The 57202-nt window shown below is 37.7% G+C and carries 63 protein-coding genes, 2 pseudogenes and 1 riboswitch (2 of these 66 cut by a window edge); of the genes and pseudogenes, 51 read left to right on the top strand and 14 right to left on the bottom strand.

The features are described from left to right. Positions 1-392: the 3' portion of a Fur family transcriptional regulator gene (locus J2Y67_RS05895; protein WP_310171703.1), read on the top strand. It extends 22 nt beyond the left edge of the window; 392 of the gene's 414 nt are visible here — the last part of the coding sequence; its start codon lies off the left edge, out of view; its stop codon occupies positions 390-392. Positions 393-443: 51 nt separating this feature from the next. Here the strand turns inward: J2Y67_RS05895 and J2Y67_RS05890 are convergent, their stop codons facing one another. Then, entirely contained in the window at positions 444-1046 is a 603-nt protein-coding gene (locus tag J2Y67_RS05890; RefSeq protein WP_310171701.1) for a hypothetical protein, read from the bottom strand. Between the two features lie 183 nt (positions 1047-1229). Here J2Y67_RS05890 and J2Y67_RS05885 point away from each other — a divergent pair, with 183 nt between their 5' ends. After that, positions 1230-1601, top strand: a complete 372-nt coding sequence (locus J2Y67_RS05885) for a hypothetical protein (RefSeq protein ID WP_310171699.1) — start codon at positions 1230-1232, stop codon at positions 1599-1601. A 63-nt stretch (positions 1602-1664) separates the two neighbouring features. Here J2Y67_RS05885 and ispG read toward each other — a convergent pair whose 3' ends face one another. The 4 genes from ispG to J2Y67_RS05865 all read right to left on the bottom strand — a co-directional run bounded on the left by ispG (position 1665) and on the right by J2Y67_RS05865 (position 4882). Further along, positions 1665-2765: a flavodoxin-dependent (E)-4-hydroxy-3-methylbut-2-enyl-diphosphate synthase gene (gene ispG, locus J2Y67_RS05880; RefSeq protein ID WP_310171743.1), complete on the bottom strand. Its 1101-nt coding sequence runs from the start codon at positions 2763-2765 to the stop codon at positions 1665-1667. A gap of 129 nt (positions 2766-2894) precedes the next feature. After that, positions 2895-3221 (bottom strand): hypothetical protein, encoded by a 327-nt coding sequence (locus J2Y67_RS05875; protein WP_310171698.1) that lies wholly within the window; start codon positions 3219-3221, stop codon positions 2895-2897. Positions 3222-3310: 89 nt separating this feature from the next. Next, positions 3311-4084: a DUF1189 domain-containing protein gene (locus J2Y67_RS05870; protein WP_310171696.1), complete on the bottom strand. Its 774-nt coding sequence runs from the start codon at positions 4082-4084 to the stop codon at positions 3311-3313. A 102-nt stretch (positions 4085-4186) separates the two neighbouring features. Then, positions 4187-4882, bottom strand: a complete 696-nt coding sequence (locus J2Y67_RS05865) for a Crp/Fnr family transcriptional regulator (protein WP_310171694.1) — start codon at positions 4880-4882, stop codon at positions 4187-4189. A 362-nt stretch (positions 4883-5244) separates the two neighbouring features. On the opposite strand from J2Y67_RS05865, the gene J2Y67_RS05860 reads away from it, so the two are divergent. The 4 genes from J2Y67_RS05860 to J2Y67_RS05845 all read left to right on the top strand — a co-directional run bounded on the left by J2Y67_RS05860 (position 5245) and on the right by J2Y67_RS05845 (position 10577). Next, complete coding sequence (locus J2Y67_RS05860) at positions 5245-5853, top strand: superoxide dismutase (protein ID WP_310171692.1); 609 nt, start codon at positions 5245-5247, stop codon at positions 5851-5853. Positions 5854-5974: 121 nt separating this feature from the next. After that, positions 5975-7192, top strand: coding sequence for an MFS transporter (locus J2Y67_RS05855; RefSeq protein WP_310171690.1), 1218 nt, complete (start codon positions 5975-5977; stop codon positions 7190-7192). Positions 7193-7406: 214 nt separating this feature from the next. Then, on the top strand, positions 7407-9476 hold the full coding sequence (locus J2Y67_RS05850) for a peptidoglycan D,D-transpeptidase FtsI family protein (protein WP_310171742.1): 2070 nt from the start codon (positions 7407-7409) through the stop codon (positions 9474-9476). A 183-nt stretch (positions 9477-9659) separates the two neighbouring features. Further along, a complete protein-coding gene (locus J2Y67_RS05845; RefSeq protein WP_310171688.1) occupies positions 9660-10577 on the top strand; it encodes a phosphate ABC transporter substrate-binding protein in 918 nt (305 codons plus the stop codon). A 62-nt stretch (positions 10578-10639) separates the two neighbouring features. On the opposite strand, the gene J2Y67_RS05840 is transcribed toward J2Y67_RS05845, so the two are convergent. Continuing rightward, positions 10640-10855, bottom strand: coding sequence for a hypothetical protein (locus tag J2Y67_RS05840; protein ID WP_310171684.1), 216 nt, complete (start codon positions 10853-10855; stop codon positions 10640-10642). A gap of 293 nt (positions 10856-11148) precedes the next feature. Here J2Y67_RS05840 and J2Y67_RS05835 point away from each other — a divergent pair, with 293 nt between their 5' ends. The 19 genes from J2Y67_RS05835 to J2Y67_RS05745 all read left to right on the top strand — a co-directional run bounded on the left by J2Y67_RS05835 (position 11149) and on the right by J2Y67_RS05745 (position 26911). Next, the gene (locus J2Y67_RS05835) at positions 11149-12057 is read left to right on the top strand and encodes a phosphate ABC transporter substrate-binding protein (protein ID WP_310171682.1); all 909 of its coding nucleotides are present in this window, start codon (positions 11149-11151) and stop codon (positions 12055-12057) included. A 78-nt stretch (positions 12058-12135) separates the two neighbouring features. After that, on the top strand, positions 12136-13056 hold the full coding sequence (gene pstC, locus J2Y67_RS05830) for a phosphate ABC transporter permease subunit PstC (protein WP_310171680.1): 921 nt from the start codon (positions 12136-12138) through the stop codon (positions 13054-13056). Next, the gene (gene pstA, locus J2Y67_RS05825; protein WP_310171679.1) at positions 13056-13943 is read left to right on the top strand and encodes a phosphate ABC transporter permease PstA; all 888 of its coding nucleotides are present in this window, start codon (positions 13056-13058) and stop codon (positions 13941-13943) included. The genes pstC and pstA overlap by 1 nt, the downstream gene beginning before the upstream one ends. Before the next feature lie 30 nt (positions 13944-13973). Further along, positions 13974-14792 (top strand): phosphate ABC transporter ATP-binding protein PstB, encoded by an 819-nt coding sequence (pstB, locus tag J2Y67_RS05820; protein ID WP_310171740.1) that lies wholly within the window; start codon positions 13974-13976, stop codon positions 14790-14792. A gap of 10 nt (positions 14793-14802) precedes the next feature. Next, entirely contained in the window at positions 14803-15576 is a 774-nt protein-coding gene (pstB, locus tag J2Y67_RS05815) for a phosphate ABC transporter ATP-binding protein PstB (protein WP_310171678.1), read from the top strand. A 13-nt stretch (positions 15577-15589) separates the two neighbouring features. Then, positions 15590-16249, top strand: coding sequence for a phosphate signaling complex protein PhoU (gene phoU, locus J2Y67_RS05810; protein WP_310171674.1), 660 nt, complete (start codon positions 15590-15592; stop codon positions 16247-16249). Between the two features lie 313 nt (positions 16250-16562). Then, a complete protein-coding gene (locus J2Y67_RS05805) occupies positions 16563-17243 on the top strand; it encodes a DUF4912 domain-containing protein (protein WP_310171672.1) in 681 nt (226 codons plus the stop codon). Further along, the gene (locus J2Y67_RS05800; protein WP_310171669.1) at positions 17236-18474 is read left to right on the top strand and encodes a glycosyltransferase family 4 protein; all 1239 of its coding nucleotides are present in this window, start codon (positions 17236-17238) and stop codon (positions 18472-18474) included. The genes J2Y67_RS05805 and J2Y67_RS05800 overlap by 8 nt, the downstream gene beginning before the upstream one ends. 44 nt (positions 18475-18518) lie before the next feature. Then, positions 18519-19151, top strand: a complete 633-nt coding sequence (locus J2Y67_RS05795; protein WP_310171667.1) for a hypothetical protein — start codon at positions 18519-18521, stop codon at positions 19149-19151. A gap of 55 nt (positions 19152-19206) precedes the next feature. Beyond that, positions 19207-19356 carry a 50S ribosomal protein L33 gene (gene rpmG, locus J2Y67_RS05790; RefSeq protein WP_015594975.1) on the top strand — a complete coding sequence of 50 codons (150 nt, stop codon included), beginning with the start codon at positions 19207-19209 and terminating at the stop codon, positions 19354-19356. A 57-nt stretch (positions 19357-19413) separates the two neighbouring features. Continuing rightward, the gene (locus J2Y67_RS05785) at positions 19414-19980 is read left to right on the top strand and encodes a 5-formyltetrahydrofolate cyclo-ligase (protein ID WP_310171665.1); all 567 of its coding nucleotides are present in this window, start codon (positions 19414-19416) and stop codon (positions 19978-19980) included. Then, entirely contained in the window at positions 19977-20765 is a 789-nt protein-coding gene (locus J2Y67_RS05780) for a DUF92 domain-containing protein (protein ID WP_310171663.1), read from the top strand. Before J2Y67_RS05785 ends, J2Y67_RS05780 begins: the two co-directional genes overlap by 4 nt. A gap of 29 nt (positions 20766-20794) precedes the next feature. Next, positions 20795-21748 (top strand): L-lactate dehydrogenase, encoded by a 954-nt coding sequence (locus tag J2Y67_RS05775; RefSeq protein ID WP_310171661.1) that lies wholly within the window; start codon positions 20795-20797, stop codon positions 21746-21748. A gap of 101 nt (positions 21749-21849) precedes the next feature. Beyond that, the gene (locus J2Y67_RS05770) at positions 21850-22044 is read left to right on the top strand and encodes a hypothetical protein (protein WP_310171659.1); all 195 of its coding nucleotides are present in this window, start codon (positions 21850-21852) and stop codon (positions 22042-22044) included. Between the two features lie 160 nt (positions 22045-22204). Further along, positions 22205-23746 carry a rhomboid family intramembrane serine protease gene (locus J2Y67_RS05765; RefSeq protein WP_310171654.1) on the top strand — a complete coding sequence of 514 codons (1542 nt, stop codon included), beginning with the start codon at positions 22205-22207 and terminating at the stop codon, positions 23744-23746. A gap of 134 nt (positions 23747-23880) precedes the next feature. Next, positions 23881-24087 carry a YqgQ family protein gene (locus J2Y67_RS05760; protein WP_310171650.1) on the top strand — a complete coding sequence of 69 codons (207 nt, stop codon included), beginning with the start codon at positions 23881-23883 and terminating at the stop codon, positions 24085-24087. 9 nt (positions 24088-24096) lie between these two features. Continuing rightward, positions 24097-25071 carry an ROK family glucokinase gene (locus J2Y67_RS05755; protein WP_310171738.1) on the top strand — a complete coding sequence of 325 codons (975 nt, stop codon included), beginning with the start codon at positions 24097-24099 and terminating at the stop codon, positions 25069-25071. Positions 25072-25169: 98 nt separating this feature from the next. Next, entirely contained in the window at positions 25170-26360 is a 1191-nt protein-coding gene (locus J2Y67_RS05750; protein WP_310171647.1) for a M14 family metallopeptidase, read from the top strand. A gap of 236 nt (positions 26361-26596) precedes the next feature. Further along, the gene (locus J2Y67_RS05745) at positions 26597-26911 is read left to right on the top strand and encodes an MTH1187 family thiamine-binding protein (protein WP_310171645.1); all 315 of its coding nucleotides are present in this window, start codon (positions 26597-26599) and stop codon (positions 26909-26911) included. A gap of 40 nt (positions 26912-26951) precedes the next feature. Here the strand turns inward: J2Y67_RS05745 and J2Y67_RS05740 are convergent, their stop codons facing one another. Then, on the bottom strand, positions 26952-27128 hold the full coding sequence (locus tag J2Y67_RS05740) for a DUF2759 domain-containing protein (protein ID WP_310171643.1): 177 nt from the start codon (positions 27126-27128) through the stop codon (positions 26952-26954). Positions 27129-27374: 246 nt separating this feature from the next. On the opposite strand from J2Y67_RS05740, the gene J2Y67_RS05735 reads away from it, so the two are divergent. Continuing rightward, positions 27375-28010 carry an MBL fold metallo-hydrolase gene (locus tag J2Y67_RS05735; protein WP_310171640.1) on the top strand — a complete coding sequence of 212 codons (636 nt, stop codon included), beginning with the start codon at positions 27375-27377 and terminating at the stop codon, positions 28008-28010. 154 nt (positions 28011-28164) lie between these two features. Continuing rightward, positions 28165-29250 (top strand): class I SAM-dependent methyltransferase, encoded by a 1086-nt coding sequence (locus tag J2Y67_RS05730; protein WP_310171637.1) that lies wholly within the window; start codon positions 28165-28167, stop codon positions 29248-29250. 42 nt (positions 29251-29292) lie between these two features. Here J2Y67_RS05730 and J2Y67_RS05725 read toward each other — a convergent pair whose 3' ends face one another. Together J2Y67_RS05725 and J2Y67_RS05720 are read right to left on the bottom strand one after the other, a co-directional pair. Next, positions 29293-29535 carry a DUF2626 domain-containing protein gene (locus J2Y67_RS05725; RefSeq protein WP_310171635.1) on the bottom strand — a complete coding sequence of 81 codons (243 nt, stop codon included), beginning with the start codon at positions 29533-29535 and terminating at the stop codon, positions 29293-29295. Between the two features lie 84 nt (positions 29536-29619). Next, positions 29620-30315, bottom strand: a complete 696-nt coding sequence (locus tag J2Y67_RS05720; protein WP_310171633.1) for a helix-turn-helix transcriptional regulator — start codon at positions 30313-30315, stop codon at positions 29620-29622. A 262-nt stretch (positions 30316-30577) separates the two neighbouring features. On the opposite strand from J2Y67_RS05720, the gene comGA reads away from it, so the two are divergent. The 8 genes from comGA to J2Y67_RS05685 all read left to right on the top strand — a co-directional run bounded on the left by comGA (position 30578) and on the right by J2Y67_RS05685 (position 34837). Further along, positions 30578-31651, top strand: a complete 1074-nt coding sequence (comGA, locus tag J2Y67_RS05715) for a competence type IV pilus ATPase ComGA (protein ID WP_310171736.1) — start codon at positions 30578-30580, stop codon at positions 31649-31651. Further along, positions 31617-32669, top strand: a complete 1053-nt coding sequence (comGB, locus tag J2Y67_RS05710) for a competence type IV pilus assembly protein ComGB (RefSeq protein WP_310171631.1) — start codon at positions 31617-31619, stop codon at positions 32667-32669. The genes comGA and comGB overlap by 35 nt, the downstream gene beginning before the upstream one ends. Before the next feature lie 18 nt (positions 32670-32687). Then, entirely contained in the window at positions 32688-33020 is a 333-nt protein-coding gene (gene comGC / locus J2Y67_RS05705; protein WP_310171626.1) for a competence type IV pilus major pilin ComGC, read from the top strand. Then, the gene (gene comGD, locus J2Y67_RS05700) at positions 33017-33457 is read left to right on the top strand and encodes a competence type IV pilus minor pilin ComGD (protein ID WP_310171624.1); all 441 of its coding nucleotides are present in this window, start codon (positions 33017-33019) and stop codon (positions 33455-33457) included. Before comGC ends, comGD begins: the two co-directional genes overlap by 4 nt. Beyond that, positions 33441-33779 carry a competence type IV pilus minor pilin ComGE gene (gene comGE, locus J2Y67_RS27905; protein WP_396954047.1) on the top strand — a complete coding sequence of 113 codons (339 nt, stop codon included), beginning with the start codon at positions 33441-33443 and terminating at the stop codon, positions 33777-33779. Before comGD ends, comGE begins: the two co-directional genes overlap by 17 nt. Continuing rightward, a complete protein-coding gene (gene comGF / locus J2Y67_RS05695; RefSeq protein ID WP_310171621.1) occupies positions 33724-34203 on the top strand; it encodes a competence type IV pilus minor pilin ComGF in 480 nt (159 codons plus the stop codon). Before comGE ends, comGF begins: the two co-directional genes overlap by 56 nt. Next, on the top strand, positions 34200-34583 hold the full coding sequence (gene comGG, locus J2Y67_RS05690) for a competence type IV pilus minor pilin ComGG (protein WP_310171619.1): 384 nt from the start codon (positions 34200-34202) through the stop codon (positions 34581-34583). The genes comGF and comGG overlap by 4 nt, the downstream gene beginning before the upstream one ends. Before the next feature lie 68 nt (positions 34584-34651). After that, positions 34652-34837 (top strand): YqzE family protein, encoded by a 186-nt coding sequence (locus J2Y67_RS05685; protein ID WP_310171616.1) that lies wholly within the window; start codon positions 34652-34654, stop codon positions 34835-34837. Between the two features lie 29 nt (positions 34838-34866). Here the strand turns inward: J2Y67_RS05685 and J2Y67_RS05680 are convergent, their stop codons facing one another. Both J2Y67_RS05680 and J2Y67_RS05675 read right to left on the bottom strand, forming a co-directional pair. Continuing rightward, a complete protein-coding gene (locus J2Y67_RS05680) occupies positions 34867-35658 on the bottom strand; it encodes a YqhG family protein (RefSeq protein WP_310171613.1) in 792 nt (263 codons plus the stop codon). Beyond that, positions 35636-37324 carry a DEAD/DEAH box helicase gene (locus tag J2Y67_RS05675; RefSeq protein WP_310171610.1) on the bottom strand — a complete coding sequence of 563 codons (1689 nt, stop codon included), beginning with the start codon at positions 37322-37324 and terminating at the stop codon, positions 35636-35638. The genes J2Y67_RS05680 and J2Y67_RS05675 overlap by 23 nt, the downstream gene beginning before the upstream one ends. Before the next feature lie 160 nt (positions 37325-37484). Beyond that, a riboswitch (glycine riboswitch) is annotated at positions 37485-37572 on the top strand. Between the two features lie 305 nt (positions 37573-37877). Here J2Y67_RS05675 and gcvT point away from each other — a divergent pair. The 4 genes from gcvT to J2Y67_RS05655 all read left to right on the top strand — a co-directional run bounded on the left by gcvT (position 37878) and on the right by J2Y67_RS05655 (position 42125). Beyond that, positions 37878-38984: a glycine cleavage system aminomethyltransferase GcvT gene (gcvT, locus tag J2Y67_RS05670; RefSeq protein ID WP_310171608.1), complete on the top strand. Its 1107-nt coding sequence runs from the start codon at positions 37878-37880 to the stop codon at positions 38982-38984. Positions 38985-39002: 18 nt separating this feature from the next. Continuing rightward, positions 39003-40349: an aminomethyl-transferring glycine dehydrogenase subunit GcvPA gene (gcvPA, locus tag J2Y67_RS05665; protein ID WP_310171605.1), complete on the top strand. Its 1347-nt coding sequence runs from the start codon at positions 39003-39005 to the stop codon at positions 40347-40349. Further along, entirely contained in the window at positions 40342-41802 is a 1461-nt protein-coding gene (gene gcvPB, locus J2Y67_RS05660) for an aminomethyl-transferring glycine dehydrogenase subunit GcvPB (RefSeq protein ID WP_310171602.1), read from the top strand. The genes gcvPA and gcvPB overlap by 8 nt, the downstream gene beginning before the upstream one ends. Positions 41803-41978: 176 nt before the next feature. Further along, complete coding sequence (locus tag J2Y67_RS05655) at positions 41979-42125, top strand: hypothetical protein (protein ID WP_310171600.1); 147 nt, start codon at positions 41979-41981, stop codon at positions 42123-42125. A gap of 393 nt (positions 42126-42518) precedes the next feature. On the opposite strand, the gene J2Y67_RS05650 is transcribed toward J2Y67_RS05655, so the two are convergent. Continuing rightward, positions 42519-42899 carry a rhodanese-like domain-containing protein gene (locus J2Y67_RS05650; protein ID WP_310171598.1) on the bottom strand — a complete coding sequence of 127 codons (381 nt, stop codon included), beginning with the start codon at positions 42897-42899 and terminating at the stop codon, positions 42519-42521. Positions 42900-43101: 202 nt separating this feature from the next. Between J2Y67_RS05650 and J2Y67_RS05645 the strand changes: the two genes are divergently transcribed. The 5 genes and pseudogenes from J2Y67_RS05645 (at position 43102) to J2Y67_RS05625 (ending at position 48808) form a co-directional block, all read left to right on the top strand. Further along, positions 43102-43938, top strand: coding sequence for a lipoate--protein ligase family protein (locus tag J2Y67_RS05645; RefSeq protein ID WP_310171597.1), 837 nt, complete (start codon positions 43102-43104; stop codon positions 43936-43938). Positions 43939-44278: 340 nt separating this feature from the next. Continuing rightward, positions 44279-45721, top strand: a pseudogene (locus J2Y67_RS05640) (vitamin B12-dependent ribonucleotide reductase); the annotation flags it as partial. A gap of 243 nt (positions 45722-45964) precedes the next feature. Then, positions 45965-47083, top strand: a pseudogene (locus J2Y67_RS05635) (vitamin B12-dependent ribonucleotide reductase); the annotation flags it as partial. A 245-nt stretch (positions 47084-47328) separates the two neighbouring features. Continuing rightward, on the top strand, positions 47329-47781 hold the full coding sequence (locus J2Y67_RS05630) for a C40 family peptidase (RefSeq protein WP_310171595.1): 453 nt from the start codon (positions 47329-47331) through the stop codon (positions 47779-47781). A 142-nt stretch (positions 47782-47923) separates the two neighbouring features. Further along, positions 47924-48808 carry a patatin-like phospholipase family protein gene (locus J2Y67_RS05625; protein WP_310171593.1) on the top strand — a complete coding sequence of 295 codons (885 nt, stop codon included), beginning with the start codon at positions 47924-47926 and terminating at the stop codon, positions 48806-48808. A gap of 18 nt (positions 48809-48826) precedes the next feature. Here the strand turns inward: J2Y67_RS05625 and J2Y67_RS05620 are convergent, their stop codons facing one another. Both J2Y67_RS05620 and J2Y67_RS05615 read right to left on the bottom strand, forming a co-directional pair. Next, positions 48827-49219: an SA1362 family protein gene (locus J2Y67_RS05620; RefSeq protein WP_310171591.1), complete on the bottom strand. Its 393-nt coding sequence runs from the start codon at positions 49217-49219 to the stop codon at positions 48827-48829. Between the two features lie 57 nt (positions 49220-49276). Beyond that, complete coding sequence (locus J2Y67_RS05615; RefSeq protein ID WP_310171589.1) at positions 49277-50221, bottom strand: DUF1385 domain-containing protein; 945 nt, start codon at positions 50219-50221, stop codon at positions 49277-49279. Between the two features lie 249 nt (positions 50222-50470). Here J2Y67_RS05615 and J2Y67_RS05610 point away from each other — a divergent pair, with 249 nt between their 5' ends. The 7 genes from J2Y67_RS05610 to J2Y67_RS05580 form a co-directional block, all read left to right on the top strand. Continuing rightward, complete coding sequence (locus J2Y67_RS05610; protein WP_310171587.1) at positions 50471-50968, top strand: YqhR family membrane protein; 498 nt, start codon at positions 50471-50473, stop codon at positions 50966-50968. Between the two features lie 103 nt (positions 50969-51071). Next, complete coding sequence (locus J2Y67_RS05605; protein WP_310171585.1) at positions 51072-52133, top strand: M24 family metallopeptidase; 1062 nt, start codon at positions 51072-51074, stop codon at positions 52131-52133. Positions 52134-52155: 22 nt separating this feature from the next. Next, a complete protein-coding gene (gene efp / locus J2Y67_RS05600; protein WP_310171583.1) occupies positions 52156-52713 on the top strand; it encodes an elongation factor P in 558 nt (185 codons plus the stop codon). A 228-nt stretch (positions 52714-52941) separates the two neighbouring features. After that, on the top strand, positions 52942-53616 hold the full coding sequence (locus J2Y67_RS05595; protein WP_310171581.1) for a response regulator transcription factor: 675 nt from the start codon (positions 52942-52944) through the stop codon (positions 53614-53616). A gap of 430 nt (positions 53617-54046) precedes the next feature. Further along, complete coding sequence (locus tag J2Y67_RS05590) at positions 54047-55105, top strand: hypothetical protein (RefSeq protein ID WP_310171579.1); 1059 nt, start codon at positions 54047-54049, stop codon at positions 55103-55105. 13 nt (positions 55106-55118) lie between these two features. Continuing rightward, positions 55119-55571: a cytochrome c maturation protein CcmE gene (locus J2Y67_RS05585; RefSeq protein WP_310171576.1), complete on the top strand. Its 453-nt coding sequence runs from the start codon at positions 55119-55121 to the stop codon at positions 55569-55571. 23 nt (positions 55572-55594) lie between these two features. Further along, positions 55595-57202, top strand: the 5' portion of a protein-coding gene (locus tag J2Y67_RS05580; RefSeq protein ID WP_310171573.1) for a heme lyase CcmF/NrfE family subunit. It continues 375 nt past the right edge of the window; only the first 1608 of its 1983 coding nucleotides appear in the window; the start codon lies at positions 55595-55597; its stop codon lies off the right edge, out of view.

Below are 57202 nucleotides of genomic sequence, written 5' to 3'. Positions count from 1 at the left end.
AATATTTAAAAGAAAAAGGGTTTAAGCACACAGGGAAAAGGGAAGAAATGCTGCAATTATTTGCGGATAGTGATAAATATTTAACCGCTAAAGATGTGTTAGACCAATTAAAGGAAGGGTACCCAGGACTTAGTTTTGATACCATCTACCGTAATCTTTCTTTATTTGTAAAAATGGGAATCTTGGAAATGACGGAATTGTCGGGGGAAAAACATTTTCGTTTCACCTGTTCCCACCATAGCCATCACCATCATTTTATCTGCCTTGACTGTGGAAAGACAAAAGAAATTGAAACATGTCCAATGAATGAGTTAAGTGAGGATTTAATCGGGTATGATATATCTGGACATAAATTCGAAATTTATGGAAGGTGCCCGAATTGTATTCAATAGCCATCATTTTTAACAAAAAACAGCTTGTCTCAACAAGCTGTTTTTTGTGCTTTAAACGGTTGCAGGAATCCTTCTTTTTTCCTTATTACCTGTTTTTAACCAATGTTCAACCCATTTATATGCTTCCAACCAATTGTTAACACGTACCACCCCAGATGGAATGGGATCTTGGTTATAAGGGGTATTAAATAAAATAACCGGAATATGACATTCCTCATGGATCATCACGGCATTGTCATGTTTATCCTCAAAAAAAATGTCAACCCTCTGTTTTTTTACCGTTTCAACCTTATCATGTGATCCAATTAAATCAATGTTGTGGTAGGTTAACCCTTTTTTTCTGAACCAATTTTTTGTATTTTCCAGCAGATGAGGACCTCGGGCACTAATGAAATACAGTTGGTGCTGATCCTTCCACGTTTTTAGAATATCATCTGCCCCTTCTGCAAGCGGTGACTCCGCATAGATAAGTGGTTCATTTTCATAAAACCATTTTGAAAATTCCTCTTCCGGAACATTTACGAATGGAGTCAAATCGTATTGGTTTATATCGGCGAGGTGAAGATTTAACCCAAAGTCTTTATTTATAAATGGTAATAGTGCTGATGGACATGTTACCGTTCCGTCAATGTCAATGCCAAACCTTTTTCTCATTGTGTCACCTACATTGCTAATTAGTATCTTCTTTTTATTGTACCAAAGAGAGTTCCCACACTAAAGCTAAAGATTTTTGAAGTACTTGAAGAAAAACACTATTGCAGACAAACATTGACAAACTAAAAAGAAAAAGAAAACAAATACTAATAAAGCTCCTATAACTGAAAGTGAGGGATCAAGATGGCAGACCAAGAGAGAGACACTGGGGTGCGTGAAAATACCGAAAGTGCATATATTGGACAAGACATCCCGAATAACCCTTCAGACTATAGAGAAGAAACGGCAGCAGAACTTGCCGCACCTGTCCCGGTGGTCCGGCGAAGGGAATATGATGATATTAGAGGTCGGGCAGAGGGTGGAACGGGCACAGGTTATGTTGCGTTGGCTCTATCTATTTTATCTCTGTTTGTATTGCCGATTCTTTTTGGTGCAGCAGGTATTGTGTTAGGCTTCATTGCCCGAGGCAGAGGAGCCACAGGTCTCGGTGCTTGGGCAATCGGGATTGGTGTCGTATCGATTATAATCGGTATTTTTATCCTCCCGTTCTTTTAACCAATATCTCTGAAATAGGGGCACATAAAAACCCGTCAGCTCCAGCTGACGGGTTTACAATCGTTATTTTGTTACCTTTTCTTCTTCCGCTTTTTTTCTGAAATATTCTTCTGCTACTTGGTCAATTTCCTTTTTCAGTTCTTCGACCATTTTATCTTCCGGAACCTTCCGAACGATTTCGCCTTTTCTAAATAACAAGCCTTCACCACGGGCACCTGCAATCCCGATATCCGCTTCACGCGCCTCACCAGGACCATTGACAGCACATCCAAGAACAGAAACCTTGATTGGGGCTTTAATGTTTTGAATGTATTCTTCCACTTCGTTCGCAATACTGATTAAGTCGATTTCAATCCGTCCACAGGTAGGACAAGAAATTAACGTTGCGGCATTGGAGGAAAGTCCAAATACTTTTAAAAGCTCGCGTGCTACTTTAACTTCTTCAACAGGGTCAGCACTTAAAGAAATACGCAAGGTGTTTCCGATTCCTTTGTTGATGATCGCACCTAATCCTGCCGCACTTTTTACTGTACCGGAAAAGAGGGTTCCTGATTCGGTAATACCTAGATGAAGTGGGTAATCAAAAGCTTGAGCAGCTTTTTCATAAGCTTCGATTGCAAGGTTGACATCAGATGCCTTCATGGAAACAATGATATCGTGAAAATCGAGATCTTCAAGAATTTTGATATGATGAAGGGCGCTTTCGACCATTCCATCAGCAGTTGGGTAACCGTATTTTTCAATGATTCGCTTTTCAAGTGAACCGGCGTTAACACCGATGCGGATTGGAATCCCGCGTTCTTTTGCCGCTTTTACAACGGCTTCAACCTTTTCACGTTTACCAATATTTCCTGGATTGATACGGATTTTATCTGCTCCGCCTTCAATCGCTTTCAGTGCTAATTTATAATCAAAGTGAATGTCAACAACGAGAGGAATATTGATTCTTTTTTTAATTTCTGGAATCGCATTGGCAGCACGCTCATCCGGACAAGCTACCCTGACAATCTGACATCCGGCTTCCTCTAGTCGCTTGATTTCGGCAACAGTGGCCTCAACATCATGGGTTTTAGTGGTTGTCATACTCTGGATAATGATTTCATTGTTTCCGCCAATCGTTAAATTTCCGACTTTGATTGGCCGAGTTTTCGTACGATGTATAATTTCACTCACGTGGAATTCGCTCCTTTAAATTGGGATTCGAATAATAAGTCAATTAATTTTATCAGTCTCCTACTAATTTTGACAAGATAAATGGTTTTATCCTGATTACTTAGATTAATCAGAACCTGATTATTTTGTGTAATCAGGAAATTGATAGCTAGCCCCAACTTGAATTTTTTCGGGTGAATATCCCGGATTAAGAAGTTGAAAATCCTTTACCAATTCGGTGATTGAAACGGGAAGAGGCTTCTTTAATTGATGTTCAACAATGGAAATGACGGTTTCACCCGGTTCAACCGTTGCTTGAAAAGAAGGGAGTGTTGATTTTGGTGAATGAGTTTCCGTTTTAGCTTCAACTGTTTGGACTGAATCGCTCGGCAACGTTCCAACTGTTAAGTCAATGTATATAACGTATATGATTAAAGCGGTAAGCACTAGACCTAATAACTTTTTCATTTGCACAGGCCTCCAAAAAGGAAAGTTTGTACATACCTATGCTTGTCCACTTTTGAATAGACCAAAAAAACACACCAAGAATGGTGTGTTTAGTCGATTTTTTTAGGTTTTGGTGTTTCATTAATGGCTAAGAATAACACAATGATGATGACAAACCAGTTGATGATAAAACTATTTGGTACCGTTGTTTTTAATGCAGCCATAATCGTAAAGAAGACAGTTGGCAATGTTTCACTATAGGCTGCCATTCGCCATAGATGCCGGTAAGTCAATTTTCTTCCTAAAAGGTTTTTTAAAGCTAACCCAATGAAAGCTAAAACGGAAACTTCGATAAAACTGGCAGCACTTGAGAATAAATAAATCAGGAGTGCCGCGATTGGAATAATAATCGTTTTCATATCATCTAAAGTTTGAACGAAGTCTAAAAAATCAGTTTTTGTTACGTGTAACCCTTGCAGCATTGAATAAGGATAGGTTTGAACTTTTCCTCCAGAGGCTAATACAAATTCATCCTTTAAAAGGGCAAAGGCATTACCTTCATCTCCAACATTCTTTTCTGAGACGGCTCCAGTCGGGTCAATCATAATAGAGAATTGATTCTTATTGATGGTAATGGGAAGACCCGTATCAGCTTCCAGCTTGCCGTTTTTAATTTCAAATGAAGGAATTTCATCTTTAATAACAGTCCTTGCCGTGTCAATTCCGTTTGCAAGAGAAGTACTTAGATAATAGATGGACGGAAGGATTGAAATAAAGGTTAAGAAAAATACATATAAGATTGTTTTTCCAATTCCTTGAAAACGAAATATAGCTATATCCTTAGGGGAATATAAACTTTTATAAAATTGTTTAAAAATATTCATAATGACCACCTTTACATTGATTCACCATTCTATTGTATCCTGCTAATGCGTTATATACAAGAATGATCAACAGTAACAAAGGTAATTTGAAAATCCACCGCTTTAATTAAGGCCGCAGATTTCGTGTGAACAATTCTGGCAGTCGACTTCCTGTTTCAGGTAGCTTAATTTTTTAACGATGAATTTTTGCTGGTCATAGGAAATGATTTCTTTTTCGCGCAAATCTTTTAATAATCGTTGAATAACTTCCCGGGTTCCAAACGTTAAATTGGCGAGCTCCTGATGGGTTATCGGAATGTCGATGAGAATTCCGTCAGGAGTTGCAATCCCATATGAATTGCAAAGACGAATTAAAATCGAATATAAGCCGCCCTTTTTTCCATTCATAATTAAATCCATGCATTTTATTTGAGCCTTGATATAACTAGTGCTAAGCCAAGAGAGAAGAGCATTCATGGCTTCTGGATCCAAGGAAACAAATTCTTCAAACTGCTCCATTTTAATCATGATTAGATCGCAGTCTGTAAGTGTTTTTGCGTTAAATTGGTAATAGGGCTTTTGAATAAATAGCTGATACTCTACCAGTATTTCATGATGACTTAAAATTTTCAGAGTAAATTCCTTTCCGCCTTCATGAACCCTTCCAATTGCAATACTTCCTTTTACTATTAAGTAAATATAGTTTACAGGTTCCTTTTCTTGAAATAGAACTGTGCCTGCTTTTACCTTTTGAATGGACTCATTTATTGAAAAAAAATCATGTAATAACTGATATATAATCGTATTTGATTTTTGCATATTCTACACTCCTCATTTTGATTTAAATGCGGAATGGACAACCTGTCAATAAGCGGATTTCTATAAAATGGATGCGGTTTTCTCAATTAGCTAAAAATGGTTGATAGAATAACCTTTTGAAATCGTGACAACTTTTTGAAAAATGAGAGGGTAATCGATAGGTTTTTTTATTTTCATTTTTTGTGAATAAAAACGGATTATCAGGGGATTGTATCTTTGTGGTATTAGAGCAGGCATTTCATTTGAAACTGGCTGATATCTTTGGTAATCTTAAGGAGAAAAGCTTTAGAAATATTCTAAAATCATTATGATTTTAGTTTACTAAGGCCCAAAATAAAAACGTATACATAGGAGGATGTAAAATGGCATTCGAATTACCGCAATTACCTTATGCAGAAAATGCACTTGAGCCACACTTCGACAAAGAAACAATGAATATTCATCACACTAGACACCACAATACTTATGTTACAAATTTAAACAACGCTTTAGCTGGAAATGAAGAATTATTATCTAAGTCCGTTGAAGAAGTAATCTCTAACTTAGATGCAGTTCCTGAAGCTGCACGTACTGCTGTACGTAACAATGGTGGCGGACATGCTAACCACTCTTTATTCTGGACAATTCTTTCTCCAAACGGCGGCGGTGCACCATCTGGTGAACTAGCTGATGCAATCAACAGCAAATTTGGCAGCCTCGAAGCTTTCAAAGAAGAATTTGCTAAAGCAGCAACTACTCGTTTCGGATCCGGCTGGGCATGGCTTGCTGTAAACAACGGAGAATTAGAAGTTACCAGCACTCCTAACCAAGACTCTCCATTAATGGAAGGCAAAACTCCAATCCTTGGTCTTGATGTTTGGGAGCATGCTTACTACTTAAAATATCAAAACAAACGCCCTGACTACATCGGTGCATTCTGGAATGTAGTAAACTGGGACGAAGTAGCAAAACGCTTCAACGCAGCAAAATAATTATTAATGATAGGGAAGGCAGCTAATTTTAGCTGTCTTTTTTTGTGGGATTGATTATAGAAAAAGTGAATAAGAAAATCTTGGTTGTTAAAGACTACCCTTATGAAAAAGGGGAGTTTTTATGGCAAAAAAATTTAAGATTTTAGGTGAAGTAGAACTAACAAAGGATTTAACATTGCTGCTATTAATTGGTGGATTATATTCCCTAAGTGTTGCACTTTCCAACACATTTGTGAACATTTATTTATGGAAGCAGACAGGGGAATATTCTGATCTGGCCTTATACAACCTGTCCATTGTCGTCCTGCAGCCGTTGACTTTTATTTTGGCTGGAAAATGGGCAAAGAAAATTGACCGTGTCATTGTCCTTAGAATCGGTGTCATCTTCCTAACCTTTTTTTACGTAACCGTTTTATTAACCGGGAAACATGCTTCAACCTATCTTCTTTTACTAGGAAGCCTTTTAGGGATTGGCTATGGGTTTTATTGGCTCGCTTTTAATGTTTTAACATTTGAAATTACAGAGCCTGAAACTCGAGATTTTTTTAACGGATTTCTAGGAATCTTATCATCCGCCGGAGGGATGATCGGTCCTATTGCAGCAGGGATTATCATTACTCGGTTTGAGAAATTTGCCGGTTATTCTATTGTTTTTGGTTTATCACTGGGGTTATTTGCTCTTGCCGTTTTCTTAAGCTTTTCATTAAAACGCAGGCCTGCGCACGGGAAATATTGTTTTACGAGGATTTTGGCGGAAAGAAAACAAAATGAAAACTGGCGTCTCATAACGAATGCTCATTTTTTTCAGGGCTTAAGAGAAGGGACGTTTTTGTTTGTCATTTCTGTATTCGTGTACATTTCTACAGGCAGTGAGATGGCATTGGGAACCTATGGACTCCTTAATTCCGGTATTTCCTTTATTGCCTATTACTTTGCATCAAGATTAATTAAAAAAAGAGCCAGAAAAAAAGCGATTCTCATTGGCGGCATCCTTCTTTATTTAGCGATCTTGTTGATTGTTTGGGACGTGAATTTTGTGAAACTGTTAATTTATGCAGCTACCATTGCGATTGCTTACCCACTTTTACTGGTTCCATACATTTCAACTACATATGATGTAATTGGTACAGGGTGGAAAGCTGCTGAGATGAGGATTGAATATATCGTTGTTCGAGAAATTTTCTTGAATGCAGGCAGGGTTGTTTCGATTTTGTTATTTTTAGCTGCCATTACATGGTTTAATGAAAAGAACAGTATCCCAATTCTTCTATTAATATTAGGGGCTGGACATACATGTATTTATTGGTTTGTCAAACGAGTTCAAATACCTACAGCTTAAAGCGATGAGAAGAAATTTACTCATCGCTTTTTCCATTTTTTATAAAGAATCTGTAACTTTCGTCGATTGTTGTAAATTGGTAAGGGTTGATAATAGTAAAAGTGAGCTTTTTCTTATAAAATAGAGAATGTTATGTTGAGCATGAAGGAAGTGAGAATCAGTTTTGAATCAAAAAAAGAAAAAGAAGAAGACCCATGTTCCCTTTCGTTTAAACATGTTATTCTTTGTGGTATTTTTACTTTTTTCCATTTTAATATTGCGTCTTGGTGTGGTTCAAATTGTTTATGGTGATGATTTTAAACGAGAAATTCAAAGGACAGAAGACATTACCATTAATAATCCTGTTCCCCGGGGTAAAATGTTTGATCGGAATGGGAAGGTTATTGTTGATAATAAGCCGTTAAATGCGATCACTTATACGAAATATCAAAATACAACTCAAACAGATATGCTGGAAACAGCAGGCAAGTTGGCTAAGTTGATTCGTATGGATACATCCAAACTTCGCGATCCCGATAAAAAGGATTATTGGATATTAAAAAATCCTGAAAAGGCAAAAGAGAAAATAACTAAAAAAGAATGGGCATTATACGATCAAAAAAAATTAGATGATAAAGATTTTTACAAATTGGAAATGAAAAGAGTTACGAAAAAAGAAATTAACAGTTTTTCAAAGAATGACCTTGAAACCTTAGCGATTTATATTAAGTTTAACAGCGGCAGAGCTTTAACTCCTCAAATAGTTAAAAATAAAGATATAACAAACGAAGAATTTGCGGTTGTCAGTGAAAATTTAGAAAATCTCCCTGGAGTTGATACGACTACCGATTGGGATCGAAAATACCCCTTTAATAAAACGTTAAAGACGGTTTTAGGGAAAGTAACTTCTTCGGATGAAGGAATACCGAAGGAGCAGCTAGATAAGTTTATTGCTCAGGGCTATAGCAATAATGACCGGGTTGGAAAAAGTTATATTGAAGCACAATATGAGGACGTGCTTCATGGACAAAAAGCCAAGGTGAAAAACAAGACGGATAAATCCGGCAAGGTATTATCCACACAGGTTGTTTCCGAAGGAGAACGCGGAAAGGACCTAGTCTTAACAATAGACATGGACCTGCAGCTTAAGATTGAAAAAATTATTGAAGAAGAACTTTGGAAAGCAAAAGCATTTCCAAGAACCGGCTTACTGGACCGGGCCTTTGTTGTATTAATGGATCCTCATACAGGTGAAGTCTTAACCATGGCCGGTAAACAAATTGTCAGAGATGAGAACACCGGTAAAATGGAAATGAGGGACTTTGCCCTTGGAAATATAACAACATCCTATAACGTTGGTTCTGCAGTAAAGGGTGCAACTATTTTAACTGGATATAAAACAGGTGCCATTCATCCTAGATCAATGCAATTGGATGAACCATTAAGAATTGCCAGCACGCCAATAAAAGCTTCATGGAAAACCTTTGGGTGGCTTAATGATTTACAAGCCCTTCAAGTTTCCTCCAACGTCTATATGTGGAAAACGGTCATTGCTATGGCAGGGGAACATTATGCTCCCGGTCAACCGCTGCCATTAGATTTAAAATACGTGAATACTATTCGCCATTCCTTCAATCAATTTGGTCTGGGAACCATGACGGGAATTGATTTACCTAATGAGAGTGCCGGGTTCAAAGGGATTGCTACACAGCCGGGAAATCTTCTTGACCTTGCCATTGGTCAGTTTGATACGTACACGACCATGCAGCTTGCACAGTATATTTCTACTATTGCGAATGGAGGGTACCGTATTCAGCCGCATCTAGTGAAGGAAATACGCGATCCGATTATGGAGAAAAATCAATTGGGACCGATTGTTCAAGAAATTCAGCCGAATATATTAAATCGAATTGATGAAAAGGATTCATGGATTAATCGTGTAAAAGAAGGATTTAGAATGGTTATGCAGACAACTGGAGGTACAGCCTACAGTTATTTTAAAGGAGCAGATTACAGTCCTGCCGGAAAAACAGGAACAGCCCAGGCCTTTTATGATGGGCCTGATCGTAATAAATTTGGAAAAATCCCTCCTGAGGTGATGAACTTAAGTCTTGTGAGCTTTGCTCCATCTAATAACCCTGAAGTAGCGATGGCTGTATTAGTCCCATGGGTATATCAAGGCAATAGCGGACCGAGTGTAAATAACTATATTGGCCGCCGCGTATTGGATGCCTATTTTGATTTAAAGAAAGAGCGGGCTAAGAAAAATCAAAAAGCTTTATTGGCAGGTAAGAATAATGGTTAATAAAAACCTTGTCTCATTTAGAGGCAAGGTTTTTTGCTTTATACACATTGGTAAAAATGAATAATTCGACATGGATTTACAAAAGGTTTACATTCCCTTAAAACACAGTTAACAGTCAAGCATTATGATGAAACATGTAAGCAAAACAAAACACACCAAATTTCTTAGGGGGAATTAAAGAAAATGAAAAGCTTTAAAAAAATTAGCCTTGCAACAATTTTAGCAGCTTTAATGGTAGTAATGGCTGCCTGCGGAGGCGCTGCATCTAAGGAATCAAATCAATCTACGAAAAATGATGATCAGTCTAATACAAAAGAACTTTCCGGTTCTTTAGTCATTTCCGGTTCAACTGCATTGCAGCCTTTAGCATCTGCTGCTGCTGAAGAATTTATGAATAAGAATTCAAAAGTTAGTATCCAAGTCAATGGCGGTGGATCTGGTACAGGTCTATCACAAGTTGCACAAGGTGCGGTTCAAATTGGTAACTCTGACCTTTTTGCTGAAGAAAAAGGTGTCGATGCAAGCCAGTTAGTTGATCATCAAGTTGCTGTAGTTGGAATTACAGCTGCAGTTAACCCTAAAGTTGGTATTAAAGATATTAAAAAAGCAGATTTAATCAAAGTTTTCACTGGTAAAATTACAAACTGGAAAGAACTTGGCGGAGCAGACCAAAAAATTACCCTTGTAAACCGTCCGGATTCTTCAGGTACTCGTGCAGTATTCAATAAATTTGCTTTAGATGGCGCAACACCGGCTGAAGGAGTTACAGAAGATGCTTCTAATACAGTTAAAAAGATTATTAATGAAACTCCAGGCGCAATTGGATACCTTGCTTTCTCATATTTAACTGATGACACAGTAACAGCTCTTTCAATCGATGGTGTAGCACCAACTTCAGAGAATGTAACAACTGGTAAATTCCCAGTTTGGGCTTATGAGCATGCATATACAAAAGGTGAGCCAAACGAAGTGGCAAAAGCATTCCTTGACTACATGATGAGCGATGAAGTTCAAACAAATATCGTAACGAAACAAGGTTATATTCCTGTAACACAAATGAAAGTAGAACGTGATGCAAAAGGAAATGTTACAAATAAGTAATTAAAACAAGATGAAAATGGGGTGCTCAGTAATAGGGCACACCATTTTTCTTATGTAATTTTTTATTTTTTGATGGGAGGGTTATTTACATCAACATGAAAGGGTAATGAGTTTATTCCTTTTTCTTTTCCATAAAACTTCTCTTGAATTTCTTGATTTGCCTCGTCTGCTTCTGAATTTACATTGGCAGAACTCCGAGCACTATAGTCTTTAAATTTTTCACTTATTTCCCAGTTTGCTTCTTCAGCTTCATTATCGTATGGACGATCTTCCCTCATATCAATTCCTCCTTTTTTCTCATAGTTATTCTTTCCTACGTCGACTATATTATTAATTTTTTTATATTTCTACCTTGTTTCATCTATATATAAACGAATTAATTATCCTTATTTGTTAAAAACTATTTCTGTTCCATTTCTTCCGAATTGTAAACTTTATTAATGATTTTTACAAAAGCTTAATATTACTTTACGAAGCCTTTACATGAAATTCAAATTCAGTTAACACTTTACCGTTAATATGAAACATGTAAGGCAGACAAGTAATCAAAATCCTTAGGGGGTATTAATAAATGAAAAGTTTGAAAAAATTTAGTCTTGTAACAATTTTAGCTGCTTTAATGGTAGTGATGGCTGCCTGTGGTGGCGGAACAAATAAAGATCAATCCAATCAAACTGCAAAGAATGACTCAAAAGATCTTTCTGGCTCTTTAGTTATTTCTGGTTCAACAGCATTACAGCCATTAGCGTCAGCAGCGGCTGAAGAATTTATGAACAAGAATTCAAAAGTAAGCATTCAAGTAAACGGCGGTGGATCTGGTACAGGTTTATCACAGGTTGCTCAAGGTGCGGTTCAAATTGGAAACTCTGACCTTTTTGCTGAAGAAAAAGGGATGGATGCAAGCCAATTAGTTGACCACAAAGTGGCAGTTGTGGGTATTACTGCAGCAGTTAACCCAAAAGTGGGTATCAAGGATATTAAAAAAGCTGATTTAATCAAAGTTTTCACTGGTAAAATCACAAACTGGAAAGAACTTGGCGGTGCAGACCAAAAAATTACGCTTGTAAACCGTCCTGATTCTTCAGGTACACGTGCAGTATTCAATAAATTGGCTTTAGATGGTGCAACACCTGCTGAAGGAATTACAGAAGATGCTTCAAACACTGTTAAAAAGATTATCAATGAAACTCCAGGAGCAATCGGATACCTTGCATTCTCCTATTTAACTGATGATACTGTTACAGCTCTTTCAATTGATGGTGTAGCGCCAACTTCAGAAAATGTAACAACTGGTAAATTCCCAGTTTGGGCTTATGAGCATGCTTATACAAAAGGTGAGCCAACTGGAGCAGCAAAAGCATTCCTTGACTACATGATGAGCGATGAAGTTCAAACGAATATCGTCACTAAACAAGGTTACATTCCTGTGACACAAATGAAAGTAGAGCGCGATGCTAAAGGTAATGTAACGAATAAGTAATATAAGGAAAAAATATATAGGGTAAATGCACCAGAGCATTTACCCTATATAACGTTAGATAGGGGGTTTTACTTTTTTATGGAAAAAGTGGTTCCAGCAAAAGATAGATTATTAAAATCTCAGAAGAATTGGATGAACGGGGAAGTAAGAGGAAAGATTATTGTTTTTATATGTGCCATTATTATGATATCAGCAACGATTGCGATTACGATATTTCTGGGGCAAAAGGGATTACAATCGTTTATTAAAGATGGTGTCAGTCTTATTGAGTTCATAACCGGAAAGCTATGGAATCCTACAGACCCAGCAAAGCCACAATACGGGGCACTTCCATTTATTTTGGGATCTTTCGCAGTAACGTTTCTTTCAGCGCTAATTGCTGCACCGTTAGGAATTGGTGGGGCCATCTTTATGACAGAAATCACTCCATCTTGGGGAAGAAAAATTTTACAACCCGTAATAGAACTTTTAGTTGGTATTCCTTCTGTTGTTTATGGATTCATCGGGCTTACAGTATTAGTGCCATTTATTAGAGGACATGTTGGAGGACTTGGGTTTAGTTTGCTTTCGGGGATGATTGTGCTCTCCATTATGATCTTGCCGACTGTAACGACCATTGCAACAGATGCCATGAGTTCACTTCCAAATAATCTTCGTGAAGGATCTTATGCACTGGGGGCAACCCGCTGGCAAACAATTAGAAAAGTACTTATTCCTGCAGCATTACCGAATTTGTTGACTGCCATTGTACTTGGTATGTCGAGAGCCTTTGGGGAAGCATTAGCTGTTCAAATGGTCATTGGGAATGTGAAAACGATGCCTCATAGTATTTTAGATGCATCAGCAACATTAACAACCATTATAACGTTAAATATGGGCAACACGACGTTTGGAAGTCCTGAAAATAATGTTTTATGGTCTTTAGGATTAATTTTATTAATTATGTCATTCGCATTTATTCTTTTGATTCGGTATCTTTCATCTAGGAGGAAAATTTAATGAATTCGAGAGTAGCCGATCGGATTGCAACAGGGGTTTTTGTCTTAATAGCCGTAATTATCATTTCGGTTTTAGTGAGTCTTTTTGGTTTTATTTTATTTCATGGTTTGCAGCATATTTCAATCAAGTTTTTAACTACCCCATCAAGTAATATGATGGCCGGCGGTGGAATTCGCGATCAATTATTTAATTCGTTTTATGTTCTTTTTATCACAATGTTAATTACTATTCCTCTTGGTGTAGGCGGCGGTATCTATATGGCCGAATATGCTAAACCAGGGAAAATAACAAATTTTATTCGCTCATGTATTGAGGTTTTGGCTTCAATGCCTTCGATTGTAATTGGGATGTTCGGTCTATTAATGTTTGTTACCTTAACAGGTTGGGGCTATACCATTTTAGGGGGAGCACTTGCACTTACTGTTTTTAATTTACCAGTAATGGTAAGGGTAAGTGAAGATGCGATTCGTACAGTTCCTCGGGAGTTAAAGGAAGCAAGCCTTGCACTAGGAATTACTCATTGGCATACGATTAAGACGGTTTTATTGCCAAGTGCCTTTCCAGCAATATTGACAGGTGCAATCTTAGCTTCAGGCCGTGTCTTCGGTGAAGCGGCAGCTTTATTATTCACAGCAGGACTCTCAACACCAAGATTAGATTATACGGATTGGAATCCTTTTTCTGATGTATCTCCATTGAATATCTTCCGTCCTGCTGAAACTTTGGCCGTTCATATTTGGGCGGTTAATACGCAAGGGTTAATTCCGGATGTTAAAGACGTTTCAAACGGTGCAGCGGCTGTTTTAGTACTTTCTGTTTTAATTTTCAACCTGCTTGCCAGATGGATTGGAAGCCTGATTCATAAAAAGATTACGGCTACTAAATAAGGAAAAAGGTGAGAATGGATGGTTACAGCTATGAAAGAAAGAGAAACAGTAGAAACTGCAGCAAACCTAGAAACTAATATTTCTCCAATACCAAAAGAAAATATACTAAAGGTAAATAATCTTGAAATTTTTTACGGTGAAAAACGGGCAGTGAACGGTATTTCAATGGAGATTGAAAAAAACTCGGTTACAGCACTGATTGGTCCTTCAGGCTGTGGAAAATCTACGTTTCTACGCAGTATTAACAGGATGAATGATCTGATCCCGGGAGCGAGGGCAGAAGGGGAAATTAACTATGAAGGTCTCAATATTTTATCGGATCAAATCAATGTCGTTGCATTAAGAAAAGAAATTGGAATGGTTTTTCAAAAGCCCAATCCATTTCCAAAATCAATTTATGAAAATATTACTCATGCATTAAAATTTAGCGGTATTAAAAAGAAAAGCAAGCTCGATGAAATTGTGGAGGAGAGCCTTCAAAAAGCAGCGTTATGGGAGGAAGTGAAGGACAGACTTCATAAATCAGCACTTTCTCTTTCAGGTGGACAACAGCAGCGGCTTTGTATCGCCAGGACGATTGCCATGAAACCCACGGTTATGCTTTTGGATGAACCTTCCTCGGCGCTTGACCCAATTTCGAATGCAAAGGTAGAGGATTTGATTGTTGATTTGAAAAAGGATTACTCCATTATTATTGTAACCCATAATATGCAGCAGGCATCACGGATTTCTGATAAAACCGCCTTCTTTTTAAGTGGAGATTTAATCGAATATGATGAAACAGAGAAGATTTTCACGAATCCATCGGTAAATAAGACAGAGGAATATATTTCAGGAAGGTTTGGTTAAGGGGGATATTATGACTTCAATAACGATTCACAGACAAGCTTTTCAAATAAATGATTTGAACCTGTGGTATGGAGATCACCACGCTCTTAAGAGCATAAACTTCCCGATTAACAAAAAAGAAGTAACGGCCATCATTGGGCCTTCTGGATGCGGGAAATCAACGTTTATTAAAACCTTAAACCTGATGATTAACTATATACCGAATGTAAAGATGACAGGGGAAATTAATTATAATGACCAAAATATCTTAAATGATAAAACGGACCTTGTAGACCTTAGAAAAAATGTTGGTATGGTTTTCCAAAAGGGGAATGTCTTTCCTCAATCCATATTTGATAATGTAGCCTATGGACCAAGAATTCATGGAGTTAAACGAAAAGTACATCTTGAAGAAATTGTCACAAAAGCATTGATGGATGTAGCATTATGGGATGAAGTGAAAGATCGGCTCCATGCACCTGCACTCGGACTTTCTGGTGGTCAGCAGCAAAGATTGTGCATTGCAAGGGCACTTGCAACAAAACCGGATGTTCTGCTCATGGATGAGCCTACTTCTGCTCTTGATCCCATTTCTACCTTGAAAATTGAGGAATTAATCCTGGAGCTGAAAGAGAAATATACCATTGTCATTGTTACACATAATATGCAGCAGGCATCCAGGGTATCAGATAAGACAGCCTTCTTTTTAATGGGAGAGTTAATTGAGTTAGACGAGACAGCTAAAATATTCTCGCAGCCTTCAGATCAACGGACTGAGGATTATATTACAGGAAGATTCGGATAACAGAGGTGATCATGTGAGTACAAGAGCGAATTTTGATAAACAATTATTAGATTTAAAAAAATTAATATTAGATATGGCCCAAAAAGCTGAAATGGCCATAAAGGGTGCAATGGAGGCTCTCGTCAATCAAGATTTGGAAAAAGCACAGCAAATTATTAATGAAGATAGCGTAATAGATGAGTTAGAACAAGAAATTAATAATAAAGCGATTGTTCTGATTGCTAAAGAATCGCCAGTTGCTACTGATCTTAGAAGAATTATTGCTGCCTTAAAAATTTCTTCCGAGGTTGAACGGGTGGGGGACCAAGCAGTAAATATTGCTAAATCCACCCTGCATATTGGAAAAGAAAAACATATTAAAGAAATTGTTGATATCCCGAAAATGATGGATATGGCTTTAGATATGCTTTCTGATTCTTTAAAGTCGTTTATTTATGAAGATACTGAGCTTGCAGGAAAATGCGCAGCAAAAGATGACCAGGTAGATGAAATGTATGGGAAATTGGTTAAAGAACTTTTAGGGTTTATCCCTCAATATCCGAATCAAACAAACCAAATCACTCAATTGGCGTTTGTTTGCCGATATATCGAAAGACTTGGAGACCATTCAACCAATATCGCGGAGAATGTCATATTCCTGGTAACAGGAAAACGATATGACTTGAATGCATAAAAATTAATAAGAAATCACCAAAGATGAGGTCATAAAAACAGCCTCATCTTTTTTATTTTACTAAGAGGGGAAAATTGTCGAAACTTTTCGAGTTGATATGGAGGGAAATGTCGTTTTTTAGTTAATTGCAGTCATTTGTCTTCAAAAATAAAATTTTTCCAAGTCTTAAATAACCATACGTTAAGGACAAGCAAGATACGACAAAATGTGTTTATTGTGCCTTTTACGTTCAGGTGATACGATAAAATTATTGAAAATATGAATAATTTGGAATTTAAAGCATAAAATGATTGTTTACAATTAGGAGGACATTATGATTGAAGAAATAATAAGACTACGAGAGGAAGGATTATCGTTTAGAAAAATCGCCTCAGAACTAAACACAACGGTAGGCAGAGTCCAATATCGCTGGAATAAGTGGATCAGCAGCAATGAAAAAAATATTAATGAAGAATCGGATATGCAAAATAATGAGGATACCAAATCTTCTGCAAGTGAGTCTCCTTCGACTTTTATTCCCGTAAAAGGCGAGCTGACAGCAAGGCTTGTTACACCACAGAAAATAATCCTATTCTGGGAAGTTTCCGAATTACCTCCGAATGTTATGCAACTATTCTTTGATCAGCCATTTGATGATTTCGTTTCCGTTGTTCGGATTTACGATGTAACAGACATTATCTTTAATGGCAGCAATGCACATCATTTCTATGAAATAGCCGTCCCCTACCAAAATGGCTTTTGGTATATAAAGGGGTTACTTTCTAATCGTCATTATATTGCTGATCTTGGTGTTAAACTCGGAACAGGCTTTTTTCCGCTGCTCCGGTCCAATACGATTCTTACTCCATCAATGGAGACATCTTGCGGAAATCAAATAAGCGAAAACCTAAACCAGCTTCAAAAAATAGAGACCCAAACTCCAAAGTGGATTGATCATGTGAGCACCTATACTTATTATGCACAAACAGAAAACATGGAGGAGAACAATGGATAAAACGAAAGACTTGCCGGTAGATATGGAGAAGATATCTAAGGCTCACCGTCCATTAAACCTATTGATGTTAAGTTGGGAGTACCCACCGCATGTAGTGGGTGGGCTTTCGAGACATGTATATGGATTATCTGTTCATCTTGCTGAGTTGGGTCATGAGGTTCATGTGGTTTCATTACAAAGGGATGACCTGCTGCCATATGAAATCATAAATGGTGTTCATGTACATCGTGTAAAGCCATTAAATGAACAGGATGAAGATTTTCTATCCTGGATTGGCGGGCTTAACTTAGCTATGGCTTATAAAGTAGAGAAATTGACCGATGAATATCATTTTAGCCTTATTCATGCTCATGATTGGCTTGTGGGTACTGCAGCAATTGCCTTAAAGAAATCGCTATCCATTCCACTATTAGCTACTATTCATGCTACAGAACATGGAAGAAATAATGGGATTCATAACAAAATGCAGGAATTTATTCATAGGAAAGAACAGCAGCTTATAACCGAGGCCGATCAAGTCATTGTTTGCAGCGAATATATGGTGGACGAAGTGACCTCTATTTTTGATACAGTTGCTGAAAAATTAGCTATTATTCCAAATGGTGTCGATTTGTTACCGAAAAGGGAAAGTGCCGTTGAACTTCCCCAAAATCTCCATAATAAAAAATATATCTTTTCAATGGGAAGGATCGTAAAGGAAAAGGGATTCGAAACCGTTATGGAAGCGGCGGAGATTGCAAAGGACTTAAAGCTTGAATACTCTTTTGTTATCGCTGGAAAAGGCCCAATGCTTGAAACTTATCGTAAACTAATTAAAGAAAGACAATTAGATGACATGATCGCTTTTATTGGTTTCATTTCCGAACAGCAGCGGAATGCTTTGATACAAAATTGTGAAATGGTCGTGGTACCAAGTTTATATGAACCGTTTGGGATTGTGGCATTGGAATCAATGGCTCTTGGAAAGCCAACAATTGTTTCAAAAACGGGAGGATTAAAAGGGATTGTGAAGCATTTACAAACGGGCATGTTAATGGCTCCGGGAGATGCAAAAAGCTTATTGGAGCAAATATTATTTCTTTCAGAAAATCCCGAAAAAGCTGCGGATATGGCCATTCAAGGCCAGCAGGTAATGAAAAGCTTGTATAGCTGGAAACGCGTTGCAATGGAGACAAGCAGGATGATTGAAGATACGTTATTAACGAAACTAATTGACATTAAAGAAAGATAGGATAACAAAGAAACCCTATTAAGATAAAAGGAGGTGTTAATCTGATGAGTCTAATGGAACCAATTAAGATTGCCCCAGCCTCCCCTCATCATTACGATTCAGAACAGCTGCAACTTATTCCGGGAATATGGGTAAATGGTAAAGTCTATTGGGTGCGAAACTGTACAGAAAAAGTAATTTACGGTGAGGAATTGGTTGTTAAGCTAAAACTCGAACATATCCATTCAAAAATTTCCTTTGCAAATATCTTCATTAGCAATCACAGCATAGTAACGAAAGAAATCAAGGTTTTAGTCATGCATCATAATCCGAATTTAACGCGGGAGCATTTTACGTTTATCTCACCGGTGGAGAATCGTATTTTTCATCTTACAAATGAAAAGTTAATCCTTGTAAATGGAAGATACAATGGTACAGAAATGAAAGAATGTACCGTTCATCCTTCATGGAATATTTTTACCGATAAACTATGGAGTAATTTAAAAAAAGGCAGTTTAGTATATCAGCCAATGGCAATGGGACCGGCTGCAAGTATTTTTACCATGAAAATGTCAATTGAGCCTCGTGAAACAAATACAGTCAGCACTTGGGCAATCTCTGGAAGGACAAAAAATGAACTAATTTCCATGGAATGTGGACTTTTAAAAAACACACTAGCATTTCCTTTCGAAAAATGATATTATAGAAAAGTCGTATGAACGAACTAGCTTAATGGTTTGGAGGGAAATTAACATGCGTGTAAATATTACGTTGGCTTGCACTGAGTGTGGAGACCGTAACTATATTTCAACAAAAAATAAGCGTAATAACCCAGATCGTCTTGAGCTTAAGAAATATTGCCCAAGAGAAAAGCGTACAACCGCACACCGTGAAACAAAATAAGCAGTAGGAGCTTCCTGCTGCTTTTTTTGTTGTCAAAAAATAAGGAGGAATCCAATTATGAACGATAAAAGATCCTTTCGAAAACAAATGATGGATACATTATCGCAAGTTTCGAAGCCTATTTATGAAGACCTCTCTTATAAAATTGCCAATCGGCTGTTTGATGACCAAGATTGGAGAAATGCACGCGTAATTGGAATCACCATTTCTAAAGTTCCTGAGGTAGATACATACCAAATTATCAGAAAAGCTTGGGAATTGGGAAAACAAGTGGTTGTCCCTAAGTGCCTGCCAAAAGAAAAATTGCTATCTTTCCGAATCTTGACTGAATTTTCTCAGCTTGAATCCGTATATTATGGTTTATTTGAACCAAAAGAGGAACTTACCAAAGAGGTTGAACCAGGCTTAATTGATTTATTAATTGTACCGGGTTTAGCCTATACAAAAGAAGGATATCGAATTGGTTTTGGGGGAGGATATTATGATCGATTCTTATCAAATTACAGAGGCAAGACAATGTCTCTTGCTTTCGATATTCAAGTAGTTCCGGAATTTAGTATAGAGGAACATGATTTACCGGTTTCAAAAATTATGACGAACCATGAGGTTATTATCACCAAATGATAGAAAAGTGGATTATTTTTGTCATTATCATTGTTGCCGGATTACTCGCCTACTTTGTTAAAGCACTTACTAAATCGGGGGCACTAGCCGCCATATTTGTTGGAGCGGCAGTCATGCTCGGTTTTAATTTAAAGGGTCTTTTTCTACTTGGTATTTTCTTTGTTTCTTCAAGTATATGGTCTGAATACAAGAAATCCGTAAAGAAAACCATGGAAGAAAAATTAGCAAAAGGAGCAACAAGAGATTGGAGGCAAGTGGCTGCCAATGGTGGTGCTGCAGCTCTTTTTAGTATCATTAATTTTTTTCAACCTGACACAATATGGCTGATTGCATTTGCCGTTTCAATTGCAAGTGCCAATTCGGATACATGGGCATCAGAAATAGGCTCATTGAGTAAAAAAAATCCGCTGTTTATCCGTACGTTAAAGCCTGTGGAAAGAGGGACATCGGGTGCCATTAGTTTTTTAGGGACAAGTGCTGCTATAGCAGGGGCTTTGTTAATTGCTCTTTTTAGTTTTTGGCTTTTTCATTTACATATGATCCCTACCTTCTTTATTTTTCTATTCGGTTTTTTAGGTAATGTGATTGATACATTATTCGGGGCTTTTTATCAACAATTATACAAGTGCAGTCAATGCGGGATTGAAACGGAAAGACGAATTCATTGTCAAAAGGAAACATTACGGATAAAAGGTTTTAACTATATTGATAATGATATGGTAAACTTTCTATCCGGTTTTATTGCGGCTTTGTTGGCAATGGTGATAGTGTATTTAGTGGTGTAAAGCTTATTATTTAAAGGTGGGGGATTGAAATGGTAAAACGAGTGAATAGGGTTGCGCTTATAGGAACAGGTTTTGTTGGTTCAAGCTATGCTTTTGCCCTTTTAAATCAAGGAATAACCGAAGAGCTTGTCCTGATTGATGTGAATAAGGATAAAGCTGAAGGCGATGCTATGGATTTAAATCATGGTCTACCCTTCGCTCCTTCCCATACAAAAATTTGGTATGGAAGCTATAAAGATTGTGATCAAGCAGATCTTGTAGTTATTACAGCAGGTGCCAATCAAAAACCTGGTGAAACAAGACTAGATCTTGTTGAAAAAAATACAAAGATTTTTAAAAGTATTGTCCAAGAGATTATGTCTTGTGGTTTTGATGGGATTATTCTGGTAGCAACAAATCCTGTAGATATCTTAACTTATGCTGTTTGGAAATTTTCCGGTCTCCCAAAGGAAAGGGTTATTGGTTCCGGAACTATTCTCGATACGGCAAGATTCCGTTATTTATTAGGCGATTATTTTCGTGTTGATGCCCGTAACGTACACGCTTATATCATTGGAGAACATGGTGATACGGAATTACCTGTCTGGAGCCATGCAGATATTGCGGGTACCTCTATTTCAGAATGGACAAAGAATAAAGAAGGCTTTACGAAAGATGCCCTTAATAAAATCTTTTTAAATGTTCGGGATGCAGCCTACCAGATCATCGAACGAAAAGGTGCAACCTTTTACGGAATTGCTATGGGACTTGTGCGGTTAACGAAAGCGATTTTACAAAATGAAAATTCTGTCCTAACCGTTTCCACATATCTCGATGGGGAATACGGACATAGAGATCTATATATCGGGGTTCCGGCGGTGGTTAACCGTAATGGAATACGAGAGGTTGTAGAGCTAGATTTAAGTAAGGAAGAAAAAGATAAATTTTCACAATCAGTCGCTGTTTTAAAGAAAACAATGGACCCGGTATTTAAAAATATTTAACCGAATGGGTTTGGATTCTTAAAAGATTTCAGTCCATTATTATTGACAGCAATGGATAAAACTTAGGTGTATGACACAGAATAGATGTAGGAGGGATTTATATGTCTCGTATTATTACATCTATTTTTCTAATTGGATCCATCGGGTATTTTGGATTTCGTTACCGATATCGGCTTATTAATTTATTGCTGGCATCCGGCTGGCTCCGCCGCCTTGCGGTAGGATCCATTATGAGTTTCCCAGGAGTAAAGAATAAAATGCTGCAAACTGTTTTTGGAGGACCATCTGAAAGGTGAAAACCGCAGATGGTTTTTTATTTGCGATTATAGAATCAGTATAAAATTAAAGGAAATGAGACCGTTTCGTCATTGATTCGAATGGATTTCGGTTATAATGAAACCATCAAGAAATAATCAAAAAAATTACCGATCATTAAGATGGAAAGTGGGAGGAGTATTGAATAAAGAAGAATTTATCTTTTGGCGCTTAGCCAATTTCTTTATTACGGAACAGGGGTATCGCATCATTCAATTATTTGAAAATCAAAATGAGCTTTGGCTCGAAAAATTAGAAAATAAGAATGCCCCTATTGTAAGGCTATTCAACCATGATCTCAATTGGAGCAATGCTATGCAAAGGGATATTGAATTTACTGCTTCGAATGGGGAGAGTATTCGTAAACAGCTTCATCGGGCTGACTTGAACATAGCGAACATTTATGTTAGTCCGTATCCACCTGTTGATGATTATGATTATCGTTTGGAAAAACCCTTTTTTTATCCAGAAGGAAATAAAACTGCTATTATCTCAATCTTATTTTCTAATGGGAAATATGAAACAGGCTTTGAAACACTTTCTCGTTTACTTGAGAAGCAAGTATTTTTCGAAATTAACGAGTCCTATTCTGAAGAAACCATCCAGGCCTTAAAAAAATCAACACTTGAGACAGCTGTTCATCAGGCAGAAACGGAAAAAGCTGTTTTTGAAAACGGAAGACCGTTATTCACCTATTTATTTATGATTGTTCAAATCATCGTCTTTTTCTGGCTTGAAATGCACGGAGGGAGCACCAATAATAACACATTAATCAAATATGGGGCTAAATTTGATCCTCTCATTTATGAAGGCCAGTGGTGGCGTTTTATTACACCCATTTTCCTGCATATTGGTTTTTTACATTTAGCTATGAATACACTTGCACTATATTATTTAGGTGTTGCGGTTGAAAGATTATATGGTAATTTGCGATTCCTTTTTATCTATTTGTTCGCCGGTATTGTCGGAGTTATTGCCAGTTTTATTTTTAGCCCAAATCTGTCGGCAGGAGCCAGCGGCGCCATTTATGGATGTTTTGGAGCATTGCTTTATTTTGGAATGATTCAGCCAAAGCTTTTTTTTAGAACAATGGGCCTTAATTTAATTGTCGTGCTGGGAATCAATCTTGTTTTTAGTTTTTCAGCTTCGGGCATTGACAGTGCCGGTCACTTAGGCGGCTTAGCCGGAGGATTTCTAGCAGCAGGAATTGTTTACCTTCCAAAGCAGAAAAAAGTATTCCTCCAAGCCATATTTTTCCTTTTGTCTGCTGCTCTTATCTGGGGGTCCTTATCTTATGGTTTTAGTACCAGTGCAAGAACAAGAGATGAAAGCTCCAGTTTAGCTCTTGCCCAGGAATATATTAAACAAAACAAAAATGATCAAGCTTATCATGTATTAAAGGATACAGAAAAAAAACTAAAAAGTCCCTCGGCAAATGTTTATTTTCTTCTCTCTTACACTGAAATTAAGAAAGGAATGCTTTCGGAGGCAAAAATTCATTTACAAAAAGCGATCCAATTATACCCTGATTTTGAAGAAGCCTATTTTAATCTTGCTCTGATTAATCTAGAGGAAAGGGACTTTAAGGAAGCGAAGAGTAATGCTGAAAAGGCAGTGGAATTAAATCCAGACCGTAAGGAATACTCGGATTTAGTTCGAAAAATAAACCAACATCTTCAATAATCTGTTGGTCGGAATGGTTTGAATTATGCTGTTGATGTTACAAATAATAATTCCTTGAGGCGGGAATTAGCATGAGGTATACTTTTTTTATACCATTCATTGCATCTCCAATTTAGAATTTTAAGGGGTAGGAAATGAAAACAGTTTATGAGATTCAGCAATTTTTAAAACAATTTGGAACGATTATTTATATTGGTGATCGAGTGGCCGATATGGAATTGATGGAAACGGAATTAAAAGAACTTTATCAATCCCAGTTAATTGAACCAAAAGAATACCAAACAGCATTATTGATCCTGAGACAAGAGATTCAATTTCAAAAAGAAAAAAGTCAAAGATAGGTGAATAAGTTGCAAGATAAATGGATTGTAGGCGTGGATCTTGGCGGCACAACGACGAAATTAGCATTTCTGACGACTAGTGGTGAAATCCTTCAAAAGTGGGAAATACCAACTGATAATTCAGATGAAGGCCGAAATATTACCGGTAATATTGCTAAGGCAATTAATGAAAAATTGGCAAGCCTCGGTGAAAATAAAAATAGATTAATTGGAATCGGAATGGGTGCTCCGGGTCCGGTTGACTATGAAACTGGTGTAATCTTAAATGTTGTTAATTTGGGATGGAAAGAAAACTATCCCCTTAAAGAACAACTTGAAGCAACGACTGCTCTTCCAGCGGCAATTGAAAATGATGCGAATTGTGCTGCGCTTGGTGAAATGTGGAAGGGTGCCGGAGGCGGAGCAAAAGATTTAGTTTGTGTCACGCTGGGTACCGGTGTTGGCGGCGGTGTCATTATAGGCGGGAACATTGTCCAAGGGGCAAATGGCGCTTCAGGTGAAATCGGGCATATTACGGCTGTTCCGATTGGCGGTGCACCATGTAATTGCGGGAAAAACGGTTGTCTTGAAACGGTTGCTTCAGCAACGGGGATTGTCCGCCTTGCAACAGGTGAACTTTCAAAAAGCGATCTTAAGGGTGAATTAGCAGAGAAACAGTCTGCAAACGGAAAAATCACCGCAAAGGATGTTTTTGACGCTGCAAGAAATGGGGACAAGGTGGCCGGAAAAGTATTAGACGAGGTAACATTTCATTTAGGCCTTGCTTTAGCCAATATCGGAAATACACTAAATCCACAAAAAATTGTTGTAGGCGGCGGTGTTTCAAAAGCTGGCGATATATTAATAAACTCTGTGAAACAACAATTTAATCAGTTTGCATTTTCTCCTGTTAAGGAATCAACGGAGCTCGCATTAGCAACATTAGGAAATGAGGCCGGTGTAATTGGTGCAGCCTGGCTGATTAAAACTAAATTAAATTTATAAAATCATGAAGAAACCTGCCACAGCAGGTTTTTTGTCTATATAGAATTCATCTTTTTCTTTTCTTTTCATATGATTTTTATGATGGGAGGGGGAAAATAATGGAGGTCCTGTTTCGTTCTGAAGACTCCTTATGGTATTATAGCAGGCTATTTATGGTACCGGTATCTGTAATGGAGGACTCTAACCCAGATATAAATCCGAAGAATGTCGAAATTTCAAAGAAAATAATAATTCCAGGTTATGAAGCAGTCCCATACAGAATTAAAAATGGGGATACCTTAGCCGGGATTGCTGCTTCAAAGAATCTTCCGCTAGATGCGTTATTTTTACTTAATCAAACACATAAACCGAATCAATTGTTTCCAAATGAAACCATCCTGATACCAGAAAGAGTCACAATGCCTTTTTTAAGTACCACCAAGCCATGTTGTTCCGCAAACCTTTACGAAGCAATATCCTACCTAAAAAGGGTTTATCCTTTTATCAATGTGTCAGTGATCGGGAAAAGTGTCTTGGGAAACCCGATCCATGAAATTAGAATTGGGAGAGGAACGAAAAAAGTTCATATGAATGCATCCTTTCATGCAAATGAATGGATCACTACCTTGATTCTAATGGATTTGCTCAATCATTTTTTATTAAGCATAACAAATGGCATAGCTATTAGGGGAGTTTCTTCTTTTCAATTGTATCAAAATATAGAGCTATCCATTGTTCCAATGGTAAATCCGGATGGAGTTGACCTTGTTGTACATGGACCGCCTGATTCTCTTCGTGGAGAAGTTATGAAAATTAATAATAACAGCGATGACTTCATTCATTGGAAAGCCAATATTCGTGGAGTGGATTTGAATAATCAATATCCGGCCAAATGGGAGATTGAAAAAGAGCGGAAACTGCCAAAATTACCGGCTTCAAGAGACTTTCCCGGGAATTCTCCGTTAACTGAACCTGAAGCGATTGCCATGGCTGAGCTAGCGAAAAGCAATCCATTTGACTGTGTTGTCGCGTTTCATACCCAGGGAGAAGAGTTTTATTGGGGGTATGAAGGTTATGAACCGCCGGAAGCAGGGAATATTGCCAAAGCAATGGAGCGGTTAAGCGGATATAAAGCCATTCAGTATGTCGACAGTCATGCAGGATATAAGGATTGGTATATACAGGAATTTAAACGTCCGGGCTTTACCATTGAGTTGGGAAGGGGCATAAACCCGCTTCCTCTTTCAAGATATAAAGAAATTTATTCCCGGGCTGAGGCAATTTTTATAGCTGTGCTTCTTCATTCATAACACAATTCATAAATTCTGGTAATGGTTCTTTATTATTAGTTTATTTTTAAAACAGATTCCCCGATTGTTAATGGCTTATATGGGAACAACTTTGAAAAAATAATTGATTTAAAAGCAAAAAAAATTTATGATTTGCACAAAGAATGACTGTTAAAAGCCATTCTTTTTTTCTTACATAGGCAGGTATGATAAAATCAACCTGTATTAAAAATTAATCGACCAAGCAGGTGATCAGGATGGCAATTGTTGATGTTACTGTCATTCCACTGGGGACTGAAACTCCCAGTGTGAGTAAATATGTGGCTAGTGTACAAAAAATACTAAAAAGATATGAAGCAGAGGGAAAAATTCATTATCAGTTAACCCCCATGAATACCATTATCGAAGGGGATTTGCCTGTTTTATTTGAAGTGATTCAAGCGATGCACGAGGCTCCATTCTCAGAGGGGATTCAGCGGGTAGCCACAACCATCCGTGTTGATGACCGCAGGGATGTAAAAAGAAGTATGGAATATAAGGTAGATAAAGTAAATAGCCTTTTGCAAGAATAATAAAAAAGACTGCCTGAATTGGCAGTCTTCTCTATAAATATTAGTGTGTACCTGTAGGAATTCCGTGGTGAATAACGGTCATGACAACAAACCAGCCAAAAACTAAGAATGAAGCAACTCCCCAAAATGCAGCTAATAAATTTTTATTTTTTAGTGCACGAAGTCCAGCAATCAAAGCAAGGACGGTTACTAAAGCAAAGATAATAACTAATCCCATGAACAAATCCCCCTTTATTGGTTAATATGCCTAACATTTTAAAAATAGTTATGTAAGAATATTATATACATTCGTTTCCTATTTTATAGTTATTTCATTCGTTTGTCGAGGGCAAAAAAAAGACAATTTTATGTTTCATTTCTTATATTGATCCTCTCTATTTGTAGAAATTCTTTCTTCCTTTAAATTCGATTAAAGAATAGTGTAAAATGTTATTATTGTATTTATTAATTGGAGGTATAAGCAATGAAGTGGTCGCAAATCCCCTTAGGGGTTCTGCAAACAAATTGTTACATAGTTGAAAAATCGGATCAAACCTGTTTAATTTTTGATCCAGGAAGTGAAGGGAAAAAGCTGATTAATTGGCTGACCAAACGTAATTTAAAGCCGTTGGCCATCTTTCTGACTCATGCTCATTTTGACCATATTGGAGCAGTGGATGCGGTAAGAGACTTTTTTAAAATTCCTGTTTATGTCCATGAGGAGGAAGAGGAATGGCTAAGTGATCCAAAATTAAATGGTTCACAATTTTTTATGATGAAGGAAAGCATTAACGCAAGACCTGCTGATTTTATTTTAAAAAAAGAAGAGGACATAATAATCGCTGGTTTTGAGTTCAAACTACTTGAAACTCCGGGTCATTCGCCTGGCAGTGTTTCTTATTATTTTGAGCATGATGGATTTGTCGTTTCTGGCGATGCCTTATTTAAAGGAAGCATTGGCCGGACTGATTTGCCAAAAGGGAATCAAGCGCAGCTTTTAAAGAGCATTCATGATAAGTTGTTATTTTTACCGGAGGAAACAGTGGTCTTATCAGGGCACGGCCCTGCCACCACTATTATCGAAGAAATGGATAGCAATCCCTTTTTAAATGGTTTTTGAATTGCATAAATAGAAAAGCCCTTCTCACAAGGAGAAGGGCTTTTCAGGGGATGTTCTATTCATATAATGGGAGGGGATATAGTTAAGCTACTAAATTAACAATAATATATAGTAAACACTATGTCAATAGTGAAAAAGCAAAAAGGAGTAAAAGATGATTACCTACTTAAAAAAAATCATTTCTGAATCACCTAATCATTATATTTCCTATGCAGACTTCATTAGTGCAGCTCTTTATCATCCCGACTTTGGCTACTACATGAAAGAAAAAGTGAAAATAGGACGTAAGGGTGATTTTATCACCACCAGCAATATTTCAGATGTTTATGGCCGGCTTGTTGCAAAATGGTTTTCAAAAATTTATAAGCAATACGAATTACCACTTGTGTTTTGTGAAATTGGGGCAGGAAACGGCCGATTTGCTCATGCTTTTCTAATGGAGTGGTATGAATCGGTTAAAATCCCGATTGAGTATTTAATGGTTGAGAGCAGCCCTTTTCACAGGAAATTGCAAAAAGAGCTAATTGGTTCTGTCTACCCTGTCACTCAGTTGGAAACGCTTGAAGAAATTAACGGCTTTGAAGGAATGATTTTCTCAAATGAATTCTTTGATGCACTTCCTGTCCATGTAATCGAGAAGGAGAATGGCAATATTTTTGAAGTGATGGTTGGAATCGAAAATAATGAATTGTTTGAGAAAAAGGTTCCGTTATCGAATCAGATAATTGTTCAATTTTTATCAGAACATAAATTGGAGTTAAAGGAGAAACAACGGTTTGAAGTTCCTCTCGTAATGGAAAAAATGATTGAGGATATTTCAAAAATCATTACAAAGGGTCTAGTTGTCAGTGCCGATTATGGTTATATCAATGAGGAATGGATGCAGCCCGCAAGATTGAGTGGCAGTTTACGGGGGTATTATCAGCATCAAATGCTGGATAATATTTTGCAGCATCCCGGGGAAATCGACATTACCACCCATATTCAATTTGATCAGCTTATTCAAAAGGGGGAACAGGTTGGTCTGGAATTTGTAACAAAGCTTAGGCAGGATGAATTTTTGCTAAAAGCAGGTATCCTTGAAGAATTGGAAAACCATTTTGATCCTAACCCGTTTTCTGAACAAAGCAAGCGGAACCGGGCAATCCGAAGTTTAATTATGCCTTCCGGAATTAGTTCCTATTTCCATATCATCATTCAACAAAAAGGGTTAAAAGAAGATATGGCTAAAATATTTTAAATAAAAAAACACTGGGAGGATTTCCCGGTGTTTTTTTATTTCTTATTCTGTTGCACCTAAAGGCATCATGAAAGTTGTCCAATAAGTGAAACCTGCAAAGAAAATGGTTAAATATGCTCCGAAAACATACATATACATACGTTCGGAAAGTTTTAAATAGCTGAGCAGAACGAAGAAACCAGTTTGGGCTAAGAATAACATTGCTGTTTTATCCATATCACCAAGATAAAACATAACGGTAAAAATACCCGTCCAGAAACCCAATACTCTGAACATGCGATCCATATGTATCCCTCCTTTTACCCTACGAATACCATCATTACAATATTATAAGGTAAAAGTTAGGGTAATGTAAATAATGGTTTGTTATTAGTTTGTGACAAATGCTTGATAGGAACATGCTTCACAGCCATTAAACATATTCTCTTTTTCAACCAACTCAACGGAAGAGAATAAGACCTCGAACATACCCTTTAGAAATTCACGATGCATACTACAAACGGTTTCGTGTTCCTCTGCCACTTCTTTAAATGGGCAATTATAAATCTGAAAATAAATTTTGGTTTGATCCCCGTTCACATCAAATTCCGGATAAAAGCCTGCAAGTGTTGAAGCACTTTTTAATATATTTAGCTTTTCGTTAAAATTTAATTCATTACCGAGAGATCTTTTTGACATTTCTTGTTCAATAATTTCAGTTCCAAAACGTTTTCCAGTTATATATAATGCTTTTTTTCCTTCCTCACCAAGAGTAAGCATAGTTTGAATGGCTACTTTGGATAACAACATATAATCGCGGAATGGGAAATGCAGCTGAATCACATCATCAGATAAGCGGTACAACCGGCTTGGACGGCCGCCTTTTCCCGTTTTCTTTGTTTCGGAAATTAACATATTTACATCCTCAAGCTTGGAAAGATGCAATCTTGCCACATTGGGATGAATATTAAAATTTTCAGCAATCTCTTGTACAGTCACCTCTTGGTGTCTTTTTGTAATGTATTGATAAATATAATAACGTGTTGGATCTGATAAAACATTTGTTATTTTTAATGTTTGTTCCATCTGGTTTCACCTCGAACTCCCATAATTTAATCCTATTATAATACAGCCATTCTAACATGGGAATGAGGTTAACAACATAAACACTATAAGTTTAGAAAATGTTCACATTTATCGTCAATAATTTGTAATAATTTCATCAAAATTCCTGTACCTGAATGTTGTCAATTGAGTTATTCTAATAATGGTCAACAAATTAAAAAGAGGGGGAACATGGAGTCGTGTTGAATTCAGTTTCAAAGTAATATAAAAGGAGGTTTTTCTCATTGTTAGCGCAATTGAAATATTAGCCAATCGAATTATAAAAGATGCCACTAGAAATCAAGCAACCGATATTCATATCATTCCGCGAAAGAATGATACACTCGTTCAAATTCGCCTTACGAATAAACTTATTCCTCGGTTATCCCTTCCAAAAGAAGAGTGCGACAAATTAATTTCACATTTTAAATTTACTGCAAATATGGATATTGGGGAAAGAAGACGCCCGCAAAGCGGTTCAATTTTTTGCGATGTTGACGGTCAATTGATGGGACTCAGATTATCCACCCTGCCTTCAAATAATCGAGAAAGCCTGGTCATCCGACTTTTACCTCAACAAGAACAGATACCTTTTCACCAGCTTTCCTTATTCCCTTCAATGACGAGAAAATTACTTGCCCTTCTAAAACACGCTCATGGCTTAATTATTTTCACGGGTCCTACCGGAAGTGGAAAAACAACAACCCTTTATTCTCTCTTAAATGAAACCGCACACTTATTTCATCGGAACGTCATTACATTAGAAGACCCCATCGAAAAAAACTATGATTCTGTCCTTCAAGTACAAGTAAATGAAAAAGCGGGGGTCACCTATGCCACAGGATTAAAGGCTATTTTGCGGCATGACCCGGATATTATTATGGTGGGGGAAATAAGGGATAGTGAAACGGCGAAAATTGCTGTTAGAGCGGCTCTTACTGGGCATTTAGTACTGAGCACGATGCATACGAGAGATGCAAAGGGAGCGGTTTATCGGCTCCATGAATTTGGTGTAAACTGGCTGGAGGTCGAGCAAACGCTTATTGCTGTAACGGCACAGCGTCTGGTGGAATTGACCTGTCCATTTTGCCAGGAAGACTGTTCCCCATTTTGTAATTCATACGGCAGGTGGAAAAGAGCCAGTGTGTTTGAATTATTATCAGGAAGGAATTTAAATTCAGCGATGAGGGCTGCAAAGGGGGAAAATATTGAAACATATTATAAAACGATCAATCAAGTGATTAATAAGGGAATTGCCCTTGGTTATATAAAAGAGTCTGAATATGAACGGCTGGTATACAATTATGAAACCTCGTAAATGGACATTAAATGAGCAAGCGACCCTGTTAAAAAGGACAGGTGAATTATTGGCGAGGGGATATCCTATTTCCGAGGCTCTTGAGTCCATTTCCCTTCACTTGTCCGTCAATCGAAAGGAGGAGCTAAATAAGTGCTTAATCGGGTTAAAAACAGGCTTATCGTTTCATGAGGTTTTAGATGAGCTTGGCTTTCACAAAGATTTAATTGGTTTCGTTTATTTTGCGGAACAGCATGGTAATTTTGCTGAAGCACTTTTAGAAGGCAGCGGAATGGCTTTGGTAAAGGACAAGGATTTGCAGAAGCTTTTAAAACTGCTTCAGTATCCGCTACTTCTTATTTTTATTACCGGATTCCTGTTTGTTTTTGTGGAAAATACGCTGCTTCCAAGGTTTACCACCCTTTTTAAATCAATGGGACTCGAAGCTAATTTTTTTACAAAAGTAATTTATTTTTTTGACCAATATTTCCCCATGATGATAATAGGCATAGTCTTTATTTTTCTGCTTGCAGTAATGTATTACTTTCTTGTCTTCAGAAAAATGTCTATTCTTCTGCAACGTTCTCAGTTAGTCCGTATCCCTTTTGCAGGAAGGGTCCTCAGATTGTTATTTACCCACTATTTTTCCATTCAACTTAGCTTTTTACTGGCAGGTGGAATCTCAGTCTCCGAAGCCTTACTGCTCTTTGAAAAGAACCGCAGGCAACCGTTTTACAGCCAGCTTGGGAAGGAAATTAAGCAAAAGCTGGTAACCGGCGAAAAACTAGAGTCTATTTTAGCTACTTTTTCCTTTTTTGAAAAAGAATTTCCGATGATTGTTAAACACGGACAAGCAAATGGAAAACTGGAACAAGAACTCCAATTTTTTAGTCGGCATTGTATGAATATGATGGAAGAAATAATTGAAAAAAGCTTTAAAATGATTCAGCCGATTTTATATCTTTTTATCGGATTTCTTGTTGTTTCGATGTATTTAGCTATACTATTGCCGATGTTCCATTTAATGGATGGAGTTTAAAACTGGAGGATGAACAGTATGTTGGAAAAATTCAAAAATCAAAAGGGTTTTACACTAATTGAAATGATGATTGTAATGTTAATTATTTCTGTTTTATTAATTATCACCATTCCGAACATCACAAAACATAATTCAAATATCAATGAAAAAGGCTGTCAGGCATTTGTGAAAATGGTACAAGCCCAGGTTCAGGCCTATGAAATGGAAAAGAAAAAGCTGCCTACAAGTGTTGAGGAATTAGTTGCTGCTGATTATTTAAAAGAGGATGCCAAGGGCTGTCCAGATGGAAAAACAAAGGTAGAAATACAAGCCGACGGAAAAGTTGTATCAGTGGCAAATACATCTGAATGAAAATGAACCAAAAAGGCTTTACTTTATTAGAATCATTACTTGTCCTAGCCATCTTTTTAATTATATCCTCGATTACCGTCTTTTCCGTAAAACCACAAGCGAATCGGATGGAAGACGAAACCTTCATTTCCCAGCTCAAAGCCGATTTATATTTTGCCCAACAATATTCCATTTCCCATCAACATGAGGTCACGGTAAGCTTTTCGGAAAACGAGTATAACTATTTTATTTATGAACGCACTGATCTTCCAAGGCTAGTCGAGCGGTATTATTCAAGCGATATTCATGTATATCCAGGAACACTTCCTTTATATTTTCGGTTTCTTTCAGATGGAAATATAAGTAAATTTGGTTCGTTCACGATTGTAACGAAGGACAAGCAATACCGTATTACCTTTTTGATTGGAAAGGGAAGGTTTTATGTTACAGAAGAATAAAGGCTTCTTTTTACTCGAGCTGTTACTGTCGCTATCAGCCTGGTTCATGATGTGTCTATTTTTTATGCCAATTATCATTAATTTAAACAGTCAATCAAAAAAACTGGAAATCGAAAAAAAGTCTAGACAGCTGGTGTTTCAGGAACTCGAGGCTCAAATAATCGAGGGAAAATTAGACAACAATTATTCTGTGTTTCAAGATGGAATAGAATACAAAATCAGCTGGAGAGACTCTGTATTTTCCGGAGCTAGGGAGGTGTGTGTAAATGTTGAGGAAACCTCCTTTCTTTCCAAAACAGAAATTTGTGGTATGCAAGAATGAAAAAGCTTTTACCTTGATTGAGGCCATTTTTGCCCTGGCCATATTTTCTATTCTTGTCTTTTTTATGGCACCGCTTATGCAAATCATTTTGAATAACAAAGCAATACAAGGGGAAGATCAGCCCATGGAGTGGGAGATTTTTTGCAGTCAATTAAAAAGGGAAATCAGAACTTACTCGCGTGTGGAGGTCATCTCAGGTAAGCTGATTTTAACAAAGGACGCAGAAACAGTACAATATGAGCGATACGGGAATAACCTGCGGAGAAGGGTAAATAATTCGGGGCATGAAATCGTGTTACAAAATGTATCCGATGCTGCTTTTGTGCTTTTAAACAACGCCGTGAAGGTTTATGCAAAGGACGTATGGGGAAAAGAATATTCTGTGGTTATTTACTCCTTTATTAATTGGGATTCAAGTCCATGAAAAAAAATCAGGCAGGTTTTACCTATCCCCTTACATTATGTGTCGTACTTGTTTTTTTCTTATTTTTATCAATCCGCGTTGAACAGCTCTTGACTGAAAGAAAGGTTGTTAATCAAACAGCCATTCTATTGCAGGAGGAGTATTATTTCCTCAGTTCCATCAAAAAGGTGGAAAACAGACTAACATCCACCGGGACTATTCAGTCAAAAGGATCTTTTAAATATGGAAACGGGACGATGGATTATCAGGCTGATGCACCAGTAAATAGTGTTCAAAGGGTTAATTTTACGCTTCGGTTAAGTTCAGGAATAACAGTAATTGGAATTGGATATTTTGATACAAAATTAAAAAGGATTGTGAAGTGGGCAGAAAAAAATTGAGAAATCAAGTAGTTAGGATCTGAAAAACATGGACATACTTGTATTGAAGGATGAAGGCAGGTGTGTCGATGAAAACAAATGATTATGTAAAATATGTGACGCAAACAATTGTAAAATATGCGGACCAGCCAAAGGATGAACGAAAAAGAATCCGGACAGAGCGGAAGCAAGCGCAAGCCTCGTTTTGGTACCGTTGGTTCGGTATCCTACCTTATATATTTTATTCTGAAATGAAAAGAAGAAGAAAAAGGTAAAGAAGCAGACCGTCTGCTTCTTTACCTTTTTAGATGGCTTTTTCGGTTAAATAAAACAGTCCGCCATTTATAAATGAGATATTAATTTTTGGTTCGTATTGTTCTTGAAGTGCTTTTTTTTCTGTTTCATAGCTCTCATTTTCTTCTTCACTATCTTCATAGAAATGGTCTAAAAGCTTCCGGTCCTTTTCCCATCTTTTTTTAGCTTCTTCTGCCCATGTATGATCATCCTTTTCAATAACATTTCTCAGGTAATTTTCAATTCTGGTCATTCCGCTTTTCGGTTTCACTAATGGAGATAATGTAAAGGAGTAATCCGGGATTTTGGGTGTTAGTCGTATTTTCAATAACCGTTCATGGAAATCTTCGACCATTTGACCATTTATTAGCTGCAATCCAATAGATTTAAAAATATCCCGTTTTCGATCACACTGGTACGATATTTTCACATTCATACACAGCCAAGGTAATAACGGTGTTTGTCTATTCTGCAAGCTGTGATTTTCATATAGCCGAATATAACTGGCAAGGTTTTTTGTAGAAGTAAATATTTGGTGCAATCTAGGTGAGCCGAAATAAATGGTTTCCCCTTTAATATGATCAGGTGCCCGCTGTTGGTTTGTAATGAAGGTAAGCTTCATCGGATTCGGGATTCCGCCTGTTTTTTCAAGATAATGCCAGTAAAAGGGCCGGTTCATCAATTCTTTATCAAGTTCAATGGTTAATTGTGTTGTTAGATATCCAGGCTTGTTTTCGACAATTTCACATTCATTGGCTTGAAAATACTTCATTAAAAAGTTATGAATTTCCTGCTGCTGCATGTGAATCCCCTTCCTTTATGTTTCTTGCAAGCTCAATCATTGATGAGAGGTTATCCATTTTTATCCTCATTTCACCTTCGGAACAGGATTGCCCAAATATATCAATTAAATGTTCCTCGATATTACCAAAATCAAGCTTTGTTAAAATATCATCCAGTTCGCCAATTACCTTCTCAAATAATTCAATTTTTTCATACAGCAGCTTTAGAATATGCTCTTCGACAGTGTTTTTGATGGCAAAATTATAGATCATAACATCTTTCTCTTGACCGAGACGATGGATCCTGCCAATTCGCTGTTCCAGTCTCATAGGATTCCACGGTAAATCAAAATTAATGATATGATTGCAGAATTGAAGGTTAATCCCTTCTCCACCGGCCTCTGTTGCTATTAGGACCTGTACATGCTTTTGGAAGAGTTCACGCATCCAGTCTTTTTTACCGCGCTTAAATCCTCCCCTAAATGGTACGGAAGAAATTCCATGCTGCTTCAAATACCATTGTAAATATAATTGTGTGGCCCGATATTCCGTAAAAATAATTACTTTGTCATTTGCCTTTTGGATTAACTCGAGAGCTTTTTCGGCTTTTGAGTTTCGCTGAACAACCTCGACTTTTTTAATCAAATAATTAATTTGTTCTTCAAAGGCAGGAGACGGATTTTCCTTTTTTTGCAACATGTTTTTTAGTGTATAAAAAACGGCTTCGCGGCTGCTGCATGCTTCTCTTTGTAAGGTCATTACTGAAAAAGCACTTGTTTGAACCCAATCTCCTTCGCTCTTTAATTCGTTAATGGCTTCATATAATTCTTTTTCTGATGGTGAAAATTCAATTGGAATGGTTTCAACATGTCTTTTTGTCCATTCAATCCCGGTGTCAGATCTTCGGTTTCGAATCATCACTTTATTAACTAATTCCTTCAAATGTTCATCGTCATTTAAGGAACGGGAGTCTCGTTTATATTTTTCATAAAAGGCTGTTTCGCTCCCCAAATGCCCCGGTTTTAAAAGGGATACAAGGTTAAAGATTTCTTCGATTCTGTTTTGAATGGGAGTAGCTGTTAATAATAAGCAAAATTTCTTTTTTAAATTTTGAACAAACTCATAATTTTTCGTTTTATTATTTTTCAACTTATGGGCCTCATCAATGATAATAAGGTCATAGTTTTGATTGTAAATGAGATCGCGATGAGGATTTCGTTTTGCTGTATCGATGGAGGATACAATCACATCACATTGTTCCCAAACATAGCTTTTTCTTTGAGAAACTGCTGGAATAAAGAACTTGCTGTTTAGTTCCATCGCCCACTGTGTAACAAGGGAAGCTGGAACAAGAATTAATACTTTTTTTACCAAACCGCGAATCATATACTCTTTTAAAATTAGACCAGCTTCGATGGTTTTACCAAGCCCAACCTCATCGGCAAGAATGGCTTTTCCATTCATGTTTTCAATGACTTGTTTAGCTGTTTCGAGCTGATGGGGAAGGGGGGTTAAGTGCGGCAGGTGGCTTGGTGCCAACAGTCCCTCGAATTCCGGAATAACAAGATGCTTTTCAACCTCAATTGCAAGCTTAAAAAGGTCCCAATTTCCCCATGGACCATCATGTTCAATCCTATGTAAAAAATCATCCTGCCAGGAGGAATCAAATTCTATATGAAAAGACATGGTTTTCCGCTCCTTTTCTCACAATAAACTATTGCTCAAAATATCATTTTAGGGTAGGATGTTAGTAGCTTAGAAAGTTTTAAATTTTTGTAATAAAGTAAAAGATTTTGAAGATGTATTTATTTTAGTATTACCCATATGGAAAATATTATAAATGCGGATGATAACAAGGGGAGAGACTACCCATGTAGCGCCGAAGGAGCAAACAGAAATGTGAATCTCTCAGGCAAAAGAACTCTTGTTTGACGCAGCTCTGGAGAGTGCTTCGGTTAAAATGGAGCCACCAAAGGGGAAAGCCATCATAGGTAAACTTTCAGGTGCAAGGACAGAGACCTTCTTTAATTTAAAAAGGGGGGACTCTGTCCTTTTTTTCTGGGGAAAAATAGCGTTGAAAAGCAATAAAAGCTTAACAGTAAGTGGTTAGGTCTAGCGAAATAAAGGTAAACGCCTTCATTTGCGATGGAATCTTTCATTACCTTTTGTGGTATACGTTTTTCTTAATGCACCACCTAGTTATTTTTTTATAAAATTATTCTAAAAAAGGGGAATTTATATGGCTGAATTAAAACGCACTCCGCTATTTGAGACTTACAAGCAATACGGTGGCAAGACAATCGATTTCGGCGGCTGGGAACTGCCAGTCCAGTTTTCAAGCATAAAGGAAGAACATGAAGCCGTTCGTACAAAAGCCGGTTTATTTGATGTATCCCATATGGGAGAGGTTGAAGTTAAAGGACCGGACAGCTTATCCTATTTACAAAAAATGATGACAAATGACGTTTCTAAATTGAAAGATGGCGGTGCTCAATACACAGCCATGTGCTATGAAAATGGCGGTACCGTGGATGATTTGCTTGTTTATAAAATGGAAGACAATCATTATCTGCTGGTAGTCAATGCCTCCAATATTGAAAAAGATTATAAGTGGTTAGAAGATCATCTTGAGGGTGATGTTGCTCTTAAAAACTTGTCTGAACATACAGCCCAATTAGCTATTCAGGGACCACTCGCAGAAAAGGTTCTACAAAAGCTAGTTAAGGAATCTGATCTAAGTCAAATTGGCTTTTTCAAATTTCAACAGGAAGTGAGTATAGGCGGTAAAAAAGCCCTTGTTTCCAGAACTGGTTACACCGGGGAAGATGGGTTTGAAATTTATTGTCAGTCTGAAGATGCCGTTGACCTTTGGCAGATAATTTTAGAGGAAGGTAAGGAAGAAGGAGTAATTCCTTGCGGATTGGGTGCGCGGGACACATTACGCTTTGAGTCTGTTTTACCACTTTACGGTCAAGAACTTTCTCCTGAAATTTCACCACTTGAAGCAGGAATTGGTTTCGCCGTTAAATTAAACAAGGAAGCAGATTTTATCGGTAAAGAGGCATTAAAAGCCCAAAAAGAGAATGGTCTTCCTAGAAAAACAGTTGGTATTGAAATGATTGACCGTGGAATTCCACGTCATGGTTATTCCGTGTATAAAGGTGAAACACTAATCGGTGAGGTTACAACGGGTACGCAGTCTCCAACCTTAAAGAAAAATATCGGACTTGCGCTAATCCCAACCCAATATGCCGATTTAGACGCTGAAGTTGAGGTTGAAATTCGCGGGAAACGATTAAAAGCTAAAGTAATTCCAACACCTTTTTATAAAAGAGAAAAGAAATAACGGAAGGGAGTTAAGTTTATGAAACATCGCTATTTACCTATGACTGAAGAAGATAAGAGAGTAATGCTTGAAACCATTGGCGTTTCCACCGTTGATGAACTTTTTAGCGATATCCCGGAGCAAGTACGTTTTAAAGGTGAGTACAATATTAAAGCAGCTAAATCGGAACCTGCTTTAATGAAAGAATTATTTAAAATGGCAGACCGCAATGCGGACTTAAAAAGAAATGTTTCCTTTTTAGGGGCTGGAGTTTATGACCATTATATGCCGGTCATTGTCGACCATGTAATCTCACGCTCAGAATTCTATACAGCTTACACACCATATCAGCCTGAAATTTCTCAAGGTGAGCTTCAAGCGATTTTTGAATTCCAAACGATGATTTGCGAATTAACCGGAATGGACGTTGCCAACTCTTCGATGTATGATGGCGGAACTGCATTAGCGGAAGCTGCAATGCTTAGCGCCGGTCATACAAAGCGGAAAGTAATCCTAGTTTCAAAAACGGTTCATCCGGAATATCGCGACGTTCTTAAAACCTATGCAAAAGGCCAGAACTTGAGTGTGGTAGAAATACCTGTAAAAGACGGTTTAACAGATTTAAATGAATTAAAAACTTTAGTAAATGCCGATGTTGCAGCAGTTATCGTTCAATATCCAAACTTCTTTGGCAGAATTGAACCATTAAAGGAACTAGAAGAAGTCATTCATGCCAATAAATCAATGTTTGTTGTATCAAGCAATCCATTATCACTTGGGGTTTTAACACCTCCTGGTAAATTTGGTGCCGACATTGTCATTGGGGATGCGCAGCCTTTTGGAATTCCAACTGCTTTTGGCGGTCCGCACTGCGGATACTTTGCGGTTACAGAAAAATTAATGAGAAAAGTTCCAGGTCGCCTTGTAGGTCAGACAACAGATGACGAGGGCCGCCGTGGATTTGTTTTAACTTTGCAGGCTCGTGAACAGCATATTCGTCGTGAAAAAGCGACTTCTAATATTTGTTCGAACCAAGCATTAAACGCACTTGCAGCATCCGTTGCCATGACGGCACTTGGCAAAAAAGGTGTTCGTGAAATGGCAGCAGTCAATATGCAAAAAACTCAATATGCGAAAAATGCCTTTAAAGCAGCTGGCTTTGAAATTGTGAATGATGGTTTTTCATTTAATGAATTTGTTATTAAATTGAACCAGCCGGTAAAAGAAATAAATAAACAGCTTTTACAAAAAGGAATCATCGGCGGTTATGATTTAGGCCGTGATTATTCAGAACTTACCAATCATATGCTGATTGCTGTTACTGAACAAAGAACAAAGGAAGAAATTGATACTCTTGTGAAAGAATTGGGGGATTTGCATGCATAATCAAGATCAGGCGCTTATTTTTGAACTTAGTACACCTGACCGAGTCGGATACAGCCTCCCAGAGATGGATGTTCCGGAATTAGAATTAAATGACCTTCTTCCTGAAGGATATTTACGCGCAGATGAGCCTGAGCTTCCTGAAGTTTCTGAGCTTGATATCATGCGTCACTATACAGCACTTTCAAAACGAAACCATGGTCTTGATTCAGGATTTTATCCATTAGGCTCATGTACGATGAAATACAATCCAAAAATCAATGAAAATGTTGCTCGCTATAATGGATTTGCTCATATTCATCCGCTTCAGGATGAATACTCTGTTCAAGGTGCATTGGAGCTAATGTACGACTTGCAGCAGCATTTAATTGAAATTACCGGGATGGATGAAGTAACCTTGCAATCCGCTGCAGGTGCCCATGGGGAATGGACTGGATTAATGTTAATCCGTGCATTTCATGAGGCAAATGGTGATTTCAACCGAACAAAGGTTATTGTTCCGGATTCAGCTCATGGTACAAACCCTGCGTCTGCTACGATTGCCGGCTTTGAAACCGTAACGGTTAAATCAAATGAAAATGGTCTAGTTGACCTTGAAGATTTAAGAAGAGTAGTTGGAGAAGATACAGCTGCATTAATGCTAACGAATCCAAATACACTTGGACTTTTTGAAGAGAATATTGTGGAATTAGCTGAAATTGTACATGAAGCGGGCGGAAAGCTTTATTATGATGGAGCAAACCTTAATGCTGTTCTTTCAAAAGCAAGACCGGGGGACATGGGATTTGACGTTGTTCACTTAAATCTTCATAAAACGTTTACTGGCCCACATGGAGGCGGTGGTCCTGGTTCAGGTCCTGTTGGTGTAAAAGCTGACTTAATTCCATTCCTGCCTAAGCCAGTTGTCGCAAAACACGGGGAAGAATATGTGCTTGATTATGACCGTCCACTCTCAATTGGACGTGTGAAGCCATTCTACGGTAACTTTGGAATTAATGTCCGTGCTTACACATATATCCGTTCAATGGGTCCTGACGGCTTAAAAGCTGTAACTGAAAATGCGGTATTAAATGCGAACTATATGATGAGAAGACTTGCTGATCATTATGAGCTTCCATTTGATAAGCATTGTAAGCATGAATTTGTGTTAAGTGGAAGACGCCAGAAGAAGTTGGGTGTCCGTACATTAGATGTTGCAAAACGTCTGCTTGATTTCGGCTATCATCCACCAACCATTTACTTCCCATTAATTGTGGAAGAGTGCTTGATGATTGAGCCGACTGAAACCGAAGCAAAAGAAACACTTGATGCTTTCTGTGACATAATGATTCAAATTGCTAAGGAAGCAGAGGAAAATCCAGAGATCGTTCAAGAGGCACCACATACAACCATAGTTGGCCGCATGGACGAAACAAAAGCAGCACGTAAACCTGTGTTGAGATATAAAAAGAATTAATTGATTTTTCGATGGGTGGATTCTATTAAGGAATTCACCCTCATCTTTTTATAGAAGTTAAGTAATTATTCCCATGAGATAGGAAAGTGAAGGCTCCAGGAGCCACTAGTGGCTAATATTGCCAGTAAGTGGGTTAAAATCTGTGTAAGAACTATCAAAGGCTATAGTGGCCGTAAATGAGAAAAAAGCAAGAGAGCGGGAACTATCAAGGGCTCATAGTGCCCGTGAACGAGGAAAAAGCAAGAGAGCGGGAACTATCAAGGGCTCATAGTGCCCGTGAACGAGGAAAAAGCAAGAGAGCGGGAACTATCAAGGGCTCATAGTGCCCGAGAACGAGGAAAAAGCAAGAGAGCGGGAACTATCAAGGGCTTATAGTGCCCGTGAACGAGAAAAAAGCAAGAGAGCGGGAACTATCAAGGGCTCATAGTGCCCGAAAACGAGGAAAAAGCAAGAGAGCGGGAACTATCAAGGGCTCATAGTGCCCGAAAACGAGGAAAAAGCAAGAGAGCGGGAACTATCAAGGGCTCATAGTGCCAGTGAACGAGGAAAAAGCAAGAGAGCGGGAACTATCAAGGGCTCATAGTGCCCGTGAACAAGAAAAAAGCATGTTCACGGGAACTATCAAGGGCTCATAGTGCCCGTAAGTGAAGAATAATGAGGGGACAGGGAATATAAAAAGACCATCATTCAGCGATGGTCTTTTTGAAAAATCCTCATTATTTTGCTTTTACTTTACCTGTCCATTTTTTAAAGCCGCCTTGAAGCTGGGTAAGGTCTTTGTATCCTTTACGATACAAAAACTGTGCTGCCCGGCCGCTGCGCATACCGCTTTGACAATATAGATAAACAGGCATATCGGGGCGGATTTCTTTCATTCTCATTCTAATTTGAGACATTGGAATATTACGTGCCCCCAAAATATGGCCGGCATCAAATTCATTTGGTTCGCGCACATCAATCAACTGCGCTTTGCGATAGCCTGCACGAAAATCTTCTTCCGAAACGGTGTTAACAATCTTTTTCTGATAAAAATAGGTGAATACTGTGTAGATCGCAACTGCGACAATAATGATTAATAGAGGAATAAGTGAATTCAATTAAAATGCTCCTTTCAAGCTTGCTGCACTATTTTTTATTATATAAGTCAACCCTTACATCAGTAAAGATACATTAAAAAAAATCTTTTTTTTCATGCAAATAATATTATAGCAGAAATATTTTATTTTGAATTCATATCAGATTTTGGTAGACTAGGAATCGCCAAAGAAATTATTAATACATAAAAATGAGGTCTTGAAAATGGAAAAAGAAGTATGGCGTTTTATAGACTCGGGAAATGGCTCCCCATCATTCAATATGGCTCTTGACGAGGCCTTACTTGATTGGCACAGTGAAGGGAAAATTCCTCCTGTGATTCGATTTTATGGCTGGGATCCCGCAACATTGTCCATAGGTTACTTTCAAAAAGTAGAAAAAGAAATTGACATGGAGGCAGTAAAAAATCATAAACTTGGTTTTGTTCGAAGACCTACCGGCGGGCGAGGTGTTCTCCATGAACATGAACTTACCTATAGTGTTATTGTTTCTGAAGACCATCCTGAAATGCCGCAATCTGTAACAGAGGCATATCGGGTCATCTCTGAGGGAATTTTAAAGGGATTTCATCATTTAGGTTTAGAAGCCTATTTTGCAGTGCCAAAAACGGCAGAGGAACGAGAGGCATTAAAGAGTCCTCGGTCTGCGGTTTGTTTTGATGCACCAAGCTGGTATGAACTGGTTGTTGAGGGACGTAAGGTGGCAGGGAGTGCCCAGACCAGACAAAAGGGCGTTATTTTACAGCATGGATCGATTTTATTGGATTTAGAGGAAGATAAATTATTTAGCTTGTTTAAATATCCTAATGAAAGAGTTAAGGAACGGATGCAAAAAGCTTTCAAGAATAAAGCCGTTGCCATCAATGAAATAAGTCCACGGAAAATTACGTTGGAGGAAGCCAAAGAGGCATTTTATAAAGGCTTTGCAGAAGGTCTGAATATTGACCTCAAGCCTTATCAATTAACTGAAGAAGAGCTTGCATACGTTCATAAATTAGCAAAAGAACGGTATGAAAGTGATGAATGGAATTTTAAAAGATAACCGATTAAAAGGCGGCGGAATGTCGCTTTTTCTTTTTTGAAAAAATGAGAGACATATTTTTAGGGCAAACTGCGAAATTTGTTAAAATTACTCGTTTTACCTCGAAAACCAAACAAAAACTTTAAATTGCTCAAAAATCTATTTTTTTTTAAGTTTGACAAAATAATTATTTTTTGCGTCATTTTCAATATGTAGTGGTGTCAAAAATATTATGAACACTATATGTTGATTTTTTATGTGTCGATATGGTACCTTAAATGTATTAAAGCAACTAGGTCTAGCATGGAACTACTAGAACTAGCACAATAGATTGATTTTATTATTTGAAGGAGTTGTTCTCATGTCGGTTGTGTTTAGACAAAAAATGAATATTGATTTCGAGAGGTTGAATGAGGAGATCCACTTATTTCCCCAGGTACACCCAGTTACCCCTGATATGAAAATAACTCACAAGGGTGTTTCACGCTTGGTCATGCTGGACCGTTACACCTTTAAAGACACTGAAAAAATTACCCTCAAAAATGGTGACTTTGTCGTTCTTACAATCAAAGAGGATCCAAAATTTCCGGCACGTGGTCTTGGATACATCACGGACATAGACTGGGAGAATAAAAAGGCTAAAGTTTTAGTGGAAGAGGAATTCAGAGGAGTATTAGATGATTCGGAAGAGGCGAGCACAGGTATTATTGTCCGCTCACTTGATGTAATTGAGAAGCCTTTGGAAGTTTTTTATGAGCAAATTGCGAAACGTAATGCAACAGGACTTGCTGCCGTTGAAACCACTGAGGAAAAACGAAGAGAGTGGTTTGAACGGTTTTACAATGAGCTTGTAAATATGAATTTTGTACCAGCTGGACGTGTTCTTTACGGTGCAGGGGCAAATACGGATGTAACGTTTTTTAACTGCTATGTAATGCCTTTCGTGGCGGATTCTCGTGAGGGGATTTCTGATCACCGAAAGCAGGTAATGGAAATCATGAGCCGCGGCGGCGGTGTCGGAACGAATGGATCAACCCTAAGACCGCGAAACACCTTAGCTAGAGGCGTAAATGGCAAATCATCCGGTTCTGTCTCATGGTTGGATGATATTGCGAAATTGACTCATTTGGTTGAGCAAGGTGGATCCCGCAGGGGTGCCCAGATGATCATGCTGGCTGACTGGCATCCAGACATTATTGAATTCATTATTTCAAAAATGCAAAATCCAAGAATTCTGCGATTCTTAATTGAAAATACAAAAGATGAAACGATCAAAAAGCATGCGAAAGATAAGTTGAAGTTCATGCCATTAACACTTCAAGAAACTGCGATGTATCAAGGAATTGTTAATTATAAAAACATCCCTGGTTTGGGTGGATTTAGCGAAGGAATCATCGCTGATGCGGAAGAAAAGTTAGAAGTAGGCGGCACTTTTGCAGTCCATAATCCAGAATTCCTAACAGGTGCAAATATTTCTGTTTGTTTAACAAAAGAATTTATGGAAGCAGTAGAAAATGATAGTGAGTATGAACTACGTTTCCCATATGTTGAACATTACGATGAAGAAGAAATGAAAGTATACAACGAAGAATGGCACAAAGTTGGAGACGTTCGCGAGTGGGAAAAACTTGGACATAAAGTACGTACCTACAAAAAGATTAAGGCCAAAGAACTTTGGAACTTAATCAACATTTGCGCAACGTATTCAGCAGAGCCGGGAATTTTCTTTATTGACAATGCCAACGAGATGACAAATGCAAAAGCATATGGTCAGCAAGTTGTAGCAACTAACCCGTGTGGTAAAGTGGCTTAGTTTGCCTCACGTTAAAAACTGCGGAATAAAGCGGGAACCCTGAGATGGGAATCCGAACCGAAGGCTGAAAGTAAAACTTCAGTCAGGGGCAACGCATAGATGGTGAACCTCGAAAGAGAATATAATCCATCCAAGAGGCCGCAGCATTACATTTTGTAATGAAAAGATATGCTGAACTTACGGGAATTGAACTGTAAGAACTATCGGATAAAAAGCCGATAGGATAACAAAATGGAACAACCACTTGCACCATTTTCCGTGTGTAACCTTGCCGCTGTGAATCTTGCAGAAATGGCTAATAAGGAAACAAAAACGGTTGATTTTGATAAACTTAAGAAAACAGTTGCAGTCGGAGTAAGAATGCAAGACAACGTAATAAATGCAACTCCTTACTTCCTAGAGGAAAACAAAAAGCAAGCACTTGGAGAACGCCGTGTTGGTTTAGGTGTAATGGGCTTGCATGATTTACTCATCTATTGTGAAACAGAATATGGCTCCGAAAATGGAAATAAGCTTGTAGACCAAGTTTTTGAAACAATTGCAACAACTGCCTATAGAACATCAGTAGAATTAGCAACAGAAAAAGGAAGTTTCCCATTCTTAACTGCTGAAACAACTGAAGAAACAAATCGTTTAAGACAGGCATTTATTGAAACAGGATATATGAAAAAAATGCCTGAGGATATCCGTCAATCGATTGTAGAAAACGGAATTAGAAATTCACATTTACTGACTGTGGCTCCAACTGGGTCCACTGGTACCATGATTGGGGTTTCTACAGGATTAGAACCTTACTTCTCATTCTCATACTTCAGAAGTGGACGCCTTGGTAAATTTATTGAAGTAAATGCGGATATCGTTCAAGAATATCTTGAACAACATCCGGAAGCAGATGCAAACAATCTACCTAACTGGTTTGTAACAGCGATGGAACTTGCACCGGAAGCACATGCAGATGTTCAATGTGTCATCCAGCGCTGGATTGATAGCTCAATCAGTAAAACGGTAAACTCACCGAAAGGCTACAGTGTTGAGCAGGTTGAGAAAGTTTATGAGCGTCTATACCGCGGTGGTGCCAAAGGTGGTACCGTCTACGTTGATGGTTCACGTGATTCTCAAGTGTTAACCCTCAAAGCAGAGGAAAACACAGAAGAACAATTATCCATGTTTGATGAAAAACCAAAGCAGCATGTTGTTTTAGTTGATACCATCAGTGATCTTCGTTCAACCGATGTAACAATCGGTTCAGAAGTAGGGAACACCTGTCCGGTTTGCCGCAAAGGAAAAGTAAAAGAAATTGGCGGCTGTAACACCTGCACAAATTGTGGTGCACAATTAAAATGCGGTTTATAGGTTAATACAAAAGGGTTGTCTCAGATAGAGGCAGCCTTTTCTGTTATTTAGTCGAAAAAACCCATTAACACCATAAAAAATGACAAAATTCCCTATCTTTATAACAAACCAGACATCTTTCTCTATGACGATTTTACAGGAAACGTCGAAATTTGTAATATAACTGTAATCTACCTGTGATGTAAACGTTATCTTTATTTTATATAGTAAAAGTAACAAAACACCTCACAGGGGGATCAAACAATATGTTGAAAAAACTTATCGCAGTTCTTGTTATGTCAATTTCAATAAGTTCATTGTTTACACCTATGGGGGAGAAAGCAGAAGCGGCATACTATCATTCGAAAGCGATTTCAATAGCAAAAGCAAATCTTGGTGTTCCATATAGATGGGGTGGCATGAGCCCAAGCGGTTTCGATTGTTCAGGACTTGTCAGTTACTCTTATCGTAAAGCGGGAAAGATTTTACCACATTCAGCAGCTCAAATGTTTTACACAAAAGGAACACGTGTAATATCTTCTTTAAAAGTTGGAGATTTGATGTTTTTTGGTCCAAATAAAGCAAGCCGTCCAACCCATGTTGCGATCTACATTGGCGGAGGAAAAATGATTCAATCTGCAACAACAAATGGTGTTTCCATTACATATACAAGCAATACCTACTGGAAGCCAAGATTTATCGGGGCAAAACGGATATAAGATAAAAAGGAACATCGGGGACGCCACGGTGTTCTTTTTTAATATCAAGGTCACCAAATTTTCTTCCCGTCCACCGTACTATTTTTTCAACCTAGCGCTTAAAGATGTAACAGTGAGTATATCAACTTTAGGAGTGGCTGCCATGAAAATAGACGGCGTTTTTTCTGGAGGGGGTATTAAAGGGTTTGCTTTAATAGGAGCTTGTCAGGAAATTGAAAATCAAGGCTTTCAATTTGAAAGACTCGCCGGAACGAGTGCAGGATCAATTGTAGCAGCTCTAATTGCGGCAGGATATACAAGTAAGGAAGTTTATCAACTGCTTGAAGAACTAGATATTACAGCGATGCTGGACCCACGAAAAACCTTCATACCTTTTTCCTTTGCAAAATGGCTGTTGGTTTATTTCAAACTAGGATTATATAAAGGAAATGTATTTGAAAAATGGATGACTGAAAAACTGGAGGCAAAAGGAATCAAAATCTTCTCCGATTTACCACCAAATAAACTCAGAGTTGTTGCCTCAGATCTTTCAAATGGCCAGTTAATAGTCCTTCCGGATGATTTGGAGAAATACGGAATCACCCCAGGTTCCTTTTCTATTGCAAAAGCGATTAGAATGAGCTGCAGCATCCCCTATTTCTTTGAACCGGTTAAATTGCGGTCTATCGAGGGTATAAGCATCATTGTTGATGGAGGGGTTCTCAGTAATTTTCCGATGTGGCTGTTTGATACAGAGGATGGCAGGAAAATAAGACCTGTCATCGGAATCAAACTAAGCCCAAGCGAATATGAACACAAAAAACATAAAATCCAGAATGGTGTCCAGCTTTTTGGCGCACTATTTGAAACGATGAAAGATGCCCATGATGCCAGATATATTTCAAAAAAGCATGCAAAGAATATAATTTTTATCCCTGCGGAAGGAGTAAGCTTAATTGAATTTGACTTAAAAGACGAAAAAAAACAAAAAATCGTAGAAATTGGGAAAGCATATGCAGAAAAATTTTTAAAGGCATGGACTTATTAAGCCAAAAAAAAACGAGCGTTATAATGACGCTCGATTTTTCTTTTTTCCCTTTTTTCCGTCAATTACGGTTAAGTGAGCAGGAGATTTCTTTTTGATTCGATTGCTTTTCTTTAATGATGTGAGGGTCCCAAGAGAAGAGCTCTTAAATCCAGAGTCTTTCCCTTTTTGCTGCAAGCGCTTTTTTGACTTTTTCGCTGCCTTAAGAAATGCCCGCTGCTCTTTTTTTTGAGGGCCCGAATTTGAAAACCTTCGAACAAGGAAAACTATAACGAGACCAATTAATGCGATCACAAGTATATTCTGAAGAAAAGCAGAAGGATTATTAGTAAATGTAGCAAAAATCCCCAATAAAGCAAGAAGTATTAGCCCGCCAACAATGATAACGGGTGTCCGATTTTTCAAGAAAGCCACCTCCCTATGAGCATCTTAAGCATTTTTTTTATCTTTTAAACACGGGAAAGACAAAGATTAGACAATTTCTTCTATCTCTACTTGCTCCTCTGTTGCCTTTTCCATTTTTAACAGTTCCTTAAAGGACAAAATCGCTACCTCTACCTGGTCATAATTTGGCTCTTTTGTTGTTAACAATTGAAGCCATAAACCCGGGAGACCTAGGTACTTTAATACAGGAATATCTCTAAGCTTATTGGTAATCTGTAGAACTTCAAAAGCAATACCAAGTACAACCGGAATCAATGCAAGCCGGTCAACAATACGTAACCATAGTGGCGAAGTTGGGACAAGCATATAGACAAATACCCCAACTATAACGGTAAACAAGATAAAACTGCTGCCACAGCGGTAATGAAGCCGGGAATGCGCTTGAACATTTTCAACTGTAAGTTCCACTCCAGATTCAAAGGTATTGATTACTTTATGCTCAGCACCATGATATTGAAACACCCTTTTGATTAAAGGTGTGAGGGAAACAAAATAAATATAGCAGAGCAAAAGGATTAGTTTAAAAAGACCTTCGACAAGCACCTGAGCAAAATCGGATGAGAAAATAGGTCTGGTTAATTCGGCTAAGAATACAGGTATTAACGTAAATGCGAATTTTCCAAATAAGAAGGAAATGACGCCCATTACCGCCACTCCAAGGTAAAGCGCTAATTTTGAACCTTCTTTATCCTTCAATGTATGATCATCTTTCGGGTCAACATCAAATCTTTCTGTTGAAAAATTTAAATGTTTGGAACCATTTGCACTAGCTTCAATGATGGCAATAATTCCACGAAGAAAAGGAACTTTTTTGATATCAGCTAAAATAGGGTTTACCTTCCGAGGTAAACGAAAATATTCAACAGAATGGTCCTTTCTGCGAATGGCGGTAACATAATGATGCTTTCCGCCGAACATAACGCCTTCGACAACCGCCTGACCGCCGTAAACTGGTTTTTGAGTTTTAGACATGTACATTACACCAACCTTAACAAAGTTGCACATTAGCAGAAAGAAAATCTGTATGTACTTAAATTTATTCTACTAGAAAAAAGAAAAAACCTCTATGAATGTAATAATTTTTCCATTTAAATTAAAAAATTTTTTCAATGCAAGGGAATGAAATCCTATGGACATATTAAAAGTAAACAACATTATGGGAGTATACTCAAAAAAATGCTGTATTTCCATTGGATAAAAAGAAAATAGGAGGTCTATTCCATGGGAAACGATCGCAAGGAAAAAACTTATCCAAAACCAATGTCCTTCCCAGTGATGGTTTTTTGGACAGGGCTAATTGGCGGACTTTTTTGGAGTACAATTGGCTGGTTAGCTTACTATTTTAGTTTTACGGAGATTCGTCCAAATGTCATTCTAGAGCCATGGGCCTTTGGCAGCTGGAAATATGGTTGGATTGGAACGCTTATCTCAATTATTTTACTTGGAGTCATTTCTGTTGTGGCGGCTTTTATATATTATGCTGCATTAAGAAAGTTTACTGGCTTTTGGGTGGGACTAGGATATGGGATTGTCTTATTTTTATTAGTGTTCTTTGTATTAAATCCACTTTTTCCAAGTATCGATCCTCTTGTTGATTTAAACAGGGATACTTTAATTTCTTCAGTTTGTTTATATATCGTATATGGAATTTTCATAGGATATTCCATAAATTATGAGTACCAAAATACCGAAATGAAGGCAAAAGAAACATCCAATTAATCAACATGATTATACGTATTTAATGTATTATGATAAAATAATTTTGTTATGCCAAATCAAGTACATAGTTCTGAAACTGCCTTTTAAAGGAGAGAAGAAACCCATGATGAAATTAGAGAAATTAAGAGAAAATTTTGCAGCAAGCGGTATTGATGGAATACTGATTACAAGCCCATACAACCGCCGATATGTTTCAAACTTTACCGGGACGGCAGGAGTCGTTTTGATTAGTTCTGAAAAAGCATTATTTATAACTGATTTCCGCTATATTGAGCAGGCTTCGAAGCAATGTGAAGGATTCGAAATTATTAAATTTTCAAGTACGATTCTGGAAGAAGTGGCGAAACAGGCTAAAATGCTTGGGATTAACAAGCTTGGTTTTGAAGCGGACTATTTAACCTTTTCTGAATTTAAATCATATGAGAAAGAAATGGAAGGGGAGCTGCTCCCGGTTTCAGGAGCAATTGAAAAATTACGCTTGATTAAGACGGATGCAGAGATTAAGATATTAAAGGAAGCAGCAGATATTGCAGATGCTGCGTTTAAACATATTTTAGACTTTATTCGCCCCGGTAAGACTGAACTTGAGGTAGCGAATGAATTAGAGTTCTTTATGAGAAGGGCTGGAGCGACATCTTCTTCATTTGATACGATTGTAGCATCAGGACAGCGCTCTGCACTTCCACACGGTGTAGCAAGTGATAAGGTAATTGAAGCAGGAGATTTTGTTACTCTTGATTATGGTGCATATTATAAAGGCTATGTATCCGATATCACAAGAACTGTAGCAGTAGGTCAGCCGGACGAAAAGCTTAAGAATATTTATGAGATTGTTCTTGAAGCGCAGCTAAAAGGGATGGAAGGCATAAAACCTGGTATTACAGGTAAGGAAGCCGATGCGTTAACAAGAGACTACATAACTGAAAAAGGATACGGTGAATATTTTGGACATTCAACCGGTCATGGAATTGGTCTTGAAGTTCACGAAGGTCCTGCTCTTTCATTTCGTTCTGACCTTACTTTAGAATCAGGAATGGTTGTTACATGTGAACCGGGAATTTATATTCCAGGGCTTGGCGGCGTCCGAATTGAAGATGACACATTGGTTACGAAGGATGGTAATGAAGCTCTGACTCACTCAACAAAGGATCTAATTATTTTGTAATGTATATAGGAGGATTTATTGCATGATTTCTGTTAACGATTTTAAAACAGGATTAACAATTGAAGTAGACAACGGTATTTGGCGCGTCATCGATTTCCAACACGTTAAACCGGGTAAAGGTGCAGCGTTTGTTCGTTCTAAGCTGCGTAATCTTCGTAACGGGGCAATTCAAGAAAAAACGTTCCGTGCTGGTGAGAAGGTTGAAAAAGCGCAAATCGATAACCGCAAGATGCAATATCTTTATGCAAGCGGAGATCAGCATGTATTTATGGATATGGATTCATACGAACAAGTTGAGCTTCCGGCAACTAGCATTGAATATGAATTAAAGTTCTTGAAGGAAAATATGGAAGTTCACATTATGATGTTTAATTATGAAACACTTGGTGTAGAGCTGCCAAACACAGTTGAGCTTGAAGTTACTGAAACGGAACCTGGTATTAAAGGTGATACAGCTTCAGGTGGTACAAAACCAGCAACACTTGAAACAGGTCTTATTGTTCAAGTTCCTTTCTTCATTAACCAAGGTGATAAACTAATCATCAATACAACAGAAGCATCTTATGTATCAAGAGCATAATATATTTATAAAAGCCTTAGAGCGGTTCATGCGTTCTAAGGTTTTTTGCTTTTTCTCAAGAATCTGTCCATATTTGAAAAGTTTGTGAAATATACACGGATAAGTTTTGAACAATTTATTAAACTCACCCTTTTTCACTAGTCTGTACATGACTACAGGAATAAAATGAAGTTGTGTATCCAGAGCTTTTTAGTGAAGGTAATTGCCTTTTAGATTAGGGGGAGTCTAATGGATAAAATAAAAATTCTTTTAGCTGATGATCACCATTTGTTTATCCGCGGTATGGAAAGTATTCTTTCTGAAGATCAATCTTTTCAAATCGTTGGGAAGGCATACAATGGCAAACAAGCCTATGAAATGGCTGTGGAACAAAGACCCGACGTTATTTTATTAGATATGAATATGCCTGTTATAGACGGTCTTCAAGCCCTGAAAATGATTGTAAATGAATTGAAAGATGTAAGAGTTTTAATGTTGACGATGAATGATCGGGAAGAATTATTAGTGGAAGCACTAAAATCAGGTGCTAAAGGATATTTAATAAAGGATTTACTTCCTAATGAATTAGTGACATTTGTACATATGGTGTATAGGGGAGAAAACGTTATAACGGGACAAATGGCAGGGAAAATCATTGAAAAAAGCTCAAAGCAGGCAGAAAATAGTCGAAACCAAGTAGAATTTGTTTTTACAAAAAAGGACATTTTGACAAGAAGAGAGAAGGAAATTTTGGTCCATGTGATGAAAGGCTTAACTAATCGTGAAATAGCTTTAGCACTGCTTATTTCAGAAAATACTGTAAAAAATCATTTGCGAAATATTATGGAAAAGCTTCAAATGAATAATCGTGTCCAAGCCGCGGCTTATGCACTGCAGGAAGGCTGGCTGCAAAAAGGGTCATGACCAGATAAAATAGGGACAGCCCTTTCCAATCCGCAATATTTAAAATTCACATCCAATAAGCAAATTTGGATTAGTACGGCTTATGGTCGTGGAGGCACCCGCATGGGCCCATCCTTAAAAGGCATGGAAGGGGTTAGGCAATTAAAAGAGATAGAAATCACCGATATTGTTTCCTATATTCGGTCATTAGATAAGGAACAATAAAAACCTGAATCGATTGGGATTCAGGTTTTTTGCGTTTCGCTATTCTTGATATGTGAATATTTTGTGTGGTTTTTTTGACTAAAACAGGGCGATTTTCCTCCTTTAACAAAATGTTCAAGAGTAAATCAACCATCGGGTGCTAATACGGATTATATTTATTCCGAAGCGGGCTATAGTGAAAAATAGTACTTTCTGGTGATGAGTTTTCCAATTAAGGGGGATCTAAATGCTAAAAAAGAAATGGCTTGTCTTATTCATTCTTGCATCATTTTTATTCAGCTTTTGTTTACAAAAAGCAAGTGCGGAAATGGAATTTAAGGCAGAAAAGTTTCCGTTTAAAGAAATGCAAGTTCAGGTAATGCCGGAGTTTGATTATCCGGAGGATTGGCCCAAAAACACTCCTTCCTTACTAGTGGGCCAATACGGTACGATTATCAATAAAAGCGGGCAAGATTTTAATGGTAAAATCGAAATTCCTGTCCCGGCGAAGGAAAAAAACTTTCAGGCCTATTTAGTCGCAGAATTTCCTGATGTAAATAAGCCGGAAGTTCAGCGTCCATACGATGTCGATAAAGAAAAAGGACTCGTTACCTGGAAACCAAAAAATCCACTTAAAAATAACGAGACTTATCGCTTTGTCATCGAATATTATTCAAATTCAATTAAAGTTGCGGATAAAAAAAGTTTTACATATGAATTAAAAAATAATGCTGAGATTAAGCAGCTCGATGTGATTTTCTATGCACCAATGAAGGCAAAAGACATTCAAATAAACCCTAAACCGCAAAACAAAGAGAAAAGTGAATATGGCGAGGAGCTTTTTTACTACCAACACAAAAACGTAAAAATTGGGGATTCAATCCAATATTCATTCTCCTATAAAAAAGATGGAACAGAATCAACGATGGCTGCCATAAATAAACAGCAAGCCCCAAATGATGATAACCATAAAGGGGTTAGCAGCGGAACTTCAACCGATCAAGTGCTCAACAATGGTACAAGCACTGAAAGCACAAACCAAAAACCGATAATTGGGGTTGGTGGTGCTTCCATCATTGGAATAGCGATTATCCTTGCTGGTGCTTTTGTATTCATGGGATTAAAAGGTAAACCACAAAGAGAAGCAAAGGGAGTCCCTAAAAATAATCAACAACAATCGAAACGAACCATAAAAAATGATAGTAAGTCAGCAAATGCAGAACAAAAAAAGGAGCTTCGCAAAAAGTTGTTAACAGGAAAAATTGATCAAGAAACGTACGATGAACAGATGAAAAAATTAATTTGATGGGGTGAGAGGAATGAAGAAAAATACTCTTGTATTGCTTGGAGGCTTTATTATTGCCGGTGCGATTATTTTTCTTTTAATGGCTGCAACGCCAGGGTCAAGCGGAGTTGAATTAACGATGAAACAGCTCCTTGCCACACAAGGTCAACATAAAGATGATTTCGTTACCGTCGAAGGTTTATTACAGGAAAAAACCATTCAATGGAATCCTGACAAAATTGAATTGAAATTTGATTTGAAGGATAACGAAGGAAACACACTTCATGTCATTCATAATGGACCAAAACCAGATAACTTCTCTCAAGGAGTCATTGTCATTCTTCAGGGGTCACCAACAACTAAGGATCATTTTAAAGCGGAATCGGTAAAAACGAGATGCCCTTCTAAATACGAAGGTAAGGATTTGAAAAACTATGATCCTAAAAAGCACGCAAAAATGTTAAATAAGCCACCAAAGGAAAATTAAGAGAGACATAAGAAGGTGACAAAATGTATTTATTCGCGCATGCAACAATTTATATTGGCTTAGCACTTGCCATATATGCTCTTCTCATCATGACACTGGGGATCAGCACAAAAAATCAGCGTTTTATCAATAGTGGCAAAGGTGCAATGGTTGCGCTATTTATCTGTGCAGCATTTGCAACGATTTCATTGTTATACTTATTAGCAACCTCTCAATTTCAATATGAATATGTAACAGATTATACAAGCAGTGAGCTGCCCATTATTTATAAACTTACGGCGCTATGGGCTGGGAATGCCGGTTCTCTGCTATTATGGACATTTTTCTTAACACTCTATTCAATTATGATTGTTTTTTCTAAAAAAATGAAAGGGAACCCAATGGTTCCATATATTTCTGCCATTCTATTAGCCAATGCAATTTTCTTCTTTTTCATCCTTGGCTTTGTAGCGAAACCGTTTGCTGTGCTGTCAGAAATACCTGCAGAAGGTAAGGGACTAAATCCTATGCTCCAAAATCCAGGCATGATTATTCATCCTGTTACACTTTACCTTGGCTATGTTGGATTAGCTGTTCCGTTTGCATTTGCAATGGCTGCATTAATACTGAAAAATGTGGATGATTTTTGGATTAAAATGACAAGACGGTGGACGATTATTGCTTGGTTGTTTCTAAGCTTAGGGAATATCTTCGGGGGGCAATGGGCGTATGTTGAACTTGGCTGGGGCGGGTACTGGGCATGGGACCCAGTTGAAAACGCTTCATTTATGCCATGGTTAACGGCTACCGCATTTTTACACTCTGTTATGATTCAGGAACGGAAAAATATGTTAAAAGTTTGGAATATCAGCTTAATTATTATTTCCTATGCCCTAACATTATTCGGTACGTTCCTGGTACGAAGCGGGGTTCTCACATCTGTTCATGCGTTTGCAAACTCAAATCTCGGATTATATTTCCTTATCTTTATGGGGGTAGCAGTAGTCGGTGCCTTATATGTGCTAATGAGCCGTTATAACCTCCTTAAAAGAAGTGCAGGGGAATTTACCTCTTTTGTTTCTAAAGAAAGCAGTTTCTTAATTAACAATCTATTATTAGTTGGAGCAGCTTTCGCCATATTCTGGGGGACCATCTTCCCGCTTGTTTCAGAAGCCGTTCGTGGAACGAAGGTAACGGTTGGGCTTCCTTTTTTTAATAAAGTGGAAGCGCCGATTCTTTTATCAATGATGTTTGTGATGGCTGTTTGCCCAATGCTTGCCTGGCAGCGTTCCACTGTAAAAAATTTAAAGAAAAACTTCTTGATTCCAGCCATCCTTGCAGTGTCTGGCATGGTGTTAATGATTGTGCTCGGTATTCAGAAAGCATGGGCGGTTATCGGCTATGGAGTTATTATTCTATTATTTATTACTCACTATTTAGAATTTTATCGAGGTGTTAAAGCAAGAAGAAAGATGACGAAAGAAAGTCCATTAGTCGCACTTTATCGTTTAATGATTAAAAATCGCCGCCGCTATGGAGGGTATCTAGTTCACCTTGGGATTGCCTTTATCACAATGGGGATTATTGGTTCACAAAACTATGATTTGCAGACGATGAAAACGGTTCCTTTAGGCGGCTCCATTGACATTAAA

It is taken from the genome of Neobacillus niacini, assembly GCF_031456445.1.
Lineage (GTDB): Bacteria > Bacillota > Bacilli > Bacillales > Cytobacillaceae > Neobacillus > Neobacillus niacini_I.
The sequence above is the reverse complement of the archived record's forward strand: the minus strand, read 5'-3'. Positions and strand labels throughout refer to the sequence as shown.

Excerpts from the sequence above, each read along its gene's own strand:
- J2Y67_RS05890 (WP_310171701.1), bottom strand. The coding sequence starts at position 1,046 with ATGAGAAAAAGGTTTGGCATTGACATTGACGGAACGGTAACATGTCCA.
- J2Y67_RS05885 (WP_310171699.1), top strand. The coding sequence starts at position 1,230 with ATGGCAGACCAAGAGAGAGACACTGGGGTGCGTGAAAATACCGAAAGT.
- J2Y67_RS05875 (WP_310171698.1), bottom strand. The coding sequence starts at position 3,221 with ATGAAAAAGTTATTAGGTCTAGTGCTTACCGCTTTAATCATATACGTT.
- J2Y67_RS05870 (WP_310171696.1), bottom strand. The coding sequence starts at position 4,084 with ATGAATATTTTTAAACAATTTTATAAAAGTTTATATTCCCCTAAGGAT.
- J2Y67_RS05865 (WP_310171694.1), bottom strand. The coding sequence starts at position 4,882 with ATGCAAAAATCAAATACGATTATATATCAGTTATTACATGATTTTTTT.
- J2Y67_RS05860 (WP_310171692.1), top strand. The coding sequence starts at position 5,245 with ATGGCATTCGAATTACCGCAATTACCTTATGCAGAAAATGCACTTGAG.
- J2Y67_RS05855 (WP_310171690.1), top strand. The coding sequence starts at position 5,975 with ATGGCAAAAAAATTTAAGATTTTAGGTGAAGTAGAACTAACAAAGGAT.
- J2Y67_RS05850 (WP_310171742.1), top strand. The coding sequence starts at position 7,407 with ATGTTATTCTTTGTGGTATTTTTACTTTTTTCCATTTTAATATTGCGT.
- J2Y67_RS05845 (WP_310171688.1), top strand. The coding sequence starts at position 9,660 with ATGAAAAGCTTTAAAAAAATTAGCCTTGCAACAATTTTAGCAGCTTTA.
- J2Y67_RS05840 (WP_310171684.1), bottom strand. The coding sequence starts at position 10,855 with ATGAGGGAAGATCGTCCATACGATAATGAAGCTGAAGAAGCAAACTGG.
- J2Y67_RS05835 (WP_310171682.1), top strand. The coding sequence starts at position 11,149 with ATGAAAAGTTTGAAAAAATTTAGTCTTGTAACAATTTTAGCTGCTTTA.
- pstC (WP_310171680.1), top strand. The coding sequence starts at position 12,136 with ATGGAAAAAGTGGTTCCAGCAAAAGATAGATTATTAAAATCTCAGAAG.
- pstA (WP_310171679.1), top strand. The coding sequence starts at position 13,056 with ATGAATTCGAGAGTAGCCGATCGGATTGCAACAGGGGTTTTTGTCTTA.
- pstB (WP_310171740.1), top strand. The coding sequence starts at position 13,974 with ATGAAAGAAAGAGAAACAGTAGAAACTGCAGCAAACCTAGAAACTAAT.
- pstB (WP_310171678.1), top strand. The coding sequence starts at position 14,803 with ATGACTTCAATAACGATTCACAGACAAGCTTTTCAAATAAATGATTTG.
- J2Y67_RS05805 (WP_310171672.1), top strand. The coding sequence starts at position 16,563 with ATGATTGAAGAAATAATAAGACTACGAGAGGAAGGATTATCGTTTAGA.
- J2Y67_RS05800 (WP_310171669.1), top strand. The coding sequence starts at position 17,236 with ATGGATAAAACGAAAGACTTGCCGGTAGATATGGAGAAGATATCTAAG.
- J2Y67_RS05795 (WP_310171667.1), top strand. The coding sequence starts at position 18,519 with ATGAGTCTAATGGAACCAATTAAGATTGCCCCAGCCTCCCCTCATCAT.
- rpmG (WP_015594975.1), top strand. The coding sequence starts at position 19,207 with ATGCGTGTAAATATTACGTTGGCTTGCACTGAGTGTGGAGACCGTAAC.
- J2Y67_RS05785 (WP_310171665.1), top strand. The coding sequence starts at position 19,414 with ATGAACGATAAAAGATCCTTTCGAAAACAAATGATGGATACATTATCG.
- J2Y67_RS05780 (WP_310171663.1), top strand. The coding sequence starts at position 19,977 with ATGATAGAAAAGTGGATTATTTTTGTCATTATCATTGTTGCCGGATTA.
- J2Y67_RS05775 (WP_310171661.1), top strand. The coding sequence starts at position 20,795 with ATGGTAAAACGAGTGAATAGGGTTGCGCTTATAGGAACAGGTTTTGTT.
- J2Y67_RS05770 (WP_310171659.1), top strand. The coding sequence starts at position 21,850 with ATGTCTCGTATTATTACATCTATTTTTCTAATTGGATCCATCGGGTAT.
- J2Y67_RS05760 (WP_310171650.1), top strand. The coding sequence starts at position 23,881 with ATGAAAACAGTTTATGAGATTCAGCAATTTTTAAAACAATTTGGAACG.
- J2Y67_RS05750 (WP_310171647.1), top strand. The coding sequence starts at position 25,170 with ATGGAGGTCCTGTTTCGTTCTGAAGACTCCTTATGGTATTATAGCAGG.
- J2Y67_RS05745 (WP_310171645.1), top strand. The coding sequence starts at position 26,597 with ATGGCAATTGTTGATGTTACTGTCATTCCACTGGGGACTGAAACTCCC.
- J2Y67_RS05740 (WP_310171643.1), bottom strand. The coding sequence starts at position 27,128 with ATGGGATTAGTTATTATCTTTGCTTTAGTAACCGTCCTTGCTTTGATT.
- J2Y67_RS05735 (WP_310171640.1), top strand. The coding sequence starts at position 27,375 with ATGAAGTGGTCGCAAATCCCCTTAGGGGTTCTGCAAACAAATTGTTAC.
- J2Y67_RS05730 (WP_310171637.1), top strand. The coding sequence starts at position 28,165 with ATGATTACCTACTTAAAAAAAATCATTTCTGAATCACCTAATCATTAT.
- J2Y67_RS05725 (WP_310171635.1), bottom strand. The coding sequence starts at position 29,535 with ATGGATCGCATGTTCAGAGTATTGGGTTTCTGGACGGGTATTTTTACC.
- J2Y67_RS05720 (WP_310171633.1), bottom strand. The coding sequence starts at position 30,315 with ATGGAACAAACATTAAAAATAACAAATGTTTTATCAGATCCAACACGT.
- comGB (WP_310171631.1), top strand. The coding sequence starts at position 31,617 with ATGAACGGCTGGTATACAATTATGAAACCTCGTAAATGGACATTAAAT.
- comGC (WP_310171626.1), top strand. The coding sequence starts at position 32,688 with ATGTTGGAAAAATTCAAAAATCAAAAGGGTTTTACACTAATTGAAATG.
- comGD (WP_310171624.1), top strand. The coding sequence starts at position 33,017 with ATGAAAATGAACCAAAAAGGCTTTACTTTATTAGAATCATTACTTGTC.
- comGE (WP_396954047.1), top strand. The coding sequence starts at position 33,441 with ATGTTACAGAAGAATAAAGGCTTCTTTTTACTCGAGCTGTTACTGTCG.
- comGF (WP_310171621.1), top strand. The coding sequence starts at position 33,724 with ATGTTGAGGAAACCTCCTTTCTTTCCAAAACAGAAATTTGTGGTATGC.
- comGG (WP_310171619.1), top strand. The coding sequence starts at position 34,200 with ATGAAAAAAAATCAGGCAGGTTTTACCTATCCCCTTACATTATGTGTC.
- J2Y67_RS05685 (WP_310171616.1), top strand. The coding sequence starts at position 34,652 with ATGAAAACAAATGATTATGTAAAATATGTGACGCAAACAATTGTAAAA.
- J2Y67_RS05680 (WP_310171613.1), bottom strand. The coding sequence starts at position 35,658 with ATGCAGCAGCAGGAAATTCATAACTTTTTAATGAAGTATTTTCAAGCC.
- J2Y67_RS05675 (WP_310171610.1), bottom strand. The coding sequence starts at position 37,324 with ATGTCTTTTCATATAGAATTTGATTCCTCCTGGCAGGATGATTTTTTA.
- gcvT (WP_310171608.1), top strand. The coding sequence starts at position 37,878 with ATGGCTGAATTAAAACGCACTCCGCTATTTGAGACTTACAAGCAATAC.
- gcvPA (WP_310171605.1), top strand. The coding sequence starts at position 39,003 with ATGAAACATCGCTATTTACCTATGACTGAAGAAGATAAGAGAGTAATG.
- gcvPB (WP_310171602.1), top strand. The coding sequence starts at position 40,342 with ATGCATAATCAAGATCAGGCGCTTATTTTTGAACTTAGTACACCTGAC.
- J2Y67_RS05655 (WP_310171600.1), top strand. The coding sequence starts at position 41,979 with ATGAGAAAAAAGCAAGAGAGCGGGAACTATCAAGGGCTCATAGTGCCC.
- J2Y67_RS05645 (WP_310171597.1), top strand. The coding sequence starts at position 43,102 with ATGGAAAAAGAAGTATGGCGTTTTATAGACTCGGGAAATGGCTCCCCA.
- J2Y67_RS05630 (WP_310171595.1), top strand. The coding sequence starts at position 47,329 with ATGTTGAAAAAACTTATCGCAGTTCTTGTTATGTCAATTTCAATAAGT.
- J2Y67_RS05625 (WP_310171593.1), top strand. The coding sequence starts at position 47,924 with ATGAAAATAGACGGCGTTTTTTCTGGAGGGGGTATTAAAGGGTTTGCT.
- J2Y67_RS05615 (WP_310171589.1), bottom strand. The coding sequence starts at position 50,221 with ATGTCTAAAACTCAAAAACCAGTTTACGGCGGTCAGGCGGTTGTCGAA.
- J2Y67_RS05610 (WP_310171587.1), top strand. The coding sequence starts at position 50,471 with ATGGGAAACGATCGCAAGGAAAAAACTTATCCAAAACCAATGTCCTTC.
- J2Y67_RS05605 (WP_310171585.1), top strand. The coding sequence starts at position 51,072 with ATGATGAAATTAGAGAAATTAAGAGAAAATTTTGCAGCAAGCGGTATT.
- efp (WP_310171583.1), top strand. The coding sequence starts at position 52,156 with ATGATTTCTGTTAACGATTTTAAAACAGGATTAACAATTGAAGTAGAC.
- J2Y67_RS05595 (WP_310171581.1), top strand. The coding sequence starts at position 52,942 with ATGGATAAAATAAAAATTCTTTTAGCTGATGATCACCATTTGTTTATC.
- J2Y67_RS05590 (WP_310171579.1), top strand. The coding sequence starts at position 54,047 with ATGCTAAAAAAGAAATGGCTTGTCTTATTCATTCTTGCATCATTTTTA.
- J2Y67_RS05585 (WP_310171576.1), top strand. The coding sequence starts at position 55,119 with ATGAAGAAAAATACTCTTGTATTGCTTGGAGGCTTTATTATTGCCGGT.